At 66.8% G+C, this 57072-nt stretch carries 49 protein-coding genes (1 of these 49 only partly in view); 22 read left to right on the top strand and 27 right to left on the bottom strand.

The genetic code is table 11. The annotated features are described in order from the left end of the window. From AC1DFC_RS23670 to AC1DFC_RS23655, 4 genes are all read left to right on the top strand, one after another. Positions 1-87, top strand: partial view of a fumarylacetoacetate hydrolase family protein gene (locus AC1DFC_RS23670; RefSeq protein ID WP_413334396.1) — the final stretch only. It extends 690 nt beyond the left edge of the window; 87 of the gene's 777 nt are visible here — the last part of the coding sequence; its start codon lies off the left edge, out of view; it ends in the stop codon at positions 85-87. Positions 88-139: 52 nt separating this feature from the next. Then, positions 140-1156, top strand: a complete 1017-nt coding sequence (locus AC1DFC_RS23665; RefSeq protein ID WP_007834176.1) for a 2-dehydropantoate 2-reductase — start codon at positions 140-142, stop codon at positions 1154-1156. Then, on the top strand, positions 1153-2574 hold the full coding sequence (gene pyk, locus AC1DFC_RS23660) for a pyruvate kinase (protein ID WP_478180085.1): 1422 nt from the start codon (positions 1153-1155) through the stop codon (positions 2572-2574). Before AC1DFC_RS23665 ends, pyk begins: the two co-directional genes overlap by 4 nt. A gap of 65 nt (positions 2575-2639) precedes the next feature. Next, a complete protein-coding gene (locus AC1DFC_RS23655; RefSeq protein WP_007834180.1) occupies positions 2640-3587 on the top strand; it encodes a LysR family transcriptional regulator in 948 nt (315 codons plus the stop codon). Positions 3588-3629: 42 nt separating this feature from the next. On the opposite strand, the gene AC1DFC_RS23650 is transcribed toward AC1DFC_RS23655, so the two are convergent. Both AC1DFC_RS23650 and AC1DFC_RS23645 read right to left on the bottom strand, forming a co-directional pair. Next, positions 3630-3791 carry a hypothetical protein gene (locus AC1DFC_RS23650; RefSeq protein WP_007834182.1) on the bottom strand — a complete coding sequence of 54 codons (162 nt, stop codon included), beginning with the start codon at positions 3789-3791 and terminating at the stop codon, positions 3630-3632. Further along, positions 3788-4096, bottom strand: coding sequence for a hypothetical protein (locus AC1DFC_RS23645; RefSeq protein WP_413314345.1), 309 nt, complete (start codon positions 4094-4096; stop codon positions 3788-3790). The genes AC1DFC_RS23650 and AC1DFC_RS23645 overlap by 4 nt, the downstream gene beginning before the upstream one ends. 374 nt (positions 4097-4470) lie before the next feature. Here AC1DFC_RS23645 and oxlT point away from each other — a divergent pair, with 374 nt between their 5' ends. The 6 genes from oxlT to AC1DFC_RS23615 all read left to right on the top strand — a co-directional run bounded on the left by oxlT (position 4471) and on the right by AC1DFC_RS23615 (position 12584). Next, positions 4471-5763, top strand: a complete 1293-nt coding sequence (gene oxlT / locus AC1DFC_RS23640; RefSeq protein ID WP_478180105.1) for an oxalate/formate MFS antiporter — start codon at positions 4471-4473, stop codon at positions 5761-5763. Between the two features lie 287 nt (positions 5764-6050). Then, positions 6051-6578, top strand: a complete 528-nt coding sequence (locus AC1DFC_RS23635; protein ID WP_478180084.1) for a formate dehydrogenase subunit gamma — start codon at positions 6051-6053, stop codon at positions 6576-6578. Next, on the top strand, positions 6575-8134 hold the full coding sequence (locus AC1DFC_RS23630; protein WP_478180083.1) for a formate dehydrogenase beta subunit: 1560 nt from the start codon (positions 6575-6577) through the stop codon (positions 8132-8134). The genes AC1DFC_RS23635 and AC1DFC_RS23630 overlap by 4 nt, the downstream gene beginning before the upstream one ends. Before the next feature lie 362 nt (positions 8135-8496). Beyond that, positions 8497-11373 carry a formate dehydrogenase subunit alpha gene (gene fdhF / locus AC1DFC_RS23625; protein ID WP_007835018.1) on the top strand — a complete coding sequence of 959 codons (2877 nt, stop codon included), beginning with the start codon at positions 8497-8499 and terminating at the stop codon, positions 11371-11373. Positions 11374-11383: 10 nt separating this feature from the next. Next, positions 11384-12244, top strand: coding sequence for a formate dehydrogenase accessory sulfurtransferase FdhD (gene fdhD, locus AC1DFC_RS23620; protein WP_478180082.1), 861 nt, complete (start codon positions 11384-11386; stop codon positions 12242-12244). A gap of 31 nt (positions 12245-12275) precedes the next feature. After that, positions 12276-12584 (top strand): formate dehydrogenase subunit delta, encoded by a 309-nt coding sequence (locus tag AC1DFC_RS23615; protein ID WP_007835015.1) that lies wholly within the window; start codon positions 12276-12278, stop codon positions 12582-12584. 9 nt (positions 12585-12593) lie between these two features. Here the strand turns inward: AC1DFC_RS23615 and AC1DFC_RS23610 are convergent, their stop codons facing one another. The 6 genes from AC1DFC_RS23610 to AC1DFC_RS23585 all read right to left on the bottom strand — a co-directional run bounded on the left by AC1DFC_RS23610 (position 12594) and on the right by AC1DFC_RS23585 (position 21731). Continuing rightward, positions 12594-12893, bottom strand: a complete 300-nt coding sequence (locus AC1DFC_RS23610; RefSeq protein ID WP_413334405.1) for a hypothetical protein — start codon at positions 12891-12893, stop codon at positions 12594-12596. 98 nt (positions 12894-12991) lie between these two features. Beyond that, on the bottom strand, positions 12992-17068 hold the full coding sequence (locus AC1DFC_RS23605; protein WP_478180081.1) for a translocation/assembly module TamB domain-containing protein: 4077 nt from the start codon (positions 17066-17068) through the stop codon (positions 12992-12994). Positions 17069-17076: 8 nt separating this feature from the next. Then, positions 17077-19005: an autotransporter assembly complex protein TamA gene (locus AC1DFC_RS23600; RefSeq protein WP_413314338.1), complete on the bottom strand. Its 1929-nt coding sequence runs from the start codon at positions 19003-19005 to the stop codon at positions 17077-17079. Positions 19006-19067: 62 nt separating this feature from the next. Further along, positions 19068-20255 carry a vWA domain-containing protein gene (locus AC1DFC_RS23595; protein WP_007835011.1) on the bottom strand — a complete coding sequence of 396 codons (1188 nt, stop codon included), beginning with the start codon at positions 20253-20255 and terminating at the stop codon, positions 19068-19070. Between the two features lie 17 nt (positions 20256-20272). Further along, entirely contained in the window at positions 20273-20860 is a 588-nt protein-coding gene (locus AC1DFC_RS23590; RefSeq protein ID WP_007835010.1) for a GNAT family N-acetyltransferase, read from the bottom strand. Between the two features lie 16 nt (positions 20861-20876). After that, positions 20877-21731: an AAA family ATPase gene (locus tag AC1DFC_RS23585; protein WP_007835007.1), complete on the bottom strand. Its 855-nt coding sequence runs from the start codon at positions 21729-21731 to the stop codon at positions 20877-20879. Between the two features lie 151 nt (positions 21732-21882). On the opposite strand from AC1DFC_RS23585, the gene AC1DFC_RS23580 reads away from it, so the two are divergent. Further along, positions 21883-22575, top strand: coding sequence for a c-type cytochrome (locus AC1DFC_RS23580; protein WP_413334411.1), 693 nt, complete (start codon positions 21883-21885; stop codon positions 22573-22575). A 69-nt stretch (positions 22576-22644) separates the two neighbouring features. On the opposite strand, the gene pcaG is transcribed toward AC1DFC_RS23580, so the two are convergent. Both pcaG and pcaH read right to left on the bottom strand, forming a co-directional pair. Next, on the bottom strand, positions 22645-23253 hold the full coding sequence (gene pcaG / locus AC1DFC_RS23575; protein ID WP_478180080.1) for a protocatechuate 3,4-dioxygenase subunit alpha: 609 nt from the start codon (positions 23251-23253) through the stop codon (positions 22645-22647). Positions 23254-23270: 17 nt separating this feature from the next. Beyond that, the gene (gene pcaH, locus AC1DFC_RS23570) at positions 23271-23996 is read right to left on the bottom strand and encodes a protocatechuate 3,4-dioxygenase subunit beta (protein WP_007835001.1); all 726 of its coding nucleotides are present in this window, start codon (positions 23994-23996) and stop codon (positions 23271-23273) included. 107 nt (positions 23997-24103) lie between these two features. On the opposite strand from pcaH, the gene AC1DFC_RS23565 reads away from it, so the two are divergent. After that, a complete protein-coding gene (locus AC1DFC_RS23565) occupies positions 24104-25093 on the top strand; it encodes a LysR substrate-binding domain-containing protein (RefSeq protein ID WP_042673628.1) in 990 nt (329 codons plus the stop codon). 101 nt (positions 25094-25194) lie between these two features. Here AC1DFC_RS23565 and AC1DFC_RS23560 read toward each other — a convergent pair whose 3' ends face one another. Further along, positions 25195-25629 carry a DUF1841 family protein gene (locus AC1DFC_RS23560; protein WP_007838777.1) on the bottom strand — a complete coding sequence of 145 codons (435 nt, stop codon included), beginning with the start codon at positions 25627-25629 and terminating at the stop codon, positions 25195-25197. A gap of 303 nt (positions 25630-25932) precedes the next feature. On the opposite strand from AC1DFC_RS23560, the gene AC1DFC_RS23555 reads away from it, so the two are divergent. From AC1DFC_RS23555 to AC1DFC_RS23525, 7 genes are all read left to right on the top strand, one after another. Beyond that, positions 25933-28812: a hypothetical protein gene (locus tag AC1DFC_RS23555; RefSeq protein WP_478180079.1), complete on the top strand. Its 2880-nt coding sequence runs from the start codon at positions 25933-25935 to the stop codon at positions 28810-28812. An 85-nt stretch (positions 28813-28897) separates the two neighbouring features. Beyond that, positions 28898-29404 carry an OmpA family protein gene (locus tag AC1DFC_RS23550; protein WP_007838288.1) on the top strand — a complete coding sequence of 169 codons (507 nt, stop codon included), beginning with the start codon at positions 28898-28900 and terminating at the stop codon, positions 29402-29404. A gap of 109 nt (positions 29405-29513) precedes the next feature. Continuing rightward, on the top strand, positions 29514-32624 hold the full coding sequence (locus AC1DFC_RS23545) for a glutamate ligase domain-containing protein (protein WP_478180078.1): 3111 nt from the start codon (positions 29514-29516) through the stop codon (positions 32622-32624). Beyond that, positions 32621-32791: a hypothetical protein gene (locus tag AC1DFC_RS23540; protein WP_007838293.1), complete on the top strand. Its 171-nt coding sequence runs from the start codon at positions 32621-32623 to the stop codon at positions 32789-32791. The genes AC1DFC_RS23545 and AC1DFC_RS23540 overlap by 4 nt, the downstream gene beginning before the upstream one ends. A 75-nt stretch (positions 32792-32866) precedes the next feature. After that, on the top strand, positions 32867-34684 hold the full coding sequence (locus AC1DFC_RS23535) for a peptidase domain-containing ABC transporter (protein WP_056595321.1): 1818 nt from the start codon (positions 32867-32869) through the stop codon (positions 34682-34684). Positions 34685-34729: 45 nt separating this feature from the next. Beyond that, complete coding sequence (locus tag AC1DFC_RS23530; protein ID WP_413335643.1) at positions 34730-36046, top strand: HlyD family type I secretion periplasmic adaptor subunit; 1317 nt, start codon at positions 34730-34732, stop codon at positions 36044-36046. Next, the gene (locus tag AC1DFC_RS23525) at positions 36043-37605 is read left to right on the top strand and encodes a TolC family protein (protein WP_007838300.1); all 1563 of its coding nucleotides are present in this window, start codon (positions 36043-36045) and stop codon (positions 37603-37605) included. The genes AC1DFC_RS23530 and AC1DFC_RS23525 overlap by 4 nt, the downstream gene beginning before the upstream one ends. A gap of 127 nt (positions 37606-37732) precedes the next feature. On the opposite strand, the gene AC1DFC_RS23520 is transcribed toward AC1DFC_RS23525, so the two are convergent. The 16 genes from AC1DFC_RS23520 to AC1DFC_RS23445 all read right to left on the bottom strand — a co-directional run bounded on the left by AC1DFC_RS23520 (position 37733) and on the right by AC1DFC_RS23445 (position 54259). After that, entirely contained in the window at positions 37733-39151 is a 1419-nt protein-coding gene (locus tag AC1DFC_RS23520; RefSeq protein ID WP_478180077.1) for a sigma 54-interacting transcriptional regulator, read from the bottom strand. 48 nt (positions 39152-39199) lie between these two features. Beyond that, a complete protein-coding gene (locus AC1DFC_RS23515) occupies positions 39200-41296 on the bottom strand; it encodes a TadG family pilus assembly protein (protein WP_478180076.1) in 2097 nt (698 codons plus the stop codon). A gap of 11 nt (positions 41297-41307) precedes the next feature. Then, a complete protein-coding gene (locus tag AC1DFC_RS23510) occupies positions 41308-41757 on the bottom strand; it encodes a TadE/TadG family type IV pilus assembly protein (RefSeq protein ID WP_478180075.1) in 450 nt (149 codons plus the stop codon). Continuing rightward, positions 41754-42275, bottom strand: a complete 522-nt coding sequence (locus tag AC1DFC_RS23505) for a TadE/TadG family type IV pilus assembly protein (RefSeq protein WP_478180074.1) — start codon at positions 42273-42275, stop codon at positions 41754-41756. Before AC1DFC_RS23505 ends, AC1DFC_RS23510 begins: the two co-directional genes overlap by 4 nt. Positions 42276-42309: 34 nt before the next feature. Then, positions 42310-42666, bottom strand: coding sequence for a DUF3613 domain-containing protein (locus tag AC1DFC_RS23500; RefSeq protein WP_478180073.1), 357 nt, complete (start codon positions 42664-42666; stop codon positions 42310-42312). After that, entirely contained in the window at positions 42663-43553 is an 891-nt protein-coding gene (locus AC1DFC_RS23495; RefSeq protein ID WP_478180072.1) for a hypothetical protein, read from the bottom strand. The genes AC1DFC_RS23500 and AC1DFC_RS23495 overlap by 4 nt, the downstream gene beginning before the upstream one ends. Then, positions 43550-44506, bottom strand: coding sequence for a type II secretion system F family protein (locus tag AC1DFC_RS23490; protein WP_478180071.1), 957 nt, complete (start codon positions 44504-44506; stop codon positions 43550-43552). The genes AC1DFC_RS23495 and AC1DFC_RS23490 overlap by 4 nt, the downstream gene beginning before the upstream one ends. Next, positions 44503-45507, bottom strand: coding sequence for a type II secretion system F family protein (locus AC1DFC_RS23485; RefSeq protein ID WP_413314316.1), 1005 nt, complete (start codon positions 45505-45507; stop codon positions 44503-44505). Before AC1DFC_RS23485 ends, AC1DFC_RS23490 begins: the two co-directional genes overlap by 4 nt. Next, complete coding sequence (locus AC1DFC_RS23480; RefSeq protein WP_413335659.1) at positions 45500-46813, bottom strand: TadA family conjugal transfer-associated ATPase; 1314 nt, start codon at positions 46811-46813, stop codon at positions 45500-45502. The genes AC1DFC_RS23485 and AC1DFC_RS23480 overlap by 8 nt, the downstream gene beginning before the upstream one ends. 4 nt (positions 46814-46817) lie before the next feature. Beyond that, positions 46818-48101 carry a histidine kinase gene (locus tag AC1DFC_RS23475; RefSeq protein ID WP_413314313.1) on the bottom strand — a complete coding sequence of 428 codons (1284 nt, stop codon included), beginning with the start codon at positions 48099-48101 and terminating at the stop codon, positions 46818-46820. A 36-nt stretch (positions 48102-48137) separates the two neighbouring features. Then, positions 48138-49466, bottom strand: a complete 1329-nt coding sequence (locus AC1DFC_RS23470; RefSeq protein ID WP_478180070.1) for a type II and III secretion system protein family protein — start codon at positions 49464-49466, stop codon at positions 48138-48140. A 42-nt stretch (positions 49467-49508) separates the two neighbouring features. Then, positions 49509-50522 carry a Flp pilus assembly protein CpaB gene (gene cpaB, locus AC1DFC_RS23465; RefSeq protein ID WP_478180069.1) on the bottom strand — a complete coding sequence of 338 codons (1014 nt, stop codon included), beginning with the start codon at positions 50520-50522 and terminating at the stop codon, positions 49509-49511. 73 nt (positions 50523-50595) lie between these two features. Further along, the gene (locus AC1DFC_RS23460; RefSeq protein WP_478180068.1) at positions 50596-51102 is read right to left on the bottom strand and encodes an A24 family peptidase; all 507 of its coding nucleotides are present in this window, start codon (positions 51100-51102) and stop codon (positions 50596-50598) included. 10 nt (positions 51103-51112) lie between these two features. Next, positions 51113-51310 (bottom strand): Flp family type IVb pilin, encoded by a 198-nt coding sequence (locus AC1DFC_RS23455; RefSeq protein WP_413335667.1) that lies wholly within the window; start codon positions 51308-51310, stop codon positions 51113-51115. 421 nt (positions 51311-51731) lie between these two features. Then, positions 51732-53201, bottom strand: coding sequence for a L,D-transpeptidase family protein (locus tag AC1DFC_RS23450; RefSeq protein ID WP_478180067.1), 1470 nt, complete (start codon positions 53199-53201; stop codon positions 51732-51734). Continuing rightward, on the bottom strand, positions 53168-54259 hold the full coding sequence (locus AC1DFC_RS23445; protein ID WP_007836233.1) for a nuclear transport factor 2 family protein: 1092 nt from the start codon (positions 54257-54259) through the stop codon (positions 53168-53170). The genes AC1DFC_RS23450 and AC1DFC_RS23445 overlap by 34 nt, the downstream gene beginning before the upstream one ends. A 127-nt stretch (positions 54260-54386) precedes the next feature. Between AC1DFC_RS23445 and AC1DFC_RS23440 the strand changes: the two genes are divergently transcribed. The 3 genes from AC1DFC_RS23440 (at position 54387) to AC1DFC_RS23430 (ending at position 56997) form a co-directional block, all read left to right on the top strand. Continuing rightward, a complete protein-coding gene (locus AC1DFC_RS23440) occupies positions 54387-55349 on the top strand; it encodes a LysR family transcriptional regulator (protein ID WP_042673880.1) in 963 nt (320 codons plus the stop codon). Positions 55350-55462: 113 nt separating this feature from the next. Then, positions 55463-55975 (top strand): cupin domain-containing protein, encoded by a 513-nt coding sequence (locus AC1DFC_RS23435; protein ID WP_007836231.1) that lies wholly within the window; start codon positions 55463-55465, stop codon positions 55973-55975. Between the two features lie 14 nt (positions 55976-55989). Beyond that, complete coding sequence (locus AC1DFC_RS23430) at positions 55990-56997, top strand: hydroxyquinol 1,2-dioxygenase (RefSeq protein WP_413314306.1); 1008 nt, start codon at positions 55990-55992, stop codon at positions 56995-56997. Positions 56998-57072 lie beyond the last annotated feature (75 nt).

The following is a 57072-nucleotide window of genomic DNA, read 5'->3' as shown; positions in this document are numbered from 1 at the left end:
TCGGTCGGCGTGGGCTCGATGAAGCCTGGCAGCCTCGTCGAGATCGAGATCGGCGGCATCGGAAAACTCAGCAACCGCTTCGGCTGACAACGCGCATGCCGAAGCGGCCGCGCAAGGAAATCAACTCTTGGGGATCGACATGAAGATTGCAATCATCGGCGCGGGCGCCATCGGCGGACTGGTCGGCGCAAAGCTCGCGCTGGCCGGCGAGGACGTGACGTTCATCGTGCGCGGCGCCAACCTCGAAGCCATCGGCAGGAACGGCATCAAGCTGGTCTCGGCCGAGGGCGAAGAACAGGTGGCGCGCAACGTCAAGGCCACCGACCGCTACGACGAGGCGGGTCCGCAGGACATCGTCGTGCTCGCCATGAAGGCCCACCAGGTCGAGGCGGTGGCGAACGACGTGCCCAAGCTGTTCGGGCCCGACACGGTGGTCGTGACGATGCAGAACGGCATCCCGTACTGGTACTTCCACCAGCACGGCGGCGCCCTCGCAGGCACGCCGGTGCGCAGCGTCGATCCCTCGGGGCTCGTCGCCACGAAGATCCCCGCGCAGCGCGTGATCGGCTGCGTGGTCTACCCGGCCTCGGAGCTGATCGCGCCCGGCGTGGTCAAGCACATCGAAGGCGACCGCTTCCCGGTCGGCGAGCTCGACGGCTCGGCGAGCGAACGCGTGAACCGCGTTGCCGCCTGCTTCACCGGCGCCGGCTTCAAGGCGCCCGTGCTCGACAACATCCGCGCCGAGATCTGGCTCAAGCTCTGGGGCAACCTGACCTTCAACCCGATCAGCAGCCTCTCGCACTCGACGCTGGTCGACATCTGCCAGTACCCGCCCTCGCGCGATCTCGCCGCTGCGATGATGCGCGAGGCGCAGGCCGTCGCGCACAAGCTCGGCATCGAGTTTCGCGTGACGCTCGAAAAGCGCATCGCGGGCGCAGAGAAGGTCGGCAAGCACAAGACATCGATGCTGCAGGACGTGGAAGCCGGGCGCGCGCCGGAGATCGATGCGCTGGTGGGTGCCGTGGTCGAACTGGCCCGGCTCACCGAGACCCCGACGCCGCACATCGACACCGTCTACAGCCTGGTCAAGCTGCTCGCGCGGACCATGGAAGACCAGCGCGGCCGCGTCAAGCTCCATGAAATGACGACAGCATGAGACGCACACGCAGCGCAAAGATCGTCGCCACTCTCGGCCCGGCCACCACCGGCGAGCCGGCCATCCGTGCGCTGTTCGAGCGTGGCGTGGACGTGTTCCGGCTCAACTTCAGCCACGGCACGCAGCACGACCATGCGCGGCGGCTCGAAACCATTCGCCGCCTCGAGAAAGAATTCGGCCGGCCCATCGGCATCCTGCTGGACCTGCAGGGGCCGAAGCTGCGGCTGGGCACCTTCGAAGGCGGCCGCGCGCAGCTCGAGGCGGGCGCGCGCTTCCGGCTCGACATGGACAGCAAGACCAGCGGCAGCGCACGCCGCGCGCCGCTGCCGCATCCGGAAATCTTCGCCGCGCTGCAGGAAGGCACCGAGCTGCTGCTCGACGACGGCAAGCTGCGGCTGCGCGTGGACAGCCACGGCGCCGACTTTGCCGAGACCACGGTGCTGGTCGGCGGGCCGATCTCGGACCGCAAGGGCGTCAACGTGCCCAGCGTGCTGCTGCCGATCTCGCCGCTGACGCCGAAGGACCGCGACGACCTGGCCTTCGGCCTGTCGATCGGTGTCGACTGGGTTGCGCTCTCGTTCGTGCAGCGGCCCGAGGACATCGAGGAGGCGCGCGCCATCATTGGCACGCGCGCCTGGATCATGGCCAAGCTCGAGAAGCCCGCGGCCATCGAGCATCTCGACGCCATCGTCGCGCTGTGCGACGGCATCATGGTGGCGCGCGGCGATCTCGGCGTCGAGCTGCCGCCCGAGCAGGTGCCCGAGCTGCAGCGCCTGATCGTGCGCGCCTGCCGCAAGGGCGGCAAGCCGGTGGTGGTGGCGACGCAGATGCTCGAATCGATGATCGCCTCGCCGGTGCCCACGCGCGCCGAGGTGTCCGACGTCGCGACGGCCATCTACGACGGCGTCGATGCGGTGATGCTCTCGGCCGAATCGGCCTCGGGCAGGTACCCGCTCGAAGCGGTCGCGATGATGGACCGCATCATCGCGCGCGTCGAGGCCGATCCCTCGTACCGTGCGGGCATCGACGCCACGCATGACGCGGCGCTGTCGACCACGGCCGACGCGGTCTGCGCCTCGCTGCGCCAGGTGGCCGCGCTGCTCGCGCCGGCCGCCACCGTGACGTATACCTCCTCGGGCTTCACAAGCCTGCGCGCTGCGCGCGAGCGTCCGGCGGTGCCCATCCTGAGCCTCACGCCCGACACCGCCGCAGCACGCCGCATGGCGATGGTCTGGGGCGTGCATGCGGTGCTCGTCGAGGACGTGCACGATGTGGCCGAGATGATCGAGTGCGCCTGCCGCACGGCGCGCGCCGAGGGTTTTGCGAAGGCGGGCGACGACGTGGTGGTGGTGGCGGGCCTGCCCTTCGGTCAATCGGGCACGACGAACCTGCTGCACGTCGCGCGGATACCCGGCTGAGCGCGCGCCATCGGCGCAGGCGCGCTGTACGATGCCGCTCGACCGCAGCCACCTGTTCTCACCCGATGAAGCATGCGACCCTGCGCCAGTTGAAGGTCTTCGAAGCCGTGGCGCGGCTGCTGAGTTTTTCGCGGGCGGCCGAGGAGCTCCACCTCACGCAGCCCGCCGTCTCCACGCAGGTGCGCAAGCTCGAGGAACACGCCGGCAACGTGCTGTTCGAGCAGTTCGGCAAGAAGATCTACCTCACGCCCGCCGGCACCGAGCTGCTGCAGATCAGCCGCGCCATCATCCAGCAGTTCGAGGCGGCCGAGAACGCGATGATGCAGTTCAAGGGCGTCTCCGGCGGCAAGCTCAACGTGGGCGTGATCAGCGCGGGCGACTACTTCTTTCCGCGCCTGCTGGTCGAGTTCGCGAGCCGGCACCAGGGCGTGACGCTGAACTTCACGGTCCACAACCGCGCGCAGCTGCTGACGCACATCGCCGAGAACCTCACCGACCTCGCGATCATGGTGCGTCCGCCGACCGATCTCGACACCGTCAACCAGCCGTTCGCTCCGCACCCCTACGTGATCGTCGCGGCGCCGGGCCATCCGCTGGTGGGCGTGAAGAAGATCCCGCTCCAGCGGCTGATGCGCGAGCCCTTCGTGGTGCGCGAGAAAGCCTCCGACACCTGGCATTCGATGGAAGACGGCTTCGGCGGCGATCTCAGCGGCATCAACATCGCGATGGAAATCCGCAGCACCGAGACCATCAAGCAGGCCGTGATCGCTGGCATGGGCGTGAGCTTCGTGTCGGCGCACACGGTGAGCCAGGAGCTGCGCGCCGGCAGCCTTTGCGTGCTCGATGTCGAGGGCTTTCCGCTGATGCTCAACTGGTACGTGGTGCACCGTCGCAGCAAGCGCCTGCCGCCGGTGGCGCAGGCCTTCAAGGACTTTCTGCTGAGTGACGGACCGTCGCTGATCGCGCAGATCGTTCCATTCGAAAGCCCCAAAGGCAAAGAGCGCGGCGAGTAACTCGCGCGCGCTCTTCGGGGAGGATCGGTTCGGTGTGGAAGCTCAACGCCGTGCAGCCGGCGAACGCTGCATCAGCGCGGCACGCGCGGCCTTGTAGAAGATCACGATGGGCATGGCGGCGATCAGGTCGCGCAGCGCATCGTTGGCGGTGGACGAAGAGGCGGGAGTGCGCAGGGCGCTGGAATTCAGGGTGGTGTGGCTCATTGAGGGCTCCAAAGGATTGAAACTGAAAGACCGAAGGGATTACCCTGAATTTTAGGGTTTACCCTAGACGAGAGCAAACGCCATTTTCGCGTTTCTTGACCTGGGTCAATTTTTTCGACGACAGGCGGGTTCTTGCACAAGCGTGCAGCGTGGCCATACGAGCGCTTCGCAAAACGGGCCTGCATCAGCGCAACGCGCATCGCGAAAGTCATTGCACGAACCGTCGAAGTTCCGCGAAGACCTTTGCGATCCAGCTGGGCAATTTTTCTTCCATTCACACCATGCCGCGGCATCGCGAGATGCATGTCGGATGCAGCGCAATGCGCGCGTGCGAAGAGGCCTCCTGCTAGGGATATCACGGGGGTCTTGCGAGTCCGCGATTCGTGTGAACTTGACTGAGGTCAAGAGTTTTTGAGTCGCTCCGACCGACAGTCATTCACGCGCAAAACCAGGTGATCTTCATGCGGTGTATCGATGTCAAGGAAGCCTCGTTGCCTGTCGATGCGTACCGATCGCGTGGCGTGTGTGGCGCATGGCGCAGCACCCCGTTTTATTTCCGCTGTTTGCACCGATCGCTCGATTGATTTATCTGCATTCGAAGTCTGTCGGACCTCACCGAAAAACCAAGGACAACACCATGAATCGGCCCACCTCAACGATCGCAGGTTCCACCCCCGCGATGTTCCCTCCATCCGAAACCCATGGCGCCACCGCGAGCCGATCCGAGGCATACCGATGGGGCCAGCTGCTGATCGGCATCGTCTGCATGGCGATGATCGCCAACCTGCAATACGGCTGGACGCTCTTCGTCAATCCGATCGCCGAGAAGCACGGCTGGAGCCGCGCCGCGATCCAGGTGGCGTTCACCATCTTCGTGCTCACCGAGACATGGCTGGTGCCGATCGAAGGCTACCTCGTCGACCGCTTCGGACCGCGTCCCGTGGTGCTGGTGGGCGGCTTGCTGTGCGGCCTCGGCTGGGTGCTCAACTCGGAGGCCGATTCGCTCACGTTGCTCTACATCGCGGCGGCCGTCGGCGGCATCGGCGCGGGCGCGGTCTACGGCACCTGTGTGGGCAATGCGCTCAAGTGGTTCCCCGATCGCCGGGGGCTTGCCGCGGGCATGACCGCCGCGGGCTTCGGCGCGGGCTCGGCGCTCACGATCATCCCGATCTCCGCGATGATCAAGTCGAGCGGCTACGAAGCGGCCTTCCTGTATTTTGGGATCGGGCAGGGACTCATCGTGTTCCTGCTCGCATGGATGCTGACCCGTGCGCCCCACCATGCCAAGGCGTCGAACAGCCGCAACGTGCAGCAGGCGGGCCGCGACTACGCGCCGGCCGAGGTGCTGCGCTCGCCCGTGTTCTGGGTCATGTACGCGATGTTCGTGATGGTGGCCGCCGGCGGCCTGATGGCCACGGCGCAGCTCGCGCCGATCGCCAAGGACTTCAAGATCATGGACGTGCCGGTCAACATCATGGGCCTGGTGCTGCCCGCGCTGACCTTCGCGCTCGCCATCGACCGCGTGCTCAACGGCCTCACGCGGCCCTTCTTCGGCTGGGTGTCCGACAAGATCGGCCGCGAGCAGACGATGTTCATCGCCTTCGCGATGGAGTCGGTCGGCATCCTGCTGCTCTACCACTACGGCCAGAACCCGATCCTCTTCGTCGTCCTGACCGGCATCGTGTTCTTCGCCTGGGGCGAGATCTACAGCCTGTTCCCCTCGACCTGCGCAGATACCTTCGGCTCGAGGTATGCGGCATCCAACGCCGGCATGCTCTACACCGCGAAGGGCACCGCCTCGCTGCTGGTGCCGCTGTCGAGCGTGCTCGCCGCCGCCACCGGCAGCTGGCAGGCCGTCTTCATCGCCGCCAGCGCGGTCAATGCGCTGGCGGCGCTGATGGCGTGGTTCGTGTTGCGGCCGATGCGCCGCAAGCACATCGAGGCGAGCCGCGCCACCACCACCATCGAGTAAGCCGTCGGCTCTTCCGATACACGCGGCCCTGCCATGAAGATGGCAGGGCTTTTTGCCGATGGGGCCGCAGGGTTTGTGCGCATTGGCACCGCGCTTGTTTCCGCGGAAATTGACTTGCGTCAAGGCCCCTGTCGCTCGATTCATCGACATTGATCCTCAAGCGGATGAGCGCGGGATTCACGTCGGATTTCATGACGGCGGCCCGTGACGAAACCACGATGAAAACAGCTCCGCCGGCAGCAAGACAACGGCGGCGCAGGCGGCAACGGACCAGACCGGACGGGATCATGAAACTACAACAGGTGCAGCAGGGACACGAGGTACCGCATCCGGCCTCAGCTCCCATCGACAAGGACAAGGAACTCGCCGCCGCGCAGCGCAGCCTGCTGCAGCATGCGGACGAACCCGGCGCGCTGCTGCCGATCCTGCACGACGTGCAGGACGCGCTGGGCTACATCCCCGCGCACACCGTGCCGGCGATTGCCGACGCACTGAACCTCTCGCGTGCGGAGGTCCATGGCGTCGTCACCTACTACCACCACTTCCGTGCCGAGCCCGCTGGCCGCCACGTGATCCAGATCTGCCGCGCCGAGGCCTGCCAGTCGATGGGTGCCGATGCGCTGCTCGCCCACGCGGAGTTGCGTCTCGGATGCAGCGCGCACGGCACTTCGAAGGACGGCGCGTTCACGCTGGAGCCCGCGTTCTGCCTCGGCCTGTGCGCCTCGTCGCCCGCGATGACGTTCGACGATCAGCCGCATGCACGCATGACACCCAGGGCATTCGACGCGCTGATCGCGCAGGACAACAACCCATGAGCACCATCACCGTCTACGTCCCGCGCGACTCGGCCGCGCTCGCAGCCGGCGCCGACCGCGTGGCGCAGCGCATCGCGAAGGAAGCCACGGCGCGCGGCATCATGCTCGAGCTCGTGCGCAACGGTTCGCGCGGCATGTTCTGGCTCGAACCGCTGGTCGAGGTGAACACACCGACCGGCCGCATCGCCTACGGGCCCGTGACGCCCGACGACGTGGCCGGCCTGTTCGACGCCGGCTTTCTCACGGGCGGCAAGCACCCGCTCGCGCTCGGCCCGACCGAAGACATTCCCTATCTCAAGAAGCAGGAGCGCCTGACCTTCGCGCGCATGGGCATCACCGACCCGGTGTCGCTGACCGACTACCAGGCCTACGAAGGCTTCGCCGGCCTGCGCCGCGCGCTGGCGCTCGCGCCCGAGGAGATCGTGCAGCAGGTGCTCGACTCGGGCCTGCGCGGGCGCGGCGGTGCTGCCTTTCCGGCCGGCATCAAGTGGAAGACGGTGCTGGGCACGGCCGCCGCGCAGAAGTACATCGTCTGCAACGCGGACGAAGGCGACTCGGGCACGTACTCCGACCGCATGACGATGGAGGGCGACCCCTTCATGCTGATCGAGGGCATGACCATCGCGGGCCTTGCCACGGGCGCGACGCAGGGCTACATCTACGTGCGCTCCGAGTACCCGCACGCGATCGCGGCCATGAACGAGGCCATCCGCGTCGCCGAGGCGGCGGGCTTCCTCGGTGACAACATCCTGCGTTCGGGCAAGTGCTTCTCGCTCGCGGTGCGCAAGGGCGCGGGCTCGTATGTGTGCGGCGAGGAAACGGCGCTGCTCGAAAGCCTCGAGGGCAAGCGCGGCATCGTGCGCGCCAAGCCACCGCTGCCGGCCATCGAGGGGCTGTTCGGCCAGCCCACGCTGATCAACAACGTGATCACGCTGGCCAGCGTGCCGCTGATCCTGGCGCGCGGCGCAGCTTTCTACCGCGACTACGGCGTGGGCCGTTCGCGCGGCACGCTGCCGATGCAGCTGGCCGGCAACATCAAGTACGGCGGCCTGGTCGAGAAGGCCTTCGGCGTCACGCTGCGCGAGTTGCTGTACGACTACGGTGGCGGCTCGGCGTCGGGACGGCCGATCAAGGCGGTGCAGGTGGGCGGGCCGCTGGGCGCCTACCTGCCCGAGTCGCAATGGGACCTGCCGCTCGACTACGAGGCCTATGCGGCCGTCGGCGGCACGGTGGGCCACGGCGGCATCGTGGTGCACGACGACACGGCCGACCTGTCGAAGCTCGCGCGTTATGCCATGGAGTTCTGCGCGCTCGAATCCTGCGGCAAGTGCACGCCGTGCCGCATCGGATCGACGCGCGGTGTCGAGGTGATCGACAAGATCCGCGCGGACCAGAACCGCGCACAGCAGGTGATCCTGCTGCGCGACCTGTGCGACACCATGGTCCACGGATCGCTGTGCGCCATGGGCGGCATGACGCCGTTCCCGGTGCTTTCCGCGCTCGACCACTTTCCGCAGGACTTCGGTCTTGCGGTCCCCGATCGCAAGGCTGCTTGAGATGACGCCTTGCTTTCTGATTCTTCACGGTGAAGGTTATTCGGGGCGCGATCACGCCGACGGGGTGCCTTGCTCCGCGAATGTCCCCCGGCCTGCGGCCTCCTCCTTTATTTCGCTGCGCAAGGCACCCCGCCAGCGTGATCGATCAGAGCACTTGTTGATCAGCCAGCACAAGCGCCGCGCTCATCGTGCACAGGGCGCCGGGTGCTCCCCGCAGCGAAATAAAGGAGGAGGCCGAAGGCGGGGGACATTCGCAGAGGGGAGTACCCGGTGGCCTGTGCACGCGCGCCGAACGCAAATGCTCCGAACCCCAGCCCACTGAATAAAAGCCCACCGAGGCACACAGAGAGAAAGCAAAAGACATGTTGGACCATCTGAAAGAAACCGACTACGGCACCCCCAAGCGCGAATCGACGCGCGAGGTCACGCTGGAAATCGACGGTACCGAAGTCACCGTGCCCGCCGGCACCTCGCTGATGCGCGCCGCGGTGGATGCCGGCATCAACGTGCCCAAGCTCTGCGCCACCGACAGCCTCGAGCCCTTCGGCTCATGCCGCCTGTGCCTCGTTGAGATCGAGGGCCGCAAGGGTTTTCCGGCCTCGTGCACCACGCCCGCCGAGGCCGGCATGAAGGTGCGCACCCAGACGCCGAAGCTGCAGGATCTGCGCAAGGGCGTGATGGAGCTCTACATCTCCGACCATCCGCTCGATTGCCTCACCTGCTCGGCCAATGGCAACTGCGAACTGCAGGACATGGCGGGCGTCACCGGCCTGCGCAACGTGCGCTACGGCTTCGACGGCGCCAACCACCTGAAGGACCAGAAGGACGAGTCCAACCCGTACTTCAGCTACGACCCCTCCAAGTGCATCGTGTGCAACCGCTGCGTGCGCGCCTGCGAGGAAACGCAGGGCACCTTCGCGCTGACCATCAGCGGCCGCGGCTTCGAGTCGCGCGTGTCGCCGGGCCAGGACGAGGCTTTCATGGATTCGGAATGCGTGAGCTGCGGCGCCTGCGTCGAAGCCTGCCCCACAGCCACGCTGCAGGAGAAGTCGGTGATCTGGCTCGGCCAGCCCGAGCACAGCGTGATTACCACCTGCGCCTACTGCGGCGTGGGCTGCGCCTTCAAGGCCGAGATGAAGGGCAACGAGGTCGTGCGCATGGTGCCCTGGAAGGACGGCAAGGCCAACGAAGGCCACTCCTGCGTCAAGGGCCGCTTCGCATGGGGCTATGCGACGCACCAGGACCGCATGCTCAAGCCGATGATCCGCAAGAACATCAGCGACCCATGGCAGGAGGTGAGCTGGGACACCGCGCTGAACTACGCCGCGGGCGAGTTCAAGCGCCTGCAGGCCAAGTACGGCAAGGACTCGATCGGCGGCATCACCTCCTCGCGCTGCACCAACGAAGAGACTTACCTCGTGCAGAAGCTGGTGCGCGCCGCCTTCGGCAACAACAACGTCGACACCTGCGCGCGCGTGTGCCATTCGCCCACGGGCTACGGCCTCAAGCAGACGCTGGGCGAATCGGCCGGCACGCAGACCTTCGCCTCGGTCGACAAGGCCGACGTCATCATGGTGATCGGCGCGAACCCGACCGACGGGCACCCGGTGTTCGCCTCGCGCATGAAGAAGCGGCTGCGCCAGGGCGCGAAGCTGATCGTGGTCGATCCGCGCCGCATCGACATCGTGAAGTCGCCGCACGTCAAGGCCGCGCACCACCTGCAGCTGCGGCCCGGCACCAACGTGGCGGTGGTCACGGCGCTGGCGCACGTCATCGTCACCGAAGGCCTGATGGCCGACGACTTCGTGGCCGAGCGCTGCGACACGGCCTCGTTCAAGGAGTGGAAGTCGTACGTCGAGCGCCCGGAGCAATCGCCCGAAGCCACCGAGCAGGCCACGGGCGTGCCCGCGGCCGAGCTGCGCGCCGCCGCGCGCCTGTTCGCCACGGCCGGTAACGGCGCCATCTACTACGGCCTGGGCGTGACCGAGCACAGCCAGGGTTCGACCACCGTGATGGGCATTGCCAACCTCGCGATGGTCACCGGCAACGTCGGCCGCGAAGGCGTGGGCGTGAACCCGCTGCGCGGCCAGAACAACGTGCAGGGCGCCTGCGACATGGGCTCGTTCCCGCACGAGCTGCCGGGCTATCGGCATGTGTCCGACAGCACCACGCGCGCCTCGTTCGAAGCCGCCTGGGGCGTGCAGATCGACCCCGAGCCGGGCCTGCGCATCCCCAACATGTTCGAGGCCGCGATCGGCGGCAGCTTCAAGGGCCTTTACTGCGAGGGCGAGGACATCGTTCAGTCCGACCCGAACACGCAGCACGTGGCGGCCGCGATGATGGGCATGGAGTGCGTGGTGGTGCAGGACATGTTCCTCAACGAAACCGCCAAGTACGCGCACGTGTTCCTGCCGGGCTCCTCGTTCCTGGAGAAGGACGGCACCTTCACCAACGCCGAGCGCCGCATCTCGCGCGTGCGCAAGGTGATGCCGCCGAAGGCCGGCTATGCCGACTGGGAAGTGACCGTGAAGCTTGCGCAGGCCCTCGGCTATCCGATGGACTACAGCAGCCCCGAAGAGATCATGGACGAGATCGCCGCGCTGACGCCGACCTTCCACGGCGTGAGCTACCAGCGCCTCGACGAACTCGGCAGCATCCAGTGGCCCTGCAACGATGCCGCGCCCGAGGGCACGCCCACCATGCACATCGACCGCTTCGTGCGCGGCAAGGGCAAGTTCATCGTCACGCAGTACGTGGCGACCGACGAGAAGGTCACGCGCAAGTTCCCGCTGCTGCTGACCACGGGGCGCATCCTCTCGCAGTACAACGTGGGCGCGCAGACCCGGCGTACCGAGAACAACCAGTGGCACAGCGAGGACCGGCTGGAGATCCATCCGCACGATGCCGAGGAGCGCGGCGTGAAGGACGGCGACTGGGTCGGCATCCAGAGCCGCGCGGGCGAGACGGTGCTGCGCGCCACGGTGTCCGGGCGGATGCAGCCCGGCGTGGTCTACACCACCTTCCACTTCCCGGAATCGGGCGCCAACGTCATCACCACCGACAACTCCGACTGGGCCACCAACTGCCCGGAGTACAAGGTGACGGCCGTGCAGGTGGCGCCGGTGATGCAGCCCTCCGCCTGGCAGCAGGAGTACAGCCGCTTCAACAAGGTCCAGCTGGACCTTGCGACGGCCGGTTCGGCGCAGGCTCCGCGCAACGAGACGATCCCCGCCAAGTAGCGCAATGGCCATGGACATCACCACCTTGCCGGCCGCGGACGGCGCCGACACCTTCTGCGAGGGCGCGCGCCTGCTGCCCGTGCACGGCGTGCGCGGCGGCGAGGCCTATGCGGTGCAGGACTGGGTGGCCGAGGAAGTGCCGGTGGCGCTGGAGTTCAACGGCATCTCGCATGCGGTGATGCTCGCGACGCCGCTGGACCTCGAGGACTTCGCGCTCGGCTTCTCGCTCAGCGAGGGCATCCTCGACCACGCGCACGAACTCTATGCGGTGGAGACGGGCGAATCGGAGCTCGGCATCACGGTGCGCCTGCAGGTGTCGAGCGCCGCCTTCGCGCGCCTGAAGCAGAGGCGCCGCACGATCGCGGGCCGCACCGGCTGCGGCCTGTGCGGCACCGAGAGCCTGGCGCACGTCTCGCGCGAGCTGCCGGTGCTCGCCGATCCGGCGGGGCCGCTCGAACGGCAGGCCATCGCGCGGGCGATGCTGCAGGTCCAGTCGCTGCAGACGCTGCAGCAGGCCACCGGTGCGGTGCACGCCGCGGCCTGGTGCTCGGCCGATGGCGAGGTGCAGTGGCTGCGCGAGGACGTGGGCCGCCACAACGCACTCGACAAGCTGATCGGCGCGCTCGCGAACAACGATGTCGACGCATCCGGCGGCTTCATCGCCGTGACCAGCCGCGCCAGCTTCGAGATGGTGCAGAAGACGGCGATGGCAGGCGTGCCGCTGCTGGCCGCGGTGTCCGCGCCGACTTCGTTCGCGGTGGCCACGGCCGAGCGCGCGCGGCTCACGCTGGTCGGTTTCGCGCGCAAGGACGACCTGGCGGTCTACAGCCACCCGGGGCGCCTGGCAGCGGCCGGGTACGGCGCGCACTGAAGCAGTCATCCATTCATTCCAAAGGCAGTGCATGCACGATCACGATCCGACGGCGCAACTGGTCAAGATGGCCAACCAGATCGGCACCTTCTTCCAGGCGCAATCGCCGAGCGACGCCACCATGGCCACGAACGCGATCGCCGCGCACCTGAAATCGTTCTGGGCGCCGAGCATGCGCGTGCAGCTGATCCGCGCGCTCGAAGCGGGCGCCGCCACGGGACTGCTGCCGATCGTCGCGTCCGCGGTTCGCAGCCACCGCGCGAATCTGCTGCCCGGTGGGGCGCGAGAGGCCGGCGAGGCGAGGGAGCAGTTTCCGCAGGGCGGCGGCGATGCGGGTTGAGCGCGAGGCCTAGACGCCCCAGCTGCGGCCGGCCTCGCGTTCTGCCTGCGACTTGAGCAGCGCCTCGTAGCACAGGCACAGCGGCATGGCGACGAACACCATGCCCGCGACGTAGATCACCAGGCTCATCACGGGGAACTCGTTGCCGCCCCAATGAGGGATCGACGCGGCCAGTGCCGCGAGGGCGACGGCTGCGATCACCGCATGCATCGCGCTGCGCACGAGCGTGATCCTCGCAGACGCCGGCGGGCTGGATGTCTGACGGTCCGCTGCCGGGCTGTGGTCGCCCTTGTCTCCATCGTTGTTCATCGTCGCTCCTCGGTGAAGGCGTCGGCGATTCTTGATCGCGGTTGGGGCCGGGTCAAGATCGAAGTCCCTTGCCCGGCCGCTCGCGGCAGGCTCGGCCGTCAGTCGTACTTCACCGTGTAGATCAGGTCCAGCCCGCTCGTCTGTCCCGCCTGGCCCCGCAGCGTGAGCCGGGTCGTCAGGTCGTAGAAGATGAAGAGCGTGCCGAAGGTCCCGCCGATGCTGCGTTCGTAGGTGAGGTAGAAATCCTTCGACAGCCGCTTGCCCAGCGTCACGGCCGACTCGCGCAGGTCGCCCCCGCTGCCCGGTCCCTTGAAGCCGAGCTCGTCCAGCCCGAAGCGGCTGGCCAGGCTGCCGCCGCTGCTGCTGCTGCCGATCTTGCCGATGAGCGAAAGCGCGGCCTGCTGCAGCAGCGCCGATTCGCCGCCGCTGGTGGCCGAGGCCCGGCCCAGGATCACCCACGACAGCGTCTCGGCGTCGGACAGCGCGGGCTCCGAATAGAGCTTCACGCGCGGCGATTGCGCGGTGCCGGTGATTTGCACGCCCGCGCGCTGCGACAGGTTCGGGCGGATCGCCAGGATGTCCAGCGCCGGATTGTCGAAAGGTCCGTTGAAGCGCGCGAGGCCGGTCTCCACGTCGAGCTGCTGGCCGTAGGCGCGGTATTGGCCCTTCACCGTCTTGACCTCGCCCGTGATGCGCGGCGGCGCATTGAGCCTGGTGCTGCGGATCTCCAGGTTGCCTTCGAGCCGCGTGGTGATGCCGCGGCCCTGCACGGCGAAGTCATCGCCCAGGTCGAAGTCGACGGCGATGTCCGGCGGCTTGGCGGTCTGCGGCTTGGCAGCCTGTGCGTTGGCGCTGGCGGATTCGCGCTGCGCCGCCTCGGCGGCCTCGCGGTCCTTGGCGGCGGAGCGTACGACGACGTCGCTGCCCAGGCTGGGCGCGGTCTCGTCGGGCAGGATGATGACGGCGCGGTCGGTCTTGAGCTTGCCGCGCACGCTGAAGTGGCCGTTGTCGAGCTGCGCCTGCAGGTCGCCCGAGAGCGTGACCTGCCGGTCGGTGCGCACCAGCACGCGCAGCGCGCGCAGCTGGCCCTGCAGGGCCATGCGGATGCCCGAGGCCGAGCCGCTCGCCGGGCCCCAGCCGAGGTTGCCGCTGGCCGAGAGGGTGCCGCCGTCGGTGCGGGCCTCGCTGGCGGCGGTGCTGCGGTTGCCGCTCTGGCCGCCGATGCGCACGGAGCTGCCGGCGCCGCCCTTGAGCGTGAATTCGGTGATGTCGACGCGCTCGCCCGAGAGCGTGGCGCGCAGGCGGCCGTCGTGCAGGTCCAGTCCTTCGACCGGCGCGCGCAGCGCAAGCTTGTCGGCGCCCAGCGTGCCGTTCCAGCGCGGCACGGCGCGGTTGCCCGACAGCGTGGCGCTGGCGTCGAGCGTGCCCGCGATGCGCCAGCCCGGCGGCGCGAGCATCGACCACACGCCGAGGTTGGGCAGCGCGGCCTTGACGGTGCCGCCCAGCGGTGCGTCGGGGGCCCACTGCCAGCCGCCGGCGCGCTGCTGCACGCGGGTGTCGATGGCGGCGTCGATCTTGCCGGCGCGTTCGCTGTCCCAAGCGAGGACGGCGCGCACGGCGTCGCCTTCGGCATCGAGCCGCAGCTCGGCCTGGCGCAGGCCAGCCGGCGTGCTGGGCGCGTCGCCGCTCGCGGAAGCCGCGTTCATCGTGCGCTCGCTTGCGGTGCCCGTGCCGGTGCTGGTGATGCGCGTGACGAGCGCAGCCTCGCCGGCCTGCACGCGGATGTCGCCGCTCTGGCGCGCGAGGCGGGCCTTGGCGCGCAGCGTGTCGCCGGCGTCGATGTCCCAGTCGCCGTTGAACAACAGGTCGCCGCTGATGCCGTACTCGCCCAGCGTGGCGTTCGCGCCGAACGCGCCGGCCCAGGCCATCGGCAGGCCCTGCAGCTGGCCCTTCGACTGCACGCGGAACACGCGGTTGGGCGCGGCGCCGCTCTGGCTGAAGCGCAGCGGCTGCCAGTCGATGCGCACGGTGCCGGGCACGGGGCCGCGCAGCGTGGCCGCGGCGGCGGAGGCTTCGACGTCGAGGCGGGGTGATGCATTGCCGGTGCTGCTGCGGATGGTTGCGGTCACTTCGCGGCTCAGTTCCAGCACCCAGGGGGCACCGGGGCGGGCGCTGTCCTGCGCCTGCAGCTTCAGGCTGGCGAGCGCCGCGCGCCATTGGCCGGCGCCTGCGATGCCGCCGCTGGCGCGGGTGTCGATGGCGAACTTCTGCGTGCCGGTGGCGGCTTCGCCTTTCAGCGTGAGCGTGGCCTGCGCGAGGCTGCCGGCGAGGTCGGCGTGCAGGTCGCGCAGCTGCACGGTGGTGGTGGCGCCGCCGGGTTGCTCGGAGGGCAGGCTCAGGTCGAGCCGCGGCACGCCGAGCACGGCCTTGATGCTGGGTTCGATGCTGCCGCGCGGCGCAGGCGCGTTGGGGCTCTGCAGCCGGCGCTGGAACGTTCGCCAGCCGCCCTGCCAGCTCGCATCGAGCTTCGCGGAGCCCTTGGCGCCCGCATCCGCGAACACGGCTGAGAGCCCCGGCAGGCTCTGCACCCAGCGCTGCACGGCGTCGGCGTCGTCGATGGCGGCCCTGATCTCGCCGCCCCCCGAATTGGGCGCGATGCGGCCTTCGACCTGCGCGCTGCCGCCGGGCAGCGCGAGGGCCAGCTTGCCGCTCGCGGCCTGCTCGGCCACGCGCACCTGCAAGCGGCCATTGACGCTGGCACGCTGGGCCTCGATGCGCAGCGTGCGCAGGTCGAGCACCTGGTCTTTCCACTGGCCCTGGGCCAGCGCGCGGTCGAGCGCGAAGCCGGGCAGGGCCTTGCTGCCGGCGCCGCCTTCGGCGCGCAGGGCGGCGTCGAAGGTGATGGTGCTTTCCTTCTGCTCGGCCTTGAGCGTGCCGCTCACGGGCGCACCCGAGAGTTCGCTGTACAGCGCGCCCGGCCGCACGCCGCGTACGGTGGCCTGGGCCTGCCAGGGCGAGGGAGCGGGGCTCCATTTGCCGGCCGCGTCGATGCGGCCGCCGCCCGCGCGCACGGTGGCTTCGGGCAGGGACCAGTTGTTGCCGTCGAAGCCGACGCGCGCCTGCACCTGTTCGAGCGGCAGCTTCTTTTTGTCCCACGGGCCGGGCACGGCGTTGCGGATGTCGGCCGAGGCCTTCCACGCGGCGGGGCCGGTGTCGGCGTCGGGCTGCAGTTCGACCATGCCGGTGAGCCGCGTCTCGGGCGCACCGGGCCACAGGCTCGATGTGTCGACGTTGCGCAGGTCGGCCTTCGCGTCGATCACTGGCTGGGGCAGCCAGGGCGCGATCTGTGCCTGCAGTTTGGCTTCCATCGGCGCATCGGCGTTCTCTTCGGCGGGCTTCAGTTCGGCAGCCACCTGCAGCCGCGCGGCCGTGCCGGCGAGCGTGCCTTTCACCGTGGCGGCAGCCAGCACGTCGATGCCGCGGTCTTCGGCCAGCGGCGCCTTCACGCGGCCGTCGAGCGCCGCGTCGATGGCCATGGGCGCGGGGCCCTGCAGTTTCACGCGGGCGCCGTAGTGGCCGTCGGCAACGTCGACGCCCTTGATCTCCAGCGCGTGCTCGGCGGCCTTGTTGTAGCTGTAGCTGCCCGACAGGTTGAGCGCCCGCAGCACGGGTGGGCCGGCCCAGCGCACTTCGTCGATGCGAAAGGGCAGTTCGACCTCGACCGGCAGCACGAGCTGCTCGAGCGGCTTGGTGGGCTCCTCGCTCGGCGGGCCGCGCTTTTCGATCAGCACCTGCTTCGCGTGCACCTCGCCGAGGTGCACCTTGCGCTGGAACAGCGGGGCCAGTGTCCAGCCGATGGTGGCGTCATTCACCTCGACGGCGATGCTCTCGCTCTGGTACTTGAGCCAGCCGATGTGGCCGCCGGTGCGCAGCGAACCGGTGACGTCGCGGCTCTCCAGGGTCTGTCCGGCCGGCAGCCGCTGCGCGGCCTGCGCGAGCGCGAAGGCGAGCGACTTGTCGGAGCCGATGTACCACCAGGCGCCGGCAGCAAGCAGCATCACGATCATCACCAGGCCGGCCACGGTCCAGGCCAGGGCACGCGCGGCGCGCCGTGCGCGCGAGCGCCGCACGGCGGGAGGCATGGGCGTCGGCGTAGGTTCGGTGTCGGTCTGCATCGGAAGCATCAGAAGGTGAAGCCGAGGCGAAAGTGCAGGCGGAACTTCTTCGAGTCCACGCCGTAGGCCAGGTCGGCCTGCACCGGCCCGACCGGGCTGCGCCAGCGCGCACCCACGCCCACGCCCACCTTGGGCTTGAGCTCGCCGGGCTTGTCGGCCACGGCGCCCGCATCGACGAACACCACGCTCTCCCAGTCGGTGAGCTTGTCGTTGTAGACGAAGGGACGCTGCCACTCCACGCTGGCCACGCCGAGGTAGCGGCCCGCAACGGTCTGGCCGTCGGCGCGCACGGTGCCGATCTGCTTGTAGCTGTAGCCGCGCACGGTGGTGTCGCCACCGGTCAGGAACATTAGCGTCGACGGGATCTGTGCGTTCTCCTTGGCTGACACCGCGCCGGCCTCGACGCGCAGCTGCAGCCGGCTGCGGCGCGCGCGCGTTTCCTTGTCCTCGGCCGAGCCCAGCGGCAGCACGCCGAGCCAGCGTGCGTAGGTGCGCGTGAAGGGCATCTGCTCGCCGGTGAGCGTGTAGCCCGCGGCCACTTCGAGCGCGAGGCCGAAGCCGCGCGAAGGCGCTGCGTTGTCATCGAAGTAGCGCCCCGTCCAGCCCCAGTTGGCCGTCACGGCCGAGGCCGAGGGCGGTGCGTTGGTGCCGCGGTTCTGCGCGTAGTCGTACTGCAGGAAGTAGCTGCGGTCGATGTGGTCGCCCGACTTGCTGCGCCCGCCGCGCAGCCGGCCGCTGTCGACCACGTAGCTGCCCGACTGCTCGCTCTTGAGCTCGGCGCCCGAGAACCAGCGCCAGCCGCGGTCGTCGGGAATCGCCTTCCATTCGGTGCCCAGCGACTTGATGTCGCGGTCGACCGACAGCCGCGAGACGGCGCGCCAGCCCAGCAGCGGGATCTGGTTGTGGATGTGGTCGATCGACAGGCGCGGGCCGTTGTCGGTGGTGAAGCCCACGCCGAGTACCACCTTCTGCAGCGGCGCTTCGCGCAGTTGCGCGATGACGGGCGCGGCCAGCGGGTTGCCGCTCTCGGTGTCGAGCGTGAGGAACACCGAGTCGTAATAGCCGCTGCTGGCCAGGCGCTGCTGGGCATCGAGCAGCTTCTGCTGGTCGTAGTCGGTGCCGCTGGGCAGGCGCGCGATGCGGCGCGCGCCGTCGGGGTCGTAGCGCTGGATGCCGTTCAGCACCAGCGGGCCGAACTTGTAGGCCGGACCCGACTGGTAAGTGACGCTCAGACGGGCCTCGCTGCGGTCGGCGTCCACTTCGGCACGGCTGATCTCGATGCTGCCGGTGGGAAAGCGGCTGGCCGTGAGGCTGCGCAGCGCGGTGGTCTTGGCGCTGTCCCAGGCTTGCTGCGTGAAGGGCTGGCCGGCGCGCAGGCCCCAGTTGGTGCGGATCGAGTCGCGCTGCGGCTCGGCGGCCGCGTCGTCGGCGATCGGGCCGCCGTAGCTGATCTGCACGTTGCTCACCTTGGTGGGCTCGCCCGGCGACACGGTGATGACGATCTCGCGCGGGGCCTTGGTGCTCTCGGGCGTCTCGTTGAGTTCGAGCGTCAGCGTGGGCGTGAAGTAGCCGAGGGTGCCGAGCAGTTCGCGGGCGTTGGCCTCGGCGGCCACCATGAGGCGCGAGATCTCGGTCGCGCCGAGGTCGTCGAGCTCGCGGTAGCGCTGGATCTCGAGGTGGAGCCTGAGGTAGTCGCGCACGGCCTCGGGACCGCGCACGTCGACGGTGAAGGCGTCGCGCTTGTCGGCCTTGGCCTTGTCGTCTTTTTCCTTGTCCTCTTGTGTAGTGGCGCTGCCGCTGCGCACGAGGCCGGCCGCAGGCTTGCTTTCGGTGCTTTCCTTTTTCGGCAGCAGGCTGCAGCCTTGCAGAAGCAGGACGCCGGAAAAAAGCAAAGCCGGCCACCACGCCGGCGAGGAAGCTGGAACCACCCTGACCATGGGCGGATTCTGACAGCAAGCTCTGCCGGTTCCCGAGGGCTCCGGCGACAGGCGGTTTCGTCCTACTTCGAGAGCATGCGCATGGCCTCTTCAAGGCCGCGCAGGGTCAGGGGGTACATGCGGTTGGACATCAGCTGCTGCATCACCGCGATGCTCTGGCGGTACTGCCACACGCCCTGCGGCTCGGGGTTGATCCACGCGAACTTCGGGAAGGTGTGCGTGAGGCGCTGGATCCACTCGGCGCCGGCCTCCTCGTTGTTGTATTCGACGCTGCCGCCGGGCTGCAGGATCTCGTAGGGGCTCATGGTCGCGTCGCCGACGAAGATGAGCTTGTAGTCCTTGTTGTACTTGCGCAGGATGTCCCAGGTGGCGAACTTCTCGGAGAAGCGGCGCTTGTTGTTCTTCCACATGAAGTCGTACACGCAGTTGTGGAAGTAGAAGAACTCCAGGTGCTTGAACTCGGTCTTCACGGCCGAGAACAGCTCTTCCACGCGCTGGATGTGCTCGTCCATCGTGCCGCCCACGTCCATCAGCAGCAGCACCTTGACGTTGTTGTGGCGCTCCGGCCGCATCTTGATGTCGAGGAAGCCCGCATTGGCCGCGGTGGAGTGGATGGTGTCGTCGAGGTCCAGTTCTTCGTCGTGGCCCTCGCGCGCGAACTTGCGCAGCCGCCGCAGCGCGACCTTGATGTTGCGCGTGCCGAGTTCCTGCGTGTCGTCGTAGTCCTTGTAGGCGCGCTGGTCCCACACCTTCACGGCGCTCTTGTTCTTGCCCGCGCCGCCGATGCGGATGCCCTGCGGGTTGTACCCGCCGTGGCCGAAGGGCGAGGTGCCGCCGGTGCCGATCCACTTGCTGCCGCCCTCGTGGCGTTCCTTCTGCTCCTCGAAGCGCTTCTTGAGCGTTTCCATGAGCTCGTCCCAGCCCATCTTCTCGATCTTGGCTTTTTCTTCGGCGGTGAATTCGCGCTCGAGCGTTTTCTTGAGCCAGTCGAGCGGCACTTCCTTGGTGAAGTCGGTGAGCATCTCCACGCCCTTGAAATAGGCGGCGAAGGCGCGGTCGAACTTGTCGTAGTGCTTCTCGTCCTTCACGAGCGCGGTGCGCGAGAGGTAGTAGAAGTCGTCGATGCCGTAGGCGCCGTCGGAGTTGGGCCCCACCACGTCGGCCTGCAGGGCTTCGAGCAGCGTGAGGTATTCCTTGACCGACACCGGCAGCTTGGCTGAGCGCAGCGTGTAGAAGAAGTCGATGAGCATGGGGCGCTCCTTGTGTGTCAGCCGCGTGGCTTGTCGAGCAGGTACAGCAGCTGGGCCTTCACCTCGGGCCATTCGCCCGCGCGCAGGCTGTACATGACGGTGTCGCGGATGGTGCCGTCGCGGCGCATCGCATGGCCGCGGATCACGCCGTCTTTCTTCGCGCCGAGCCGCTCGATGGCGCGCTGCGAGGCGAAGTTGAAATTGTCGGTGCGCCAGCCCACCACGTTGCAGCCGAGTGCGTCGAAGGCATGCGTGAGCATCAGCAGCTTGCAGGTGGTGTTGACGTGCGTGCGTTGACAGCGCGCGGCGTACCACGTGTAGCCGATCTCCACGCGCTTCACGCCCGGCAGGATGTCATGGAAGCTGGTGGTGCCGAGCACGGTGCCGGTGGCCTCGTCGGTCACGGCGAAGGCGAAGCGGTCGGCGGTCTTGAGCGCGGTCTCGATGTAGGCGCGCGTGTCCTGCGGCTCGGGCACGGAGGTGACGCGCAGCTTCCACAGCTCGCCGTCCGCGGCTGCGGCGCGCAGGCCTTCTTCGTGGGCCAGCGACAACGGCACCAGCGCGATGCCGCGGGCCTTCAGCGTGGCAGGTTCGATGAACGCCATGGCGAAGCCTGTGCAGTTATCTGTTGTTGCGCTGCATGAAGACGAGCTTCTCGAACAAGGTCACGTCCTGTTCGTTCTTGAGCAGCGCGCCCACCAGCGGCGGCACGGCGACCTTGTCGTCCTTGCTCTGCAGCGCTTCGAGTGGAATGTCCTCGGCCACCAGCAGCTTGAGCCAGTCGAGCAGCTCGGAGGTCGAGGGCTTCTTCTTCAGGCCGGGCAGGTTGCGCACGTCGTAGAAGGTCTTCATCGCGGACGTGAGCAGCTCCTGCTTGAGGCCGGGGAAGTGCACGGCGACGATGTGTTTCATCGTCTCGGCATCGGGGAACTTGATGTAGTGGAAGAAGCAGCGGCGCAGGAAGGCGTCGGGCAGTTCCTTCTCGTTGTTCGAGGTGATGAACACCACCGGCCGGTGCTTGGCGCGGATGAGTTCGCGCGTCTCGTAGCAGTAGAACTCCATGCGGTCGATTTCGCGCAGCAGGTCGTTCGGGAATTCGATGTCGGCCTTGTCGATCTCGTCGATCAGCAATGCCACCGGCTGGTCGGCCGTGAAGGCCTGCCAGAGCACGCCCTTGACGATGTAGTTGTTGATGTCGCTCACGCGCTCGCCGCCGTCGAGGTCCTTGAGCTGCGAGTCGCGCAGGCGGCTCACGGCGTCGTATTCATACAGGCCCTGCTGCGCCTTGGTGGTCGACTTGATGTGCCACTGCAGCAGCGGCAGGCCGAGCGACTGGGCCACTTCCTCGGCCAGCATGGTCTTGCCGGTGCCGGGCTCGCCCTTGACGAGCAGCGGACGCTTCAGGGTGATGGCCGCGTTGACCGCGAGCATCAGGTCTTGCGTGGCGACGTAGTTGTCTGAGCCCTGGAATTTCATGAGTGAGGCGGAGGCTGGGGTGGAGAAAAGAACACACTCGACACGCGTTGTGCAGCCTCAGGGTTGGCCTGCACAGGGTTCCGGAGGACCCCTGCATATAATCGAATGTTGATTCGAAAAACTGTACTCTCCACGAGATTGTGCGCGCAAAATGAACAAGTTGTTGACCACGATGTTTGCCCTTGCTGTCGCTTGCGTGACGCTCTCGGCACAGGCCCAGCAAGTCACTGGCAAGGCCCAGGACGGCGCAAAGAAGGTTGCGATGTGCGTGGGCTGCCACGGCATCATCGGCTACCAAGCCAGCTTCCCTGAAATCCACAAGGTGCCAATGATCGCCGGGCAGAGCGCCACCTACATCACGGCAGCGCTCACCGCGTACAAGGGCGGCGACCGCAAGCATCCCACCATGCGCGCCATCGCCGACACGCTCACCGAGCAGGACATCGCCGACGTCGCCGCCTACTACAGCCAGCTGGGCGTGAAGCAGGACGATGCACCGCCGGTCACGCTCGCCAAGACCACGCCCGAGAACATTCAGGCGCTTATCTCTCGCGACAAGGACAACAACTGCACCAAGTGCCACGGCGCCAACTTCAACACGCCGAACGACGGTACCGTGCCCAAGCTGGCCGGCCAGCATGCCGACTACCTGTTCGTTGCGCTCAAGTCCTACCGCGTGAAGAACAACCCGCACCTCGGCCGCTCCAACGCGGTGATGGGCCAGCAGGTCGAACCCAAGAAGTTCACCAACGCCGAACTCAAGACGCTGGCCAGCTACATCAGCTCGCTGCCCGGCGAACTGAAGACGGTGCCCGAGTCGCGCATTCACCACGGCGCCGAATAAGCGCTTCGAAGCCGGCAACAAAAAAACCCGCTGCGAGCGGGTTTTTTTGTGTTCGGGATTTCCCTGAGATCAGACGTCGAAGAACGCCGTCTCGTCCGTGCCCTGCATGCGGATGTCGAAGCGGTACGTCACCGCGCCGCCTTGCTCCACGCGCTCGGCGATCAGCGTGTGGCGGCGCTCGGCGGGCACGCTCTGCAGCACCGCGTCCTTCGCGTTGGCCTCGGCCTCGTCGCTGAAGTACACGCGCGTGAACGCGTGCAGCAGCAGCCCGCGCATCAGCACGATCACGTTGATGTGCGGCGCTTCGCCGGGCGCCTGCGCGCCGGGCTTCACGGTGTAGAACACGAAGCGGTTGCCCTCGGCGGTGCCGGTGCCGACACGGCCGAAAGCGCGAAAGCCCATGGCGCGCGCTTCTTCGGGCGTCTGCGGGTAGCGGCCTTCGCCGTCGGGCTGGCTGATCTCGACCAGCGCGTCGTTGATCGGGTTGCCGTCGCCGTCGATCACGCGGCCCTCGAGGCGAATGCGCTGGCCGGCGGCGGCGTCGAGCGCCAGCACGGCGTCGAAGGGCTGGTCGAAGTCGTAGCCGTACTGCGTGGCGGTGAGGCCGTAGGCGAAGTAGGGGCCCACGGTTTGCGAGGGGGTCTGGCCGTAGTCGGCTTCCTGTGCGGTCATCAGCATGGTGTGTGTCTCCTGGCTCAGCGGTTCTCGAAGGGCGTCTCGTCGGCGCCGCGCAGCACGATGTCGAACTGGTAGCCCAGTGCGTAGCCTTCCTCGGTGATGTCGAGGCTGAAGTCGGCAATGAGGCGGTTGCGGTAGCGCTCGGGCGTGCCGGTGATCATCGGGTCGTACTGCAGCAGCGGGTCGCCGGGGAAGTACATCTGCGTGACCAGGCGGCTCGCAAAGCTCTGGCCGAACAGCGACATGTGGATGTGCTGCGGACGCCAGGCGTTCGGGTGGTTGCCCCAGGGATAGGCGCCGGGCTTGATGGTGAGGAAGCGGTAGCGGCCTTCGCTGTCGGTCAGGCAGCGGCCCGCGCCGAGGAAGTTGGGGTCCAGCGGCGCGTCGTGCTGGTCGACCTTGTGCACGTAGCGGCCGGCGGCGTTGGCCTGCCACAGCTCGACCAGCGTGTTGGCCACCGGGCGGCGTCGCTCGTCGAGCACCTGGCCGGTGAGGATCATGCGTTCGCCCAGCGGCTCGCCGTTGCGGCGCGCGTTGCGCGTGAGGTCGTGGTCGAACTCGCCGATGCTGTCGTGGCCGTACACCGGCTGCTGCAGCTCGCCGAGCGAGGCCTTGAGCGGGATCAGCGGCTTCTGGGGGCCGCGCTTCACGGTGGACTTGTAGCCCGGATAGATGTAGCTGGGATGGGCTTTCCAGTCGCGCGGGGTGAGGGTGGGCTGGGGCCCTTGGGTCTTGGTCGACATGTGCGTTGTCTCCTGCTGTCGTGGGACGAATCGGGAAGCCGCCACTTTAGAAGCGCCATCCGATGATGTAAATTGAAGAATTCTCCGTTCTCAATAACCAACAGGAATTGAAAGACTCCGCCGATCTTCGACAGGATTTCGTGCGCAGCGTGCAGCTGCGGCATCTGCGCTGCCTCGTGGCCGTGGCGCAGGAGCGCCATCTCGCGCGTGCGGCCGAGCGGCTGGCGCTGAGCCAGCCGGCGGTGTCCAAGACCCTGTCCGAGCTGGAGGCGATCGTCGGCACGCGGCTGGTCGAGCGCAGCAAGGCCGGCCGGCGCGGCGTGCAGGGGCTCACGGCGGCCGGCGAGCAACTGCTGGCGCATGCCCTGCGTGTGCTGGAGGCGCTCGACGCCAGCGCGCAGGCGGTGGCGCCAGCGTCGGGCGGGCGCATCGAGCGGCTGCGCATCGGCGCGCTGCCGAGCGTGGCGCCGGCGCTGCTGCCAGTCGCGCTGGCGCGGCTGCGCGACAGCCGGCCATCGGTGCAGATCGTGGTGAAGAGCGCCGCCAACGCCGTGCTGCTCGACGAACTGCGCGCCGGCGAGCTCGACCTGGTGGTCGGCCGCATGAGCGATCCGCGCCTGATGGGCGGCCTGAGCTTCGAGTTGCTGCACACCGAGCCGCTGGTGTTCGCCGTGCGCGCCGGCCACCCGCTCGCATCGAAGGCGGTGTCGGTGCAGGCGGTGCTGGCCTATCCGCTGGTGGTGTACGGCGAGGGCACGATCCCGCGCCACAACACCGAGAGCTTTCTGTCGGCGCGCGGCCTCGTGCTGCCGTCCAATGCATTGCAGACGCTCGACGTGGCGGTGGCGCGCGCGCTGGTGGCGGTGTCCGATGCGGTGTGGATCACGCCGCTGGGTGCCGCGCGCGGCGAGCTGGCGGACGGGCGCCTCGTGCGGCTGCGCATCGAGACCGCCGGCACCGAGGAGCCGGTCGGGCTGCTGCAGCGCAGCGATGCCGAGCCTTCGGCCCTGCGCGGCGCCATGGCCGCGCTGTTGCGCGAGGCAGCCAAGGAGCAGGGGGCGGTCCCCCCAGCGGCCCGGCGCAGGCGCGGCGGTTAGCCGGCTTTCACCAGGAACGCCGCGGAACCGGCTTTGCCGGGCCGCAGGTGTTGCCCCCTGCAAGGGGGGCGAAGCGACACGAAGTGCGCGAAGCCTGGGGGTTAGTCCTTGGTCGCTCGCCGCTGCACGCAGGCGACGTAGCCCTCGCCGTCCGGCGGCCTGCCCGCCCGCTGGCTCTCCCACATCATCTGGCCCAGGCAGTCCATTGCCTCGTGATGCGCATGCAGCAGCGAGCCGCGGCGCGCAGCCAGCAGCTCGACGGCCTGGCGGATGCCGCGCGGCTGGTCGATGGAGCACTGCTCGCTGATCGACAAATGCATCGACAGATGAAGGAACGGGTTTTCGCGCCCGTTCGATCCGTCGTAGACCCGTGCCACCGCCGCGTCGGCATCGGCGAGATCCTCGTGGTACTCGGGATGCTCGTCGATCCAGCCGGCGGCGATGGTCTCGAGCGCTTCCATCGGCAAGCCCTGCCGGTGCTTGGCGTACACGTCGCAGAAGAAGCGGCGCACGTCTTCCTGGGAGGGATTGAACATATCTATAGAAGAGGAAGAAAGAAAAAGAAGGAAGTGGGTCCCGCGCAAGAGCCGGTACGCAAGCCCGGAGCAAGACCTCGGATGTGCCGGACGTTCCGGGTACAGGGGGTTACGTCGTTACGTAACGAATCGCTGAATGACCTTCCTGCGGGCTGTTTCCGAACCCCATCGGCAGGCCGGCTCAAAGAAAAATTTCCATACGAATCAACAAGTTGCGGCGCCTGAAGGCGGTTTGGCAAGGGGCGAGCAAAAAGCGGCACGCTAGTTGCCCCTGAGTAGGCATCTTTTGTCACAGAGGCTGCCATGACCGCTCAACAAGCATCGACGAATTCGACCGAAGGACTTGCCGCCGCAGGCGTTGCTCCCGTGGTCATTGCCCAGGCCACCGTTACTCCGCTAGGCGCTCCTGCCATGGCGAGTTCGGCGGCGCCCGCTGCAGCTGGCCCGTCCAGCATCGGCACATTATCGAATGCCACGCCGGGTGTCGCCGTGATGCGCGACGGTGTCCGCATTCCGGTCGATGGCAATCAGACACTGGTGGCCGGCGACCGCGTGATCGTCCCGCAGGACGGCCACGCCAACGTTCTCTTTCCCGGCTCGGCGACCAACAAGGCCCCGCTGGCCGGCGTGTTCACCGGCGGCACCGATGCCACCATCGGCTCGACCAAGCTGCCGGGCGGCCTCGAACAAGTGAATGTGGACGTCGCTTCGGGCGACCTGCAAGTGACCCCGCCGGACAGCGATGCGGATGCCGCTGCCCTGGCCGTGACCAAGAAGCTCGCTGCCGGCAGCGGCATCGGGCTGGGTGAATTCGCACTCGGTGCCCTGGGCGCCGCCGCACTCGGCGCCGCGCTCGGCGGCGGTGGCGGCGGCAGCGACAGCGCGGTCCCGCTGCTCCTTTCGGGCGTGGGCGACTCCGATGCGGATGCCGACGCCGATGCGGACGCTGATGCGGATGCGGACGGTGATGCCGACGCCGATGCGGATGCTGACGCGGATGCCGATGCCGATGCCGATGCCGATGCGGATGCGGATGCGGATGCTGACGCGGATGCCGACGCAGACGCCGATGCCGATGCCGACGCAGACGCCGATGCAGATGCAGATGCAGATGCAGATGCAGATGCAGACGCCGATGCCGATGCCGATGCGGATGCCGACGCAGACGCAGACGCAGACGCAGACGCAGACGCAGACGGCGATCACCTGCTCGATCCGGGCGACGGCCTCGTCGATGGCGCGGTCGGCGCGGTCGACGGCACCGCTGGCCTGGGCGGCGCGCTCGCTCCCGTGGCCCCGGTGGTCGACGGCACGACCGACGTGGTCGACAGCGTGCTGGCACCGCTGCTCGGCTCCGAGTTCACCCGCAACGATCCCAACGCGCTGGACCCGGTCGACGAGGTCGTCGGCAACATCACCGACCCGCTCGGCAACAGCCTGAGTCCCATCGTGGACACCCTGCTCGGCGAGGGCGTGACCGATGCGCTGATCGGTCATCTGAACGGCCAGGTGGACTACCTGACCGACGGCCTGAACAACCTCCTTTCCAATGAAGGCCCGCTCGGTGGCCTGACCTCCAGCCTGGGCCTCGACAACCTGCTGGCTGACGGCGGCGTGGTCGGCAACACGCTCGACGGCCTGCTCGGCGACAACGGGGTGGTCGGCAACCTGCTGGCAGACGATGGCCTGGTTGGAGGCCTGCTCGGTGAAGGCAGCCTCGTCGGCGACCTGATCGGCCAGGGCAGCGCCCTCGACGGCCTGCTCGGCGGAGTGGTCGGCGACGGCGGCCCCCTGGGTGGCGTGCTCGGCAACGACGGTCTTTCCGGTGGCCTGCTCGGCGGCGTTCTGGGTGAGGATGGCGTGGTCGGAAGCCTGCTCGGCGAAGGCACGCCCCTGGGTGGTTTGCTGGGTCCGGACGGCGCCGTCGGCTCGCTGCTCGGCACGAACGGCACGCTCTCCGACGTGCTGGGCGAAGACGGCCTCGCGGGCGGCCTGCTCGGTACCACCGGCCTGCTCGGCAGCTTGCTTGGCGAAAACGGCGTGTTGGGCGGCGTGCTCGGCGAAGAAGGCCCGTTGGGCGGCGTTCTCGGTGGCGAAGGTGGTCTGCTCGGCGATGTGCTCGGCAACGGCGGCACCCCGGGCACGGGCGCTGGCCTGTTCGACCCGGCCGACGGCATGGCCGGCAACCTGGCCGATGGCCTGAACACCGGCCTGGTGGGCGAGCTTGGTCTCGGGAACACGCTCGGATCGGTGGTCGGCTTCGCGGACGGTCTGACCAACACCGCCGGCGGCCTGCTGGCTCCGGTGCTCGGCAGCAGCTTCTCGGAGAACAACCCCAACGTACTCGACCCGGTCGATGGCGTCGTGGGCGAAGTGGCGGCCAGTGCTGGTGGTCTGCTGAGCCCGCTGACCGATCAACTGCTCGGTGAGGGCACGACGACAGCGCTGCTGAACGGTGTCACGGCGCAGGTCGACTACCTGACCGACGGCGTGGCCCACCTCGTGTCCGGCGACGGCCTGCTCGGCGGCGTGACCGATGGCGGCACAGGCGGCCTGCTCGACGGCGTGCTCGGCAGCGAYGGTCTTCTGGGCGGCGTYCTCGGYGGCGTGACCGATGGCGGCACMGGCGGCCTGCTCGACGGCGTGCTCGGCAGCGATGGYCTTCTGGGCGGCGTCCTCGGCGGCGTGACCGATGGCGGCACMGGCGGCCTGCTCGACGGCGTGCTCGGCARCGACGGTCTTCTGGGCGGCGTCCTCGGCGGCGCGACCGGTGGCGGCACCGGCGGCCTGCTCGATGGTGTGGTCGGCAACGACGGCCTCGTCGGCAGCCTCCTGGGCCAGGACGGCCTGGTGGGCAGCCTGCTCGGCGGCTTGTCGGGTGGCAGCAGCCCGGTGGCAAACATCCTGGAGCCCGTCACCAGCGTGGTGAGCGGCGTGACCGATGCTGCTCCGGTGGCATCGAACCCGACGAGCGCGGTTTCCGACCTGCTCGCCCCGGTGACCGACATCCTGGCCGGTTCGGGGGCCGCTTCCCCGGCCGGCGACCTGGTGGGCAGCGTCACGCACGCGGTCACTCCGCTGGTGACCGACGTCGTGACCCCGATCACCAGCCTGGTCGATCACAGCCCGACCGGCACCGCCTTGTCGCCCGTGACGAACGTGCTGCACGGCCTGCTGGGCTGAACGGCAACAAGAACGCAGAAGGAGCAGTGGGGGAGCGCAGCACCAGGGACAGGCCGCCACCGGCCTGTCCCCCGAAAGGATCGATATGAAGAAGAATTTCCAGACACTGGCCATCGTCGCCCTCGGCGCAGTCCTCGTGGGCTGCGCGGCCCCGAAGACGGGCCGCGACGACGCGACCTACTACTACTCGAACAAGGGCGCGGCCGCCCCGGTGGCGAAGGTGGAGCCGCCCCCTCCGCCGCCGGTGCAGAACGGACCGGCCGGCGTGGCGAAGATCGTCTATTTCGACTTCGACAGGTACAACATCCGGCCCGGCGACCGCAACGTCGTCGAGGCACATGCGGGCTTCATGCGCAACCGGCCGGCGAGCCGGATCGTGATCGAAGGCCACACCGACCAGCGCGGCGGGCGCGAATACAACCTCGCGCTCGGACAGCGCCGCGCCGACTCCGTGCAGCGCACGCTCACGCAACTGGGCGTGCCCGCCGAGCGCATCGAGGCCATCAGCTGGGGCGTGGAGAAACCCGCGTCCACCGAAACCACCGAGGAGGGCTATCAGCTCAATCGCCGAGCCGAATTCAGCTACCGCTGAAGCCGGATCACCGCGATGACTTCGACGGCAGTTCCCGGTCTGCGCACACGCCATCGAAGCGAGAGCAGATGACGGGCGCGGCCGGTCTCCCGCATTGGATCGGGGCCGAATGATGTCCTTCACAGACCAGCTCCACGCCTGCCACGAACGCCTGGCTTCGCTGTGCGCGGCGCTGCCGGCCCCCTATCCGGCGTTCACGCTGTTCTTCTCCGTGAGCGATGGCGCGCAGCGCGCACACGTCGTGCACGCGCGGGCCACCGAATTCGAAACCGCCTGGCGCGAAGGCGCCGGGCGCGTCGAGCGCTGGGTGCGCGAGCGCGGCGTCGTGTCGCCGTGGCTGCGCATCGACTGGGTCGAGGGCGCGAGCCCGATGGAGTGGGTGCAGTTCAAGACGCAGCTCACCGCCGTCAAGCGCAACTACTTCCGCCTCGGCCTGGCCTTCGACCAGGACTTCGCGCTCGCCTTCACCGAGCAGGAGCTCAATGCCAACGCCATGCTGTGCGGCGACTCGACCATTGCGCATTCGGTGGTGAACCCGCGCAACTTCGAGGTCTACGGCCAGGAGCGCTTCCAGTGTTCGCCGCCGCTGGACAGCATGCCCTCGGAGCAGCCGGTCTACCTGCTGGCGACGGTGGGTGTGTTCTGCCAGCCCGATGGCGTGGTGCACAAGCTCGTGGGTACGGGGCTCGATGCGGGCCGCCGGCAGCTGCCGGCGCTGAACCCGCAGTCGGTGCTCGACCTCGTGCGCAGCGGCTCTTCGTATCTCGCGCGCCAGGTGCAGAGCGACGGCCTCTTCGTGTACGGCTATTTCCCATGCTTCGATCGCCGCATCCCGACCTACGACGCGGCGCGCCATGCGAGCGCGCTCCACGCCATGCTCGAGGCGTGGGAGCTCACGCGCGACGAAACGCTGCGCGCGGCCATCGACCGCTCGCTCGACCATCTCACGGCCTCGCTGATCCGCGACTACACGCTGGCGGATGGGCGCGCGGTGGCGTTCCTGGTCGACACCGGCGGCGAGATCAAGCTCGGCGGCAATGCGGCCTGCGTGCTCGCGCTGGTGAAATACTGCGAGCTGATGGACACGCGCCACTGGCTGCCGCTGCTGGAAAAGCTCGCGCTCGGCATCGTGTCGCTGCAAGATGCGGCCACCGGCCGCTTCAACCACGTGCTGCACGCGGCCGACCTCACGCTCAAACAGGCCTCGCGCATCGTCTGCTACGACGGCGAGGCGGCCTACGGCCTCATGCGCCTGTACGGCCTCACACGCGAGCCGCAATGGCTGGCCGCGGTCGAGAAGGCCTTCGACCATTTCATTGCCAGCCAGCATTGGCAGGTGCATGACCACTGGCTCAGCCGCTGCGTCCACGAACTCACGCACTGGAGCCCGCAGGAGAAGTACTTCCGCTTCGGCCTGCAGAACGTGGCGGGGTATCTCGACTTCGTGCTCGACCGGAAGACCACCTTCCCGACGCTGCTCGAGCTCATGCTGGCCGCGCAGCAGATGCTCCAGCGGCTCGAAGGCATGCCCGCGATGCGGCACCTGCTCGACGAGCTCGACACCGAGAAGTTCTATCGCGCGCTCGACTACCGCGCGCACTACCTGCTCAATGGCTTCTTCTGGCCCGAGATGGCGATGTACCTTCGCCGTCCGTCGAGCATCGTCGGCTCGTTCTTCATCCGCCATCACTCGTTTCGCGTGCGCATCGACGACGTGGAGCGTTACCTGTCGGGCTTCGCCGCCTACCACCGCTACCTGGTGGAGCGGCGCACCTTGCCCGGTACGGGCGGCACGAGCGGCGGCGGGAGTGCCGGCGTGCGCGACGACGGCGCCGCCTGGACCGCGAGCGAGATGGCGCACGTCACCGGCGGCGAATGGGTCGTCAAGCCCGAGGACGGCTGGCGCGCCACCGGCGTGGCGCAGCGCTCGTTCATGCGCAAGGGCCGCGTGGTGTTCGACCACCAGGCGCGGCCGTCGAAGACGCCGCTGGCCGCCGTCACGCTCAAGGGCGTGCTGCAGCCGGCCGCCGCCGTGCTGTGCACCGACCCCAAGCCGCACCTCGACAAGCGCGTGCCCGTGCTCAAGGTGCCGAACGTGCTGCAGGCCGTGCTGGAGCTGGGCGACCATGCGCGCGCCGAGTTCACCGGCCGCGTGTGCGGCGTGCTCGGAAGCGGCGCGGCGAACGGCGTCGCCAGTGGCACCGTGGCCGCCATGCTGGCCGGCGCGCTCACCGTGTGGGGCGAGGTCGGCCAGCCCGAGGGCAACGTCAGCCTGCCATCGGGCATCGCCTGGAACATGACCTGCATGCCACGGCACGCCGCCTACTGGGTGCTGGAGGTGGGTACCTCGCACATGCCGGCCTCGGCGCAGCTGGTGCGGCCTTCGCTGCTGGTGGTGACGGGGCTCTCGGCTGCGTCGCAGAAGCACCGCGGCCCGACCGAAGCCGCCGCGCGGCTCGACAGCCGGATCCTGCAGGCCATGGCGCCGGGCGGCAGCGTGGTGCTCAACCGCGACATGCCCGAGTTCGCGACCTTCGCCGAAGCGGCAACGGCGCGGCAGCTGCAGATCGTCACCTGCGGCGAGCACAAGGACGCCGACGTGCGCCTGCTCGCCTTCGACCATGGCGAGGTGCAGGCGCTGGTGGCGGGCGAGCCCTTCCAGCTGCGGCTCAATGCACCGGGGCGCCACATGGGCGCAAGCGCCATCGCCGCGCTTGCGGCCCTGCAGGCCATGCGCCTGCCGCTGGCCGCGGCGGTCGAGCCCTTCGCGCATTTCGAGCCGCCGGGCGGCCGCGGTGCGCTGCACACCATTCACATCGGCGGCGGCAGCTTCAAGCTGATCGACGAGACCTACGACGCCAACCCGAGCTCCATGCGCGCGGCACTCGAGATGCTGTCGCAGGCCCCCTGCGAGCCGGCGCGGCGCGTGGCGATCCTCGGCGACATGCAGGAGCTCGGCCCCGCCGCGCAACGCCATCACCTCGACCTCGAGGCCGAGCTGCTGGCCTCGCAGCCCGACCGCGTGCTGCTGTGCGGCCCGCTGATGCGGGCACTGCACGCGCGCATTCGTACAAAGGTTCGCTCGCACTGGTTCGTCGATGTGTCCGACCTGTCGACCGCGCTCGGCGGGCTGCTGCAGCCCGGCGACTGGGTGCTGGCGAAGAGTTCCGCAGGCGTAGGCCTGTCCCGGTTGGCCCGGGTTTTGAAAGCACTGCCATGAGCACGAGATGGGATGTACTTCCGCAATCGCCCTTCGACCATGAGGCGCCGCCGCGGCGGCGGCCGCCGATGCGCCGTTGGTGGCTGGGCTGGGCGCAGCTGCTGTGCGCCTGGGTGCTCTGCATGCTGCTGTGCGCCAACATCGCACTGGTGCTGGCCGGAGCGTGAATTTTTGCCTTGTAACAGTGAGGTAACAGTTGATAATGGCTCAGGCGTCATTGCACGACGGATCGGCTTTTTCCCATGATCAAGTTTCTCTTGCCCAGCCAGCTGGTTGCCGAAACGCCGGACGAGCCGGGTGCCAGTCCTTATGCCGGGGCACTGAACGCCGCGTTCCGCGCGGCCTACCCGCTCGTGAAGAGCGCGGCATGGCGTTCGCTTCCCATCAGCCTGTTCGGGCTGCTGCCCTCCATCTTCCTGCTGCAGGTGTATGACCGCGTGCTGTCGCGCAGCGGCTTCTCGACGCTCGCTGCGCTGGTGAGCGGCATCCTGTTCTTCCTGTGCATCGAGTTCTGGCTGCGCACACGCCGTTCGCGCCTGTTGCGCAACGCGGGCGCCATCATCGACCACGGCGTTTCCGGTGCCCTGCTGCAATCGATGCTGGCCCGGCCGCTGCGCGCGCTCGAGGCACGTCCCGCCTCGGTGTGGCAGCAATACTTTCGCGACGTGGGCTCGGTGCGCGGCACCGTCACCGGCGGCCTCGCGCAATCGATCTTCGACCTGCCGATGGCGATCTTCGCGCTCGCCGTGATCGGCATCGTCGCCTTGCCGGTGCTGCCCGTGGTGGCGGCGTTTCTCGCCATCATGTCGTTCCTGGCCTGGTGGTGGGCCGACGAGGTCCGCGCCGGCCGCGTGGAAGAAGTGCAGCGCGGCCGCGGCCTCGACCGCATGACCGCCGAGATCTGCCATGCGCGCGAAACGCTGAAGACGCAGGCCAACGACGGCCCCATCAGCGACATGTGGCGCCAGACCTACAACGCCTGGCTCACCGAGAGCTTCAGCAAGAACGGCCAGATCGAGACCGCGCGCGACGGCACCACCGTGCTGCTCACGGTGTTCTCGGTCATCGTGGTGACCGTGGGCGCCGTCTCGGTGATGGAGCAGTGGATGACGGTGGGCGGCCTCGTCGCCTCGAACATGCTGGCGCTCAAGGCGCTGCAGCCGGTGGCCGGGCTGGTGTCGAACTGGCGTTCGCTGGCCACCGCCAAGGAAGCCGCCAAGCGGCTCGAGAGCGTGCTGTGCGAACCGGTCGAGAAACCGCCCACGGGCATGACCCTGCCGCAGCCGCTCGGCCGCATCACCCTGAAGGACGTGAGCTTCAGCTTCACCGACACCGCGCAGCAGCCGGTGCTGGAAAACGTCGACCTCGACATCGGCCCGGGCGGGCTGCACGTGATCGTCGGGCGCAACGGCGCGGGCAAGTCGACCATGGTGAAGCTGCTGTCGGGCCTGTACACGCCCACGCGCGGCATCGTCAGCATCGGCGAGTACGACCTCTCGCAGTTCGGCCGCGAAGAGCTGTCGCGCTGGATCAGCTACCTCTCGCAGGAGGTCTACTGGTTCGGCGGCTCGCTGATCGACGTGATGCGCCGCACGGCGCCCGGCCAGAGCGACGAGCAGATCGTCGCGGCCTGCAAGCTCTCGGGCGCGCACGACTTCATCTCGCGGCTGCCTGACGGCTACCGCACCATGATCGGCGAAGGCGGCACCGGCGTGTCGGTGGGCGAGCGGCGCAAGCTCGCGCTGGCCATGAGCTTCCTGCGCAAACCTTCGGTGCTGGTGCTCGACGAGCCCAGCAACGACCTCGACTTTCAGAGCGAGCGCAACCTGCTCGCCACGCTGCTCGCGGTGGCCAAGGTGCGCACCGTGGTGGTGGTCACGCATTCGCTGCGCATCGTCTCCGCCGCCAACGTGGTCTATCACGTCACGGGGCAGGGCAACGTGGAGCAGGGCGCGGCGGCGGTGATGGTGCCGAAGCTGTTCGGCGTGAAGAAGCCGCTGGTGGCGCTGGGCGATGCGGAAGACGGCGCGGGCGCCGCTGCCTCTCGTTCGATGGCGTGACGAAGAACGAACGAAGAGCGAATGACGAGTGATCGGGGACGCGACTTGAAATCAGATTTGCCGCAGATTCTTCAGGACGAGAACGACAGGCGCGCGGCCCAGGCCTCGCCGCAGGGGCGGCGGCGGCAATGGATCATCGGCGGCGCAATCGGCGTGCTGGCGCTGGTCGGCCTCGGTTTTCCGATGGAAACCGTGGTTGTCGCACCCGGTCGCGTGATCCCCTCGGACCGCGTCAAGTCGATCCAGCATCTGGAAGGCGGCATCGTCAGCAACGTGCTGGTGAAGGAAGGCGAGAAGGTCAAGCAGGGCCAGTCGCTGGTCGAGATCGATCTTGGCGGCAGCGGCCTCAACTTCGAGGAGCTCTCGGCCCGCTACGCGGCCACGCAGGCCACGCGCGTGCGGCTCATGGCCGAGAGCCGCGGCCAGCCGCTCAAGCGTGAATCCTTCGCCGCCGACATCGACGAAAGCGTGTTCGAAGGCGAGACCGGCGCCTACCAGGCGCGCGCGCTCGAACAGCGCGGTGTCATGGCCGGCGCCGTGTCGGGCCTGGAGCAGGCGCGCAGCAAGCAGCTGGAGCAGCAGGCCAAGGTCAAGGGCCTGAGCGACCGGCTGGCGCTGATGCAGAAGGAGCTCGAAATCTCCGAGCAGCTGTTCAGCGAGAAACTGGTCGGCCAGGTCGAGGTGCTGGAGAAGCGCCGGCAGGCCGAAGGCGTGCGCAGCGAACTCGCCGTGGCGCGCCAGGGCGTGATCTCCGCCAACGCGTCCATCACCGAGGCACAGGCCAAGATGGCCGAGGCCGAAGGGCGCTTTCGCCGGCGCGCGTCGGACGAACTGGCCACGGTGGAGCGACAGTTCGCGAGCCTGAGCGAAGACCTGGCGCGCGCGCGCACCCAGCGCTCGCGCACCGTGGTGAAGGCACCGTCGGACGGCATCGTCAAGGGCCTGCGCAACTCCAGCCCCGGCTGGGTCGTGAAGCCCGGCGAATCCATCCTCGAGGTGGTGCCCGACGAGGACGAGATCATGGTCGAGGCGCGGCTCAACCCCAACGACCGCGGCTTCATCGAAGTGGGCCAGCCGGCGCGCGTGAAGATCACCGCCTACGACTACCTGCGCTACGGTGCCGTCGACGGCAAGGTCAAGCTGGTGGCGGCCGACGCCGACCGCGACCCCGCCATCGCCAGCGGCGCGCCGTACTACCGGCTGCTCATCAGCATGTCGCAGTCCCATGTGGGCCGCGACGAGAACCGCATCACGTCCGGCATGGAGTCCGAAGTGGACTTGCGTGTGGGCACCGATCCGTTCATCTGGTACATCCTGCGACCTGTGCTCAAGCTGCGGCGCGAAGCCTTCCGCGAACCATGAAGTACCGCCAACCGGCCGACCGACGCCGCATGGGCGCCGGCGTTGTCTGCGCAGCGCTGTGCGCGAGCTTCGTCCTGCCGCCCGTCGCCTTCGCGCAGGAGCAGCAGGAGGCGGGTGCCCGGCTGTTGCTCGCGCGCCGGCTGTCCCCGCCCTCGCTCGGCGCCGCGAGCTACACCCAGCAGGTCAAGCAGGCCCTGGTCGCGCTGTCGCAGGACTACCCCGAAGTGCAGACCGCGCAGGCCGCGGCCAACACCAGCAGCTACGGCGTGGACGCGGCCAGGCAGGCGCGCTACCCGCGCTTCAAGTTCGGCACCTCGTCCGGCAACTACAACAGCGGCGCGGCCAATGCCAAGACGCAGAGCTACACCGTGCTCACCGCCGAGGCGCGCGTGAGCCTCCTCGACGGCGGCGCAATGAGCGCGGCGCAGCGCGCCGCCGAAGCGGCCAACCAGGCAGACGACGAGGCCGTCGTCACCACCTCGCAGAAGGTGGTGCTGGATGCGCTCACCGCCTACCTGCAGGTGCAGCGCTTCGACCTGAAGAAGCAGATCGCGCACAAGGCCACCGAGGTGGTGGCCGAAATCTCCAAGGCCGAAGCCCGCCGCGTGGCATTGGGCGTAAGCGGCGACAACGACCTCAACATGGCGGCCTCGCGGCGCGCGCTGGTGGCCGCGCGCGAGTCCGACTTCGAGGCGCAGCGCGACGAGGCCCTTGCCAAGTTCCGCAACTACTTCAAGTTCTCGCCCAATGCCGAGTCGCTGCCCGTGCTCGCGGCGCCGGCGCAGTGGCGCATCTCCTCGCAGGAAGAGGCGCTGCGCCGCGCCGAGTCGCGCAGCACCGAGATCGCCGAGGCGCAGGGCCGCATCGACCGCGCCAAGGCGCTGGCCGACCAGCAGGACGCGAGCCTCTACCCCTCGCTCGACGCCGTGCTCGTGAAAAGCAAGGACCCGCGCGGCGTCTCGCCGCAGGACCCGACGCGCGCCGCCTTCGAACTCAACTGGAACTTCGGCAACGGCTTCGACCGGCAGCTGCGCCTGAAGTCGGCGCTGGCCGAAGTCGCCAACCAGGAAGCCAAGCTCGAAAGCGTGAAGCTCAACCTGTTCGAGCTCACATCGGCATCGTGGGCGCGCACCGTGTCGGGCCGCGAGCGCGAGCGCCAGCTGATGGAAGCCGTGAGCACGGCCGGCCAGGCCTTCCGCGGCCGCCGCCGCCTCATGGAGTTCGGCCGCGAGACCCTGCCCAAGGTGCTCGACGCGCAGCTCGACTACTACACCCTGCTGTTCGACTACATCGATGGCGTGTTCGACCTGCGCATCTCCGAGCTGCGCCTGGCGCGCACCACCGGCGAACTGCGCATCGACCCGGCCGGCCCCAACGGCTGGATCGACCGCCTCTTCGGCGCGCCGAGGCGGCAGGTGCTGACGGAAGACGGCCTGCTGGGTGCGCTGTGCATCTCGAGCAACACGACTTGCGCGGCCGAGCCCACGGTCGACCGCTCGCCCGGCACGTCGTTCGCAAACCCACCGCTGCGCAGGACCACAAGGCTCGGCACCAACTGATCCGCGAGGCAAGCGAAGCGAAGCCCCTTCGTGAAACACCGAGGAACCGGCTTTGCCGGGCCTCAGGTGTTGCCCCCGGCAGGGGGAAGGAGAAGCGACACGAAGTGCGCGAAGCCTGGGGGCGAGCCTATCCAGTTTCGGGGATGCCTGGCTCGCCGTCCAGAATCTGGTACTTGCGCATCTTCTCCCACAGCACCTTGCGGCTGATGCCCAGATGCTGCGCGGTGTCCTGGCGTTTCCAGTCGTTGATCTCCAGCGCCGCGATGATGCGGTTGCGCTCGCTGCTGTTCCAGCCCTTGCGGTCGCTGCTGCCATCGAGCGAGCCGTTGCCGTTGCCCATGCCGTTGCGCTCGCTCGGGGTCGCCGGTGCCGGCGTGCCGCGCGTGAGCGCAATCGCGCGCTGGATCAGGTTCTGGTCCCAGCCGTGCAGCTGCCGCGCGATCACGCCCACGCGCTCCGCGAGGTTGCGCAGCTGCCGCACGTTGCCTGGAAAGTAGGTCTCGGCCACCGCATCGCTGAGCCAATGCGGCGTTTCGCCGAGCGCTTCGAGCTCGTCGCCGAGCACGTTGCCCAGCAGCGCCTTGAAGATCGCGATCTTGTCGACCTCGCCGCGCTCCTCGAGGCTGGGCACGTGCAACTCGATCACCGCGAGCCGGTAGAACAGGTCGGCGCGAAACTCGCCGCTCGCCACCATCTCGCGCAGGTTGCGGTTGGTGGCCGCCACCAGCCGGAAGTCGACCCGCACCGGTGCCGTCGCGCCCAGGCGCGTGACCGCGCTGTCTTCCAGCACGCGCAGCAGCTTCACCTGCTGGTAGCGCGGCAGGTCGCCGATCTCGTCGAGAAACAGCGTGCCGCCCGTGGCCTGCTCGAAGTAGCCGCGGTGGGCGTGGACCGCGCCCGTGAACGAGCCCTTGGTGTGGCCGAAGAACAGCGACTCGAAAAGCCCGTCGGGAATCGCGCCGCAGTTCACCGCCACGAACGCGCCCTTGCTGTAGTGCTGATGCCCGAGGTGCAGTTGCTGCGCGATGCGCTCCTTGCCCACACCCGTTTCGCCGCGCACCAGCACGCTGTGGTTGCAGTCGGCAAAGGCGCCCACCTCGGCCAGCAGCGCCTTCATCGCCTCCGAGTGCGCAACAAGAACGTCGGGCGCCTGCGGCGCCACTTCGCGCGCGCGCAGCTGCCGCACCAGCTTCGCGACCATCGTGCGCAGCTCGGCGCAGGTGAAGTCGTAGGGCAGCACGTGCAGGTACTCGGGCGGATAGGTGCGCGAGTCGCGCTCGCGTGACCCCGCCGCGACCCAGATCACCGGCATGCCCTGCAGCAGCTCGGTCGCATGCGCCAGCCCGCCGCTGTCGATGACGGTGACGCTGATGATCGCCACCGACGGTCGCAGCGCCGTGCCGCGGTCCTGCGGCGGAGGCGGCATGCCGTCGGCCCTGACAACCTCCACGTCGAAGCTCGCCATGCACCGCGCGATGCGGTCGAGGATGTCGGCTTTGCCTTCCCAGACAAAGAGGTCGAGTTCGTCGAAGTTGGGGGAACTCATGAGAACAATGGCCTGAAGCGTGGCTGTGTGTTTCTGGGGTGGGTCACGTTAATACACCAGCTCCGCACCGGCTCTGCACGTCAGCCGAGCCCCGACCTCTGCATTGGCGAGATCGATTCCTAAGCTCTTTAATAGGAACTCAACGAGCGGATTGATGATTGACGCCAAGAGCGGTGCAATCAGAGTCTTGAGCAGGCTGAAAACTGCCGTTGCCGCCGCGTCTGTCGTCTGCAGGATGGCACCCAAGATACCTGTGGAAGCACTGGGCTCGTACAGGTTGAGCTGTAGGCCATTGATGGTGTCTGTCAGCAGGCCAGCTACGTTGCCGGTGGCCGACGTCGATAGATAGGTCTGCGGAGGCGCTGCGGTGTCGTTGAGTTCCTTCAGAAGCCCCGGTGCACTGGAGTGGAAAGGCAAAGTTGCTGCGCCGCCACTGATGGGGGGTGGATTGAAAGAGAGACCGACACCCCCACCTCCGAACGCCGTCCTCTTTGCGTTGGATATTTTATTCGTCCACGTGCCGTCGGCCTGAAGATATTCTTGAATGCCACCGATGCACAAACTACCAAGGACGGCCGTGCATGTCTTTCTGGATTGCACGGTGCCGATATCCACCAATGCGATGGGATCCACGGTAGGAGGGGTTGTCAACGACGAAAAAACCTTTGCCTTCGCATCGGCTGAACTGCTTCCCATCTTGCCGATGCGCAGTGTTGCAATGTTCGATTTCGATGCGGCCCACAGCTTCTTGTCTGCATTGTTTGTGCAATCGAAATCGGTGACATAGGCTGCTGCTGGAGCAACATCGATGTTGACGTCGATGCGGATGGGCAATGGCAGCGCCGTGACATCTGAGATAACAGACTTCGGTGTTGTGTGGCAACCGAGTGAAATGACAGGGCAGTCACCGGGAGGCGTGAGGTCGATGACGGTCGTAAGAATTGAGATCAAGGCGGAACTCAGCGTTGTCAACGCGTTGGATAAGCCACTGATCAAGCCTGTAAGGAGCTGACCGGATGCGCCAAGATTGATGGAAATCAGGGTTCGAATTTGTGCTGTTCGAACATAGATTTTGTCTGGACCCAGCGGAGAGGCCTTCGCTAACTCGGGATTGCCGATGCTGGAAAACTGTGGTGGCTCAATCACTTTGACATTGGCCTCAACTCCCACGACTGGAAGATTGACGCTTGCGAAAGCGGCAGAGGGGCCTGTAATCTGGCTGCTGGCGAGCTGAATGAACCCTTGGGCCAACTGCGCGGCTTGCAAGGAAATGTCGAGGGCGCTGCTGGGAGTGCCAGTCCCAACGCCAAGAATGTCCGACACCTTGACTGTTGGAAGGTCAAGAGCGGCTGCCAGCACGGAAAGCTTCTTGAATTCCGAGAGTTGCGCGCCGGCAAGCCCACCGTTCTTTTCCAATACCGTTGCCATTGCGGACAGTAGTTCTGAAACCGTGGCTTGGGCTGCAAGCAGGTTGTCGTAGTCGCCGACTTTTAGGCCGATGTTGATCGCGAGTGCATCAAGAAAGCTCAGCAAGTTGATCTGGGAACTGACTAGCCCCTGCCATCCTACGAGACCGAGCTGCACGTTTCCACCCAATAGGCCGCCTACAAGCGAGTCAAGGACTGCAGATTTCTGCGTGTCGACGCTCAGTAGCGTGCTGTTGATACTCAACGCGGCCTTTGGGAGTGATCTTGCAGCAATGGCTTGAACCGAGATCGTTCTGCTGGCGGTAAAGAAACTGAAAAGCGGGGCTGGCGTCCTGGAAAGAATGACTTTGATGGCGTTTTTTTCCACTGCAGCCGCGTTGAAATGATCGATGCTGGTGTTGTCTGCCGAACTCCAACCGCCGCAGGTGATGTCTGCATCGAATAGCTGGAAGCCGATGGGCATGTTTCTGTTCGGCTCGTCGTTCGCGTTGGATTTCGCAGCGCTAGTCGCTGCACTACAGTTGTTTGAGTAGAGGTTCTGAGCGCCGGCCAACGCTGCAAGATCGGCAGCCTTTTGAAAATCTCTCTTCAGATAGAAGAGATATCCAAGTTCCGATCCAATAAAAAGGATTCCGGCCAGGAAGAAGAAAATTGCAACATGAATCACTATTGAGCCACGCTGCAACTGAGCATTCTTGTATGCCGTGGGGCGCTTCATTCTGAAAGGTCTCACAGAGAAAATTTGGCGGAGCCAAAAATGGTTCGAGGCATCCAGGCGTCGGGAAGGGCGATGATGGGGTTGTCTCCGTAAGGATAGGAAACCGTCACCAGCCCCGAAGCCCCCACATTTACGATGACCTTCGGGTTCAACTTAAACCAAGCTTGACGCTGAGCTGTTGTGTCCCCTGCATCGATCGGCGCGATCAGAGAACTCGCCATTGATGCGTAGACCACGTTCTTGATCTGCGCGATGTTCGTGGGCTGTGTTGAATCATTTACGCCCGAGATCGCGCGTGCGCCATCCTCGGCGGCGCGAGAAACAACTTGCTGTGCGTAGAGCACTGCCCCAAAGGAGACGACGCCGTACAAAAGCAGCAGGACCGTCGTCAGCACCAACGCGAGCTCCACGGCCGCGACTCCACGTTGTGCGACGAGCCTCGGGGTTGAGATTTTCTTCATATCTGATTCGCAGCAGCCGGATCGCTCATCAACATGCTTGCTCGCCCTTGCAACTTGCTCGGCAGCAAGAAGCCGAAACCGGGCAGCGGAGGTGCGAGAGGCCACGCCCCATAGTCGTAGCTGACCGTCACGATCATTTGGCATCGCTGATCGAGCGTCGAACCACAGGCAGGCGTCGAACTGCTTGCGCAGGTGTCATCCGTGTTTGGGAGGCAGGCTTTGGCCTCGACCGTCGCGTTGGGCAACCAATCGACGCGTTCCTGAGCGATGGTCTGCGCTGCAAGTTTGCGGCAGGCCAGTTGGCTGCTGCACCCAGACGCACTGATCGTCTGATAGCGCAATGCCGCTCTCGCCCCTTCTTCTGCGGCGTTCTGCATGCCCAGTCGCACCGCAAAAAGGATGGCGTAGCTAATGATCGCGTAGGTCACAACAAACAGCACCGGGAAAACCATGGCGTACTCGAGCGCGTAGACGCCACGCTGCGTACGTGGGTTCGTCCGGGAGCGCGAGAGTCTCATGGTGTGCCGCGGTTCGAGGAGAGACGCCCGGGGGCTATTTGTTGCCGCCTGCGCTGCTGCCGGTCTTGACTGTCGAGTTCAGGCGCTCGGGAATCGGATACTCGAAGCTCTTCAGATAGCGTTCATAGCTTCGGCGTGCGACATCACCCGCAATGGGGCGCGCCGTGGGCGATGCGAAGCTGCCGTCTCGCTGCCTTGCGAGCAGGCTCGTCGCGGCATCGCCAACCTGCAGGGGCGGTGCTTCGTCGTACTCGGCCTCTTCCTGCGGTGCGGCTTTGGCCGTGTCGTCTTGTGCGGGCGCGTTCTGTGCAGAGGCGATGGCGGCGGCCAGTGAGAGAGAAAGGCCGACCATCGGCCCGGCGGCCCTCAGGCGGGAAAAAGGGTTCTTCATTCTGTGCCTCGTGAGATCGAACTGCGGGAAGTCATTGCGCCTGCATTGGCCTGCTGGCCGCCCATGCCGGGCCAGCGCGCCGCCTTGAGCTTGAGCGGCGCCGTGCTGTCGTCGTAGATCGATGTCCCCATGGTCGCCGCTCGGGGGAGCGGCTGCACGGCAGAGAGCGGCGCACTGCCCAGTTGCCGTGCACTCTCGCGAATCGCTTCGCGCGTCGCGGGCGACATGCGGTGGGCTTCCATCAACGCGTCGGCTTGCGCTCTTTGCTGCGTGACTTCGAGGTACAGCGCAAGGTTGGCTTGTGCCTGGGGGTTGTCGGAGCGCAGTTGCAGTGCCTGCATCAGCGGCAGGCGCGCCTGCGAGATGAGCCCTGCGCGGAGGCTGGCGTAACCCAGGTCGCTCAGGAGCACCGCATCGGTCGGATTGCGCCGTTGCGCTTCCTTCAGCAGCGCAACGGCTGTGGGATAGTCGCCGCGCCCGCCCGCCAGCAGTCCGAGGCCGTGGTAGCCGGCGCCCTCCAGCGGCGTGCCGATCAGGCGCTTGTAAGCTGCCTCGCTCCCTGCAGTCTCGCCCGTCTGGCGCAGCGCGTCGGCGCGCATGCGGCTCGAATCAGGAGAGGCACCCCAGCGCTGTTCGAGCGCATCGATGTGTGCAAGCGAAGCGAACCACAGGCCGTCCGTCTGCATCTGCTCGACGAGCTTCATGTACGTTGCGGCGGTGTCGATGTTCGCCGCGTTCTTTTGCGTCGCGGCAGCCTCTGCGGCCATCCGCTGTTGCGCATCGGCCGCAGCCGGATACAGGCCCTTGGGCCCGCCGCAGCCGGCCAGCATCATCAGGGACGCAAGCAGCGCGCAGGCGCACTTCGAGTCATGCAAGGCGATGTTCATTTGGACATGGCTCCCAGTGAACGGATGATGGCGATGAAGCCTGGGCCGGCGGTCACGATCACGAGCGCCGGCAGGAGCGTACTGACCATCACACCGGTCATCTTCACGGTGATCTTGCCGATGCGCGCTTTCATCTCCGACTTGCGGTGTTCGCGCAACCGGTCGCTGAATATGCGCAGGGGTTCCTGGACGGCGCCGCCGTGGCGATCGACCTGCACGAGCAGGGGAACCATGCCCGCGAGGTTGTCGTTCGCATGCAATGTGCCCAGGCGTGCCAGCGAATGCTCGCGTGTGCGGCCGCGGCTGTATTGGCTGTTGGCGAGATTCAGCTCGTAACCCAGCACCGGCATGACGTGCGAGAAGTCGTTGGCCATGATCTGCAGGCTCTGGTCGAGGCTCAAGCCCACACCCTGAAGAAGCCGCAGGAGATCGATGAAGAGCGGCAGCTCATGCGCCACGCGTTCGCGCCGTTTGGCGGCCAGTCGGCCGAGCAGCCACTTCGGAACCATGAAGCCGATGCCGATGGCCGACGCCGCGATGATGGTGAGCTTTCTCGTCGAGACCGCTCCGGGCCAGAACAGCAGCGCCAGCGTGGGCAACAGAATGGCCAGCGCGAGCCGTGTGACCAGAAAGACGAGCTGCGCCCGCGCCGAGGAAAATCCGCACTGGTCGATCAGCCGCCGGTCTTCGTCGGCCACCAGGGCCTTGCCGATCCGGGTGTTGAGCCAATGCAGCGGGAGGTCGGCACCGGCGCGCCTTGCGGCCTCGACTTCCGACAGGCCATCGACGACCGGCGAGACGACCGCATCGTCGCGATGGAGTGCGCGGCCGATGGCCTTGCCGCGCCGGGCGCGCCGCGCTTCGTTGACCATCAGGCCCGCCGCCGCGGTGCAAAGACCGAGCGCCAGCAGCGCGAGGCTCCATGCGGCGAGCTGCGTGGGAGTGAACGTCATGTCAACCTCGCCAGGCGATAGAGCAAAACGGTGCCAAGCAGCTGCAGGCCCACCGCGCCGAAAATCATCATCTGGCCGGTGGAGTCGTGCCACATCCGCAGGAAGTAGCCCGGGTTGGAAATGATGATGAAGCCGCCCACGCCCAATGGCAGGAGACCGAGGATCCACGCCGACAGCCGTGTTTCGGCCGACATTGCGACGAGTTCGTGTTGGGCCTGCTCCCGGTCGCGCATGAAGTTCGCAACGCGCTCCAGCAGCAGGTCCGCGCGCCCTCCGTAGCGCACGCCCAGCCCGAGGATGGATGCCAGGAGATACATCTCCTCGACGCGCACGCTGGCTGCCGTCTGGTGCAGCGCACGGTCGAGGTCCACACCGGCGCGCACCAGGTTGGCCGCGCGCTCGAGATAGTTTTGCAGCGGCGCCTGCGTGGATGAAATCGCCAGTTGAAACGCGGCCTGCGTGGAGTTGCCGATGGTGATGAGGCGCACCATCGAATCGATGAATGCGGGAAGCTGCCCGACCAGTTGGCGACGAAACTTCTGAAGGCGCAGCCACAGCCCGAACAGAGACAGGGCCAGTAGCACGACGAACGTCCCAGCGGCGCTGATCCAGCCGGCGAACAGGCCGGCCACCGCGCTAAGTGCCACGATCGCGAAAGCGCACAGCGCGATCGCCTGTACCGAAACGGCGCCTTCCAGCCAGGAGGGCAACAGCGCCTGCAGGCGTGCCTTGTGCGTCGGCTCCGGTGGCGGCTCGCCGCCAGCATTCATCCACGGGTCTGCCGCGATGCCGCTGCCAGGCGTGTCGATGAACGAGGTGCGCGGCGAAGCTGATAGCGAAGCTTCCACGGCGACAGCCACGGCCTTGGCCTCGAGTTGCTGTGCCAGGTGGCGGTAGGCGGCTCGCCGCTCCTGGCGCCCGCGCGCCCATTGCCAAAGCAGGATGCCTGCCGCCGCGAGCAGCAGCGCAAGGCACGCCATGCCCAGCAGGATTTCATCCACGGCGGTCCCCTTGCGCACGCGTCAGCATCTGACGGAAGCGGGTGATCTTGGGCGAGTGAGGCGCGATGCCGAGGGATATCCATCGGTCGCGTTCTTCGCCGTCGGGCGACACGATCGGGTCGTAGCGGTAAAGCTCCTGCATCGCCACGACGTTGTCGTTGACGCCTGTGATCTCGCTCAGCGAGACGATGCGCCGCTGGCCGCCCGACATGCGCCCGATCTGCACGATGAAATCGATGGCATTGGCAATCTGGCGGCGCAAGCTCACTTCGCTGCCCTGGTAGCCCGCAAAGCCCGCGAGCATCTCGAGACGGTAGAGGCATTCGCGCGGGGAACTGGCGTGGATGGTGCCCATCGAGCCTTCGTGGCCGGTGTTCATTGCCTGCAGCATCTCGATCACCTCGGCGCCCCGGACTTCGCCGACGATGATGCGATCCGGCCGCATGCGCAGGCTGTTGCGCAGCAGGTCGCGGATCGAAACCACGCCTGTGCCGTCGAAGCCGCCGGGGCGGCTTTCGAGGCGCACCACATGAGTGTGGCCGAGCGAGAGTTCCGCCGTGTCTTCGATCGTGATCACCCGTTCGGCGGGCGGAATGAAGCTCGCGAGGGCGTTGAGCAGCGAGGTCTTGCCGGAGCTCGTGCCGCCGCTGACGAGAATGTTGCAGCGCGCGCGCACGGCGATCTCGAGCAACTGGGCCATGCCTGCGTCGAAGGTACCGAGCTTGACCAGGTCTGCCGGTGTGAGCGGCTCCTTGCGGAATTTCCGGATCGATACAGAAAGCCCGTCGATGGCCAGCGGTTCGATGATGACGTTGATGCGTCCCCCGTCGGGCAGCCGCGCATCGACCATCGGGTTGGCTTCGTCAAGCCGACGGCCCAGCGGTGCGAGGATGCGGCGCACGATGCGCATCACGTGCTCGGTGTCGGCGAAGCGCAGCGTCTCGCGTTCGAGCACGCCATTGCGCGATACGTAAACGTTCGTGTGCCCGTTGATGAGGATGTCTTCCACCGCGGGATCGTTGAGCAGGTCTTCCAGCGGCCCGAATCCCGCCAGTTCCTTGGTGAGCGAATCGGAGATGAGCTGCATCTCGCGGTCGTTGATCGGCACCCGCCGCAGCCGTACGAAGCTGTCGACTTCCAGCTCGACGAACTGCTGGATCGATGCGCGCGACCAGCGGCCGAATTCCGCGCCTAGCTCCTCGATGCGGCTGAGCAGATGGTCGTGCGTCCAGCTCTTGATGTCCTGGAACTGCTGCGAATTGATGAATGCCTGATCGTCGTCGGCAAATTCGATTTCGGTGGACATTGGCTCAACTTTCGTTTGAACTCTTCCAGAGCCCGGTGATTTGCGACATCAGTGCAACCCAGCGCTGATCTTTGGCCGGCGGTCGGCCCGACACGGACATGTACTGCTGATGGAGGCTTCGAGCGAGGCCTGTGACAGCTTGCGAATAGGGATCGCTGCGCGCGGTGCGTACCAGCATTTCCCCGCGGCTTGCCGCGGCCAGCAGCGCAGCGCTGCGCGCAGGCAGCACGTGCAGCAGCGGCAATTCGAGACGTTCGGCAATGTCCTTCGCCGACAGGCCGACATGACTGTCGAACTTGTTCACGACCAGGGAAAGATGCTCGGTCTCGATGCCTCGCGCGCGGAGCTCTTTCAGCAGGTTGGCAGTGGAGACGATGGCGCCGATGCTCTGGTCGCACACGACCCAGGTCTGCTGTGCTTCGTGCAGGGTTTGAGCGATGAAGTCGATGGTCGAGAAGCCGCCGAGGTCTGCGATCTGAAAGTCGAAGAAGTCGGAGAGTCTCCTGATCAGCGCTACGGAATCGGCGTGCGAGATCTCGCGCACCTGCGACAGGCTCGCGGGCAGCGGCAGCACGGCGACGCCGCTGGTGTGGTGTGCAAGAGCCGTGTGCAGCAGCGTCTGGTCCAGGCGTCGCAGGTTGCGTACGCCGTCGACGAAGCTGAAGCCGCTCTGGGTGTCCAGGTAAAGCAGTCCGTCGCGCGCAGGAAGACCGAGATCGAGCAAGGCCACGCCGTGTCGCGTTGCGCGCGATTGCGGTCTCGCGGGCGCGTTGGACAACTGGGTGTGCAGCATCAGGGCCAGGCTGGTCGCAAGCGTGGTCACTCCCAACCCGGCACGCGCGCCAAGCAGCGCAAGGGTGCTGCCGCGGGTACCGCCTTGCAAGCTGCTGCGGCGCTCGAGCAGTGTTTTCAATGTGGTCACTGCCTCGGTCGGCGCCGCCGCGACGTCGACGAAATCGTCGACACCTGCGCGCAGTGCCGCAAGCATCGCGGCGGGCTCCGCGGACGTTCCCATGGCAAGCACTGGCAAGGCGGGCCAATCTCTCTTCAGGCGCTGGTGAAGCTGGCTCGCACCAGTCACCTGGTCGGATGAGAAGTCGATGAATATCGCGGCCGGGCCGAGCAGGGCGATGCGCTCGTCGATTGACTTCGCGTCCGGAGCAAGCACGACCACGGAGCCCACCCGCCCGAGCGCATCGGTCAACCACGTGATGTGGCTGCCGTTGCTCGATGCGAACAGGTAGGTTTCCGCGCCTGTTTCGGGAATGCCGTCGCGTGGTGCGTTCATGAGGTCAGCATTTCTGGCGTTCACACTGCTGTTTCTTCAACGCGAGAAACCGGGAAGCGCGGTGTTGGCTGCGCCGCCCAGGAAGATCGAGCGCCACACCGCGCCGTCGCGTTGTTCGGCGGTGCCCGGCAGGAACGGGGCGAGATCGGTGTTGCGTGCGATCGGCTTGACCAGATGCGGCGTCACCATGATCACCAGCTCCTTCTCGCTCATCTGGTACTTGTTCTGCCTGAAGAAGGAGCCGAGAATGGGGATGTCGCCGAGCAGCGGCACCTTGTCGACGTTGGACGACGTGGTGCGGCTCACCAGACCGCCGATGACGAAGCTCTCGCCATCGCCGAGTTCGACGGTCGTGTCCGCGCGGCGCGTCGTGATCGCGGGAACCGCGACGCCGTCGATGCTCAGAGCGTTGGTGTAGTCGAGGTCGCTCGCCTCCGGAGCGACCTTCAGGACGATGCGGTCGTTCGACAGGACCGTAGGGGTCACCGACAGGCCGATGCCGAAAGGCTTGTACTCGATGGTTGTTGCCCCAAGGCTTTGCGGTACTGGAATCGGCAACTCCCCACCAGCAAGGAAGCTCGCGCTCTGGCCCGACATGGCCACCAGCGTCGGCTCTGCAAGTACTCGCGCGAGGCCGTTGCCTTCGAGCAGGTTCAGCGTCAGCTTCATGCCGCGGCCCTTGTTGGCATTGCCAAAGCCCAAGGCAAGACCGAATGCATCCGCCAGAACGCCGCCCGGCGTGGTGTTGCTGAAGCTGAAGCCATGGCTGTTGGGGCCATAGGAGGAAAGGTTGAATCCCGCTTCCTTCAACACGCTCCGGCTGAACTCGACGACCTTGACTTCGACCTGGACGGTGTGGCTGCGGACGTTTACGACCGACCGGTCCTGCAGCGCAGTCTTTTCATCGGCGCTTGAAAGGGCGATATCCGTGGCCTGCTGGTGCGCGGGGAGACTGTCGGTGGAGCCGGTCAGCACCGCCGCGCGGCGACGGACTTCCACGGCATACGTGGTGGCTGCGGGGCTGCCCTTTTCCCAAACCATCAAGGTCGTGCGTCCTGCCGCCTTACCCGTCATGATGAGGCGCGCACCGGGCGATCCCGCGGCCTTGCGGGTCAGCGTGACGCCGACCACGGCCTCGTCGGCGATGGCCATGCGATCGATGCCCTTGTCGACCAGCAGTTCCTGCTGGGTTCCCGCCTGCATCACGAGCGCAATGGGCTGCCGCGCGGGAGGTGTCTTTGTCTCCGGGCCAGCTGCCTGCGAAGCGGGCGGCACGATACCGAGCGAGACCAGGCACAGCGCTACGAGCGCAAGGCGAAATGGAGGCCGCCGATTCCTTGTGAACTGGCAGGGCAAATGCGGCATGTGTCTTCTTTCTTGAACTTGGACGGTCATTGGCTTGGCCGATCAATAGCGCATGGTTTCGCTTCGCTCGCCGCGGATCACTTCAACTTCGTTGCCTCCCCGCGCGGTCGGTGGGCCGCTGCGGGAGATTGCGTTTCCAGCCGGCGCATTGCGTGCCACTGCGTTCGCGCGGCGGGTGTTGTCGGTCGTGCCGCCAGAAACGAAATCCACCGCGGTCAAGCCTGCTTGAGCCTTGTCCAGCCCTTCGAGCGGGGCTCGACGCGGCGCGCCGGGCTTGGCCGGCGCGGGTTGCAATGCGGTCGGAAGTTCTGCGAAGAGCTTGGGATCGGGCTCGGCCGAGTCAGTCGGATTGCGCAGCGCCAGCAACAGCCGCCCACTGGATTCGCCCACCGTCAGGCGATTGATTTCGTCGACCGCGACCGCCAGAACAGCGGTTCTCGCCGCTTCCGTGCGTTGCGCCTGCGGCTGTGCCGTTCCGGCCTTGCCGTCCGCCCCCTTGGGTGGCAAACCGTCGACGGAGGCACTGCCGAATGCCAGCACGCGCTTGCGTGCGAGCAGCAGCCGCGCCTGGCTCCGATCGACGTCCTTGTTGTCCGACTTGAACATCACGAAGACATCGACGAAGTCGCCTGGCTGGACCTTGTTTCCGACGCCCATGAGCTCGTCGGCCTTGACCGCCACCGCACGTTCGCCCTCCGCCACACGCAATGCGAGTCCTGAGACGAGCTGGCCTTGAAGCAGCGGAGTGCCTTCGCCGAGGTCCATCACCGGCACACGTCCGATGGCATCCGCCGTTTCCTGGAACGCGCCCGCGGGGTTGATGGGCAGGCGCTCGACGCGAATCGCGTCGGCGGAAATGGCTTGTCCTGCCGGCAAGGGCTTCGATGCGACCACCACCGCATACGTCATCACCACCGGCGCCTTTGCTGGCGCGGCTACCGGAGCGGTGGCTGCTCTTGCAGGGGGAGCCTGCCTGCTGAGCATCCATGCATAGCCACCGAGCGCAATGGCAAGCAGCACGAGAATGGCGGCGACTATCTTGGTGAGATGGATCATGGGCGGCATTTAGAAGAAGGAATGTGCGCAACCGGAAAATCGACGGCTGGCGGCTTCGCCGCCATGTGTGCGATCAACTCTGTCGCCCCCAGATCAGCCATACCGCGGTGGCCAGTGCCAGATAGGCTGCATAGGGAACAACACGAGGCCGGCGTCCGGACGGCGCCATGCCGTCGGCAGCAGAGCGTTGGTGCGCAAGCATCAACGCGAGCCGAGGAAGCACGGGCCAGCGCAGCAGCGCCAGCCAAAGAATGCCGTGGAGGGCGGCGAGCAGACTGCCGCCGATCCAGATGGGAAGGAGTGCCATGGGGCCAACCCATAGACCGAGAGCGCCAGCGAACTTCACGTCGCCCGCTCCCATGACGCCTGTGGCATAGAAAAGCAGGAGTGCGCCGAATCCCGCGGCAAAGCCAAGCAACGCTTCCGACCAGCCGATTCCCACGGGTTGAAACCCGAGGGCGAGTTGTACGAGCGCGGCGACGGCGCCTGACAAGACCAGCCAGTTGGAGACGGTGCGCCTGCGGAAGTCATGGACGGCGATCAAGGCCAGCCAGACAAGCAGGAGGGATTCCGGACGCAAATCGAAAGTCTCAGGTGGGAGTCGTCGATCCCGCCTTGGGCAGCTTGCCGCCGATGTAATTGAACATGTCGATCAGTGCCTTGCCGATGCCAGTTGTCTCGGAAAAGATGCCGATCAAGATAATTGCCATCAACCCCGCAATAATTCCATATTCAATTGCGGTAGCACCTTCTTCATCGCGCAGAAAACGAGCAATAGATCCAAGCATGATTTCCCTTTCCAGGAGTGTTAACAAAGACTTGCAGGTGAATGTTATACAGCGTAACTCTGTGTATCAACAAGGAAGTGGCTAGTACTTTTGTCTAACGGGTACTGAGCGAAAAAGATAAAGCAGGATGGCGGCCAGCCTTCTGCCGCCCGGAATCAGAAACGGCCTGCCCAACCGATTGACAGTTTGGAAACGAATATTTCCCTCTGTACGACACATGTCACCTCCCATAAAGATGGGATGTGTCGTTACGTCGCCGGGAACGCGCGAATGGGAAACGTTACGGGAACAAATGCGTTACGTGTTACGTAGCGCAGGCCCTCGGTGGGCCAGATGTAACACTAAAAAAAGGACAATCTCGTGAGCAAAAAGTCACGAGATCACGGGGTGGCCTCGCCGCCGGGAGGGCTTCAACCAGGCCTCAGCCCAGGATTTCTTCGTGAAATAGCTTCCAGTCGGTACCCTGGCGTAACCAGTACTGGCGCCGGGAGCGTCCACTCTTTTCGCCTTCGAACACCTCGCCGAAGGTAACAATCATGGTGTCGTCACCGTCCCGCCAGTGGAGGTAAGACATGTCCTTGAGCTGTACGCGCTTGCCCTGCGCGTATTTCACTTCGTCGTCGACAGCCGAAATTCCTTCGGTGGATTTCTTGCTGCTGCGCTGGAAATCGGGCAAATAGAATTTCTTCAATTGCGTTTCATTTCCATTGGCCCGCGCATCTTTCCAGCCATTGATTGCGCCGGTAATCGATTGCGACTCTTTTTCCGCCTGAGGCTGCGTTATCCATTGCAGGCTGCGCGCGGTCACCACCGGGGTGGCGCCGATCTGCACTTTCCGCAAAAGCTGTTTCAGGTCGGGATTGGCCATGACCACGCAGCCGTCGCTCGCCAGCGGCGCCCGCGCGAACTGCTGGGGTGGGGTGCCGTGCAGCCAGATGCCGCCGCCAGTCTTGCCGCGCCGCAGGTCGTATGGGTTGGGGTAGTTGATGGGCAGGGCGCCCGCGCCGTAGAAGTCCTTCAGCGACTTCGGGTCGAGGCTGCTGGTGATGTAGTACACACCCAGCGGAGTGCGCGCATCGCCTTCGGTGGCCTTGTCGGTGCCTGACTTGCCGACCGAGATGTAGTAGTCGGCCGTGAGCTTCAGGCCCTTGTCGGAGTTCTCGAACAGGTACAGCCGCGAGCGCGAGGCGTCGACGGCAATGGCATAGCGGCTGCGGGTGGAGAGCGCCAGGAACTGCGACGGCACGGTGTTGGCCGGCGGCCGCTCCCGCAGGGCCTGCAGGCGGCGCTTCGATTCCTCGTGCAGCTCGGCCATGGCCGGGCTGCCGCGCATCTTCGCGATGCTGGCGGTGTCGGGCAGCGCGTTCGACGGGGGCACCTGCGCCGCGAGCAGGTCGCCGTAGACGAGCTGCGCGAGCTGGAAGTTCGGATAGTCGCGCACCAGGTCGCGGGCCTTGGCCAGCGCGGGGCGGGCCTGGCCGCGGCCGAACATTTCGTAGACCGCGATCAGGCGTGCCTCTGCGTTGCCGGCTTCCTGGATGGGGGCCGCGTTGGAGGCGGGCTTTCGTGCGGGCCTTGCCGTGGTGCTAGCCGTTCGGGCTTCTGCTGCAACCGCGCCCTTCCTGCTTTTGGGCTGTGCCTTGGCCGAAGATCGGCCGGCGGAGCGGTTGCCTGCATGGCTGCCTGCCGTGGCCTTGGCCTTGGCGCTGCTGGCTGTCTTGGTGTTGTTCGACGCCAGTGCCGCACCGGGCGCTGCAAGCATCAGCGCGGAAGCGGTCATCAGGGCTGCGAGCAGCTGTCCGCTGCGCAGACGGAACGGGGGATTCTGAAGCCGGCCGTGCCGGACGATGTCTGCCACTAGCCGCCGACGCTTTCCTTGCGAATGTGCCAATGATTGCCGGAGCGCTGCATGTCCAGCGTCTTGCGGCTCGAGACGTTGAGGTTGTCCGCGCGATAGATCTGGCGGAACTTGGCGGTCGCGGTCTGTCCGTCGACCTTGATCGCGAGGTTCTCGATGTTCACGCTGATGCTTGTCTTGCCGACGATGCGGGCGCGGCGGTCTTCTTCCCAGCTCTTGCGGCTCTGGCCGCCCGCGGGCGCGAAGTCGGGGCCGTAGGCCGCGAGGTAGCGCTCCATGTCCTGGCTGGCCCAGGCCGAAGCCCAGGCACGCACGGCCGACTCGACTTCGGCATTGGACGCGGTACTGGCCGCAGGCGCCGGTGCGGGTGCTGGTGCCGGCGTCGCCTCGGGCGCCTTGGGCGCGGCGGCTACCGGTGCAGGAGCGGCCGCGACCTTGGCCGGCGGCGGGGCGGCAGGGGCTGGCGCGGGAGCGGGTGCCTTGGCCACGGGTGCCGGTGCTGGCGCCGCCGAAGCGACCACGGCCGTAGGCTTGCCACCCACCGGCGTCGGCGTGAAGAGCGTGCGGATCACCGCCAGCTTGGGCTGCACGGCGGTGTTGTTCTGGTCGAGCTGCAGCGCCTTGCTGTAGGCCTGGCTGGCCAGCCGCGCATACACGTCGCCGAGGTTTTCCTGGGCGGTGGCGTAGCTGGGATTGGTGCGGATCGCGCTTTCGAGCGCGCCGCGTGCCTTGTCGAACTGGTTCTGGCTCGCGTAGATCACCGCGAGGTTGTTGTACGGCTCGGGCAGTTCGGGCGCATCTTGCGTGAGCTGCGTGAAGGCGGCGATGGCCTCTGCGCGCTTGCCGGTGTCGAGCTGGATCACGCCCTTGAGGAAGCGCATCTGCGGGTCGCGCGGCTTGTCCTTGAGGAAGGCGTCGGCCTTTGTCATGGCCTCGTCGAGCTTGCCGGCCTGCATGAGCTTGTCGACTTCCTCGTGCTCGGGGGCGGCCAGTGCCGGCAGCACGGCGCCGCAGGTTGCCGCAGCCAGGAACAGGGCGCGAACGGCGGGAGAGAAGCTGAAACGGGCGCGTGGCCGGGGGCTCTTGGGCATTGCGGACAAGACCTCGTAGGGGTGGGGGATGCGGCAGGCATTGTAAGTGGGTGGTTAACCTTCAGACACAGTGATGACGGTCTTTCGACCTGGCCGCAACACCGGGCTCGCGCAGTACAGTGCGGCCGTGGACCGTCTCCAAAGCATTGAAACCTTCGTTCGCGTCGCGCAGACCCAGAGCTTCGCGGAAGCCGCTCGGCAACTGCGCGTGGCCAACTCGGTCGTCACCACGCGGGTCAAGCAGCTGGAAGAGTTCCTGGGTGCGCCGCTGTTCCACCGCAGTACGCGCGTGGTGCGGCTCAGCGACATGGGCCAGGCCTTTCTGCGCGACTGCACGGAGCTGGTCGTGCGTGCCGAGAGCATCGTCGACCAAATGCGCGAAGCGCGCGGCACGCCCTCGGGCACGCTGCGCGTGCATGCGCTGACGGGCATGGTGCTGGGCCGCTTTGCCTCGCTGCTGCGCGAGTTCCAGACGACCTATCCCGACATCCACCTCGAACTGATCGTGAGTGATGCGGTGGCCGACCCGGTGAAAGCCGGCGTCGACTGCGCGCTGCAGATTTTTCCCGCCGCCTCGCAGGAGCTGGTGTCGCGGCCGCTGTTTCCGGTGCGGCGGGTGCTTTGCGCCACGCCGGCTTACCTCGAGGCGCACGGCATGCCCGCCACACCGCGCGAACTGCATCGCCACAAGCTGGGCCTGTATTCGGGCTACCCCACGCGGGACCGGTGGACTTTTCACCACCAGGGCGAGCAGACCACCATCTACCTGTCCGCCGCGCTGCTGACCAACAGCGTGCATCTGCTGCGCGAATACGCACTGGAGCATGCGGGCATCGTCTGCCTGCCGACGCTGGTGGCGGGCGATGCCATTGCGCGCGGCGAGCTGTGCGTGGTGCTGGCCGAGCACCAGCTGTCGTCCTTTTCGCTCAGCGCGGTGTATGCGGGCACCTCGCGCAATGCGCTGAAACTGCGCCTGTTCATCGAGCACATCGCCACCCGCTTCACGCGCGTGCCGCCGTGGGACGCGGCGCTGATCGAGCGCGGGCTCATCCCGGCGGAACTCATCGAGTTCAGCCGGGCCAGCGGTTAGGGGGTAAACCCCAGCGATTATTCGGAAGCGCCGAATAATCCTCTTCCAAACTGATCCCTACCGGCGGCGTCGGTTGACTCCTAGAGTTCGCTCATCACAGGAGACACCCCGCCATGACCGCAACCGCCTACCAAACCCGCTTCGGGTCGCTCAAGCACTTCGAGAAGGGCCACGTCGAACCGATCGACGACGACGTGCGCCACTACGCGTTTTCCAACTGCTTCGAGATCGCGAGCATCAGCCAGCCCTACGAGAAGGTCGTGTTCGGCCAGAACCAGATCTACGTGCTGGAGACGCTGCGCGCCGAAGGCACCTCGCCCTGGTACACCTGCGCACACGACGAGTTCGCGCTCGTGATGGACGGCGATGTCGAAGTGCACCTGGTGCAGCTCGACGCCGCGCAGGCGGTGGCTGACAAGGACAAGAACGGCGCCGTGCTGGTCAAGGGCGAACCGCAGGGCAGGAAGATGGGCTGGATGAAGCTCTCGCGCGGCCACCAGGGCCTGCTGCCGAAGAACACCGCCTACCAGTTCCGCTGTGCCGGCGAGCCGGGCGTGATCGTGCTGCAGAGCTGCAAGGGCGATCTCTCCATGGAAAAGTGGGCTGACATCTGCCAAACCCATTGAACAGGAGCCACACCATGAACGCACCCGCAGAACTCGCCAAGGTGATCGCGTCGCAGCCCGACGCCACACTCGGCTACAAGGACTTTTCGCTCGGCAGCTTCAGCTTCCACCGCGACGAATACTTCGTGCACATCGGCTGGAAGACCCGCGACGGCCGCCCGATGAGCCACACCATGGACGCCGGCAGCTACCTGCGTGCGCTGATGCGCGACGTGGCCTGGGGCTTCTTCTACGGCTGGGTCAACTTCGACGACGTGTTCGGCACCGTCAACCACTACGAGTCGGTCGACCTGTACGCCGGCAGCTTCAACGGCACCATGAAGGATGCGGGCATCGACCTGCTCGAGAACTTCCCGACCGCGCAGATCCGCGCCACCTTCGAGGCCATGCTCGACGACTGGACCAACGAGGCTTTCGACCCGTTCGCAGCGCCGCAGGAAACCGGCTCGCCCTACGGCCGCAAGAAGGGCAACAACACCGCCAAGATCACGAGGGCGCGCGAACTGGCCAAACGCTGCGTGGGCCTGAAGGGCGACCTCGACCTGCGCAGCGACGAACGCGGTGCACCGGTCAACCGCGCCTTTGCCGACGTGCCGCAGGGCCAGCCCGAGCTGCACCCCGAGCCCGGCTTCGAGAACGAGGTGCATGCCTTCAATCTCTTCGGCTTCCTGAGCCGTTCGCAGGTCACCTGGAACCCGAGCTTCACCTCGGTGGTGAAGCACAGCTACATGTGCCCGACGACCGAGGAGCACATCCTGCCGATCATCCATGGCAACGACCGCGTCGAGTGGTTCTTCCAGATGACCGACGAGATCCACTGGGACTGCGGCGACAAGAACACCGGCAAGCCCATGGCCCGCGTGATCATGAAGGCGGGCGACATGGCGGCCATGCCAGCGTACTGCCGCCACCAGGGCTTCAGCCCGAAGCGCTCGATGCTGCTGGTGTGGGAGAACGGGTCGCCGAGCCTGGTCTTCGAGATCCAGAAGGGCGAGTCGCCCGAGATTCCTGTGCAGTTCTGAACTGTCTTGCTCCCTCCCCCTCTGGGGGAGGGCTGGGGTGGGGGCTTCTTCAAAGAGGGCGCGGGCTCGCAGAGG

It is taken from the genome of Variovorax sp. 10L421 (assembly GCF_056395365.1).
The sequence above is the reverse complement of the archived record's forward strand: the minus strand, read 5'-3'. Positions and strand labels throughout refer to the sequence as shown.

Bases quoted from the DNA above. Each gene is read 5' to 3' on its own strand.
- AC1DFC_RS23665 (WP_007834176.1), top strand. From the start codon at position 140: ATGAAGATTGCAATCATCGGCGCGGGCGCCATCGGCGGACTGGTCGGC.
- pyk (WP_478180085.1), top strand. From the start codon at position 1,153: ATGAGACGCACACGCAGCGCAAAGATCGTCGCCACTCTCGGCCCGGCC.
- AC1DFC_RS23655 (WP_007834180.1), top strand. From the start codon at position 2,640: ATGAAGCATGCGACCCTGCGCCAGTTGAAGGTCTTCGAAGCCGTGGCG.
- AC1DFC_RS23650 (WP_007834182.1), bottom strand. From the start codon at position 3,791: ATGAGCCACACCACCCTGAATTCCAGCGCCCTGCGCACTCCCGCCTCT.
- AC1DFC_RS23645 (WP_413314345.1), bottom strand. From the start codon at position 4,096: ATGCATCTCGCGATGCCGCGGCATGGTGTGAATGGAAGAAAAATTGCC.
- oxlT (WP_478180105.1), top strand. From the start codon at position 4,471: ATGTTCCCTCCATCCGAAACCCATGGCGCCACCGCGAGCCGATCCGAG.
- AC1DFC_RS23635 (WP_478180084.1), top strand. From the start codon at position 6,051: ATGAAACTACAACAGGTGCAGCAGGGACACGAGGTACCGCATCCGGCC.
- AC1DFC_RS23630 (WP_478180083.1), top strand. From the start codon at position 6,575: ATGAGCACCATCACCGTCTACGTCCCGCGCGACTCGGCCGCGCTCGCA.
- fdhF (WP_007835018.1), top strand. From the start codon at position 8,497: ATGTTGGACCATCTGAAAGAAACCGACTACGGCACCCCCAAGCGCGAA.
- fdhD (WP_478180082.1), top strand. From the start codon at position 11,384: ATGGACATCACCACCTTGCCGGCCGCGGACGGCGCCGACACCTTCTGC.
- AC1DFC_RS23615 (WP_007835015.1), top strand. From the start codon at position 12,276: ATGCACGATCACGATCCGACGGCGCAACTGGTCAAGATGGCCAACCAG.
- AC1DFC_RS23610 (WP_413334405.1), bottom strand. From the start codon at position 12,893: ATGAACAACGATGGAGACAAGGGCGACCACAGCCCGGCAGCGGACCGT.
- AC1DFC_RS23605 (WP_478180081.1), bottom strand. From the start codon at position 17,068: ATGCAGACCGACACCGAACCTACGCCGACGCCCATGCCTCCCGCCGTG.
- AC1DFC_RS23600 (WP_413314338.1), bottom strand. From the start codon at position 19,005: ATGGTCAGGGTGGTTCCAGCTTCCTCGCCGGCGTGGTGGCCGGCTTTG.
- AC1DFC_RS23595 (WP_007835011.1), bottom strand. From the start codon at position 20,255: ATGCTCATCGACTTCTTCTACACGCTGCGCTCAGCCAAGCTGCCGGTG.
- AC1DFC_RS23590 (WP_007835010.1), bottom strand. From the start codon at position 20,860: ATGGCGTTCATCGAACCTGCCACGCTGAAGGCCCGCGGCATCGCGCTG.
- AC1DFC_RS23585 (WP_007835007.1), bottom strand. From the start codon at position 21,731: ATGAAATTCCAGGGCTCAGACAACTACGTCGCCACGCAAGACCTGATG.
- AC1DFC_RS23580 (WP_413334411.1), top strand. From the start codon at position 21,883: ATGAACAAGTTGTTGACCACGATGTTTGCCCTTGCTGTCGCTTGCGTG.
- pcaG (WP_478180080.1), bottom strand. From the start codon at position 23,253: ATGCTGATGACCGCACAGGAAGCCGACTACGGCCAGACCCCCTCGCAA.
- pcaH (WP_007835001.1), bottom strand. From the start codon at position 23,996: ATGTCGACCAAGACCCAAGGGCCCCAGCCCACCCTCACCCCGCGCGAC.
- AC1DFC_RS23560 (WP_007838777.1), bottom strand. From the start codon at position 25,629: ATGTTCAATCCCTCCCAGGAAGACGTGCGCCGCTTCTTCTGCGACGTG.
- AC1DFC_RS23550 (WP_007838288.1), top strand. From the start codon at position 28,898: ATGAAGAAGAATTTCCAGACACTGGCCATCGTCGCCCTCGGCGCAGTC.
- AC1DFC_RS23545 (WP_478180078.1), top strand. From the start codon at position 29,514: ATGATGTCCTTCACAGACCAGCTCCACGCCTGCCACGAACGCCTGGCT.
- AC1DFC_RS23540 (WP_007838293.1), top strand. From the start codon at position 32,621: ATGAGCACGAGATGGGATGTACTTCCGCAATCGCCCTTCGACCATGAG.
- AC1DFC_RS23535 (WP_056595321.1), top strand. From the start codon at position 32,867: ATGATCAAGTTTCTCTTGCCCAGCCAGCTGGTTGCCGAAACGCCGGAC.
- AC1DFC_RS23525 (WP_007838300.1), top strand. From the start codon at position 36,043: ATGAAGTACCGCCAACCGGCCGACCGACGCCGCATGGGCGCCGGCGTT.
- AC1DFC_RS23520 (WP_478180077.1), bottom strand. From the start codon at position 39,151: ATGAGTTCCCCCAACTTCGACGAACTCGACCTCTTTGTCTGGGAAGGC.
- AC1DFC_RS23515 (WP_478180076.1), bottom strand. From the start codon at position 41,296: ATGAAGCGCCCCACGGCATACAAGAATGCTCAGTTGCAGCGTGGCTCA.
- AC1DFC_RS23510 (WP_478180075.1), bottom strand. From the start codon at position 41,757: ATGAAGAAAATCTCAACCCCGAGGCTCGTCGCACAACGTGGAGTCGCG.
- AC1DFC_RS23505 (WP_478180074.1), bottom strand. From the start codon at position 42,275: ATGAGACTCTCGCGCTCCCGGACGAACCCACGTACGCAGCGTGGCGTC.
- AC1DFC_RS23500 (WP_478180073.1), bottom strand. From the start codon at position 42,666: ATGAAGAACCCTTTTTCCCGCCTGAGGGCCGCCGGGCCGATGGTCGGC.
- AC1DFC_RS23495 (WP_478180072.1), bottom strand. From the start codon at position 43,553: ATGAACATCGCCTTGCATGACTCGAAGTGCGCCTGCGCGCTGCTTGCG.
- AC1DFC_RS23490 (WP_478180071.1), bottom strand. From the start codon at position 44,506: ATGACGTTCACTCCCACGCAGCTCGCCGCATGGAGCCTCGCGCTGCTG.
- AC1DFC_RS23480 (WP_413335659.1), bottom strand. From the start codon at position 46,813: ATGTCCACCGAAATCGAATTTGCCGACGACGATCAGGCATTCATCAAT.
- AC1DFC_RS23475 (WP_413314313.1), bottom strand. From the start codon at position 48,101: ATGAACGCACCACGCGACGGCATTCCCGAAACAGGCGCGGAAACCTAC.
- AC1DFC_RS23470 (WP_478180070.1), bottom strand. From the start codon at position 49,466: ATGCCGCATTTGCCCTGCCAGTTCACAAGGAATCGGCGGCCTCCATTT.
- cpaB (WP_478180069.1), bottom strand. From the start codon at position 50,522: ATGATCCATCTCACCAAGATAGTCGCCGCCATTCTCGTGCTGCTTGCC.
- AC1DFC_RS23455 (WP_413335667.1), bottom strand. From the start codon at position 51,310: ATGCTTGGATCTATTGCTCGTTTTCTGCGCGATGAAGAAGGTGCTACC.
- AC1DFC_RS23445 (WP_007836233.1), bottom strand. From the start codon at position 54,259: ATGCCCAAGAGCCCCCGGCCACGCGCCCGTTTCAGCTTCTCTCCCGCC.
- AC1DFC_RS23435 (WP_007836231.1), top strand. From the start codon at position 55,463: ATGACCGCAACCGCCTACCAAACCCGCTTCGGGTCGCTCAAGCACTTC.
- AC1DFC_RS23430 (WP_413314306.1), top strand. From the start codon at position 55,990: ATGAACGCACCCGCAGAACTCGCCAAGGTGATCGCGTCGCAGCCCGAC.